This window comes from Bacillus sp. LBA3-1-1.1 (genome assembly GCF_040676495.1).
In the GTDB taxonomy this organism is placed as follows: Bacteria; Bacillota; Bacilli; order Bacillales; family Bacillaceae_G; genus Bacillus_A; species Bacillus_A nitratireducens.
The window spans coordinates 1-57,671 of record NZ_JBEGIB010000024.1 but is presented as its reverse complement, the minus strand read 5'-3'; the positions used below and the strand labels follow the sequence as shown (position 1 = coordinate 57,671).

Genomic DNA, 57,671 nt, shown 5'->3' with positions numbered 1-57,671 from the left:
CATAAAGAATTAATTCAAAATGGTGTAAATGGTTGGACAGTAGGTCGTGAAGACATACAGACAATGGCAGAAAAGATAAAATATCTTGCTGAAAATAGTAGCTTACAAGGCATATTCGGAGAGTCTGGTCGTGAGATTATTAAAAATAATTATGCCGTCAATAAAGTATTAGAAGAAAAGAGCTATATTTACACCATGTTTATGAGTAGAACGGAGGCGTTAGATTGAATTGTCCATTAAGAATCTTACATGTTGTAGTCAATATGAACCGTGGTGGTGCAGAAACCCTTATTATGAACTTGTACCGGAATATAGATCGAAATAAAGTGCAGTTTGATTTTCTTACTTGTAAGGAAGGTGTTTTCGATACAGAAATATCAGAATTAGGTGGGAAAGTGCACAGGATTCCATATATTACTGATGGTGGTCATAACGAATACATAAAGTCTTTAGATAATTTTTTTGAATCTCATCAAGAATATAAGATTGTACACTCACACATGGATAAGATGAGTGGATTTGTGTTACGTGCAGCTAAGAAAGCCGGTATACCAGTTCGTATCGCACATAGTCACAATACTAGCAGTGAAGGTGGAGTTGCTGCGAAAGTATATAAGTGGTATGCAGGGAAGTATATATTACGAAGTGCGACACATCTTCTAGCATGCTCGGATGCGGCATCTCGCTGGTTATTTGCAGGTAAAACAGATACTGCCACGATTTTAAAAAATGGAATTGAGCCTGAAAAGTTTTCATTTTCCCCCGAAATTAGAAAACAGATAAGAGAGGGACTAAATCTTACAGTTGATAACTTTGTAGTAGGGCATGTAGGAAGGTTTGCGCATCAAAAAAATCATGGATTCCTTATAGAAGTGTTTGCTCAGTTAGTTAAACTTAGAAGAGATTCTGTTCTTGTTTTGGTGGGGGATGGTCCGTTACGGTTAAAGATCGAACAAAAAGTGGAAGAATTAAATTTAGGGGCTAATGTAAAGTTTCTTGGCATAAGGAGCGATATCGACCATTTACTTCAAGCTTTTGATGTATTTGCATTCCCATCCATCCATGAAGGATTGCCTGTTACTCTTATAGAAGCGCAAGGAGCTGGGTTATCTTGTGTAATCTCGGATGCGATAACTAAAGAAGTAGACATGGGAGCAGGTCTAGTGAGTTTTGAAAGCATAAATACCTCCCCTGAAATATGGGCGCAGGATATATTGGATGTCAATAAACGTATGCAAGATGTAGAAGGATATATCAAGAAAGAAGGATATGATATAAGTGAATCGGCTACTTGGCTTGAGAATTTTTATCTTCAAGCGCTTTAATTAATAGTAACTTCTATATTTTAAATAATGTCTAAAGGATTAAAAAGGAGCACAATGATGTCAAGAGTTTCATGTTGTCTTAGGCTAGGAGAAGTTCCGCTGCACCTCTATAATATAACTGCAGGTTTTGTTCTACTTGCTCAACAAGGAGTAATAGACTTGAGGATAGAGAAACTTAGTAAGAATCATCAAGATCAATTACCTTATAATATGATGGAAGTTATAATCAACGGGAAAACTCGAGTGTTATATGATGTTAATGATGGTTATGATAATTTGCTTAAGAAAAATCAGGATTATGTTGAGTTTATGAATGTGTTGTTAGAAAAATACGACTTTTACTTTAAGCGAAGTTTTAATAGTTTTTATAATTCAAAGTTAAGGCATAAGGAAAAAATTTATCCTCTTGGATTAAATTATATGGTTACAATACCTGGAAATATTGCGCATTCACCGATGCCTCAAGATCCACTTAGGGAGAAAATTAAGAAAATAATACGGAAGGTTCCGTTGTCTCAATATTACAATGGTTTATATCGTATTAATTCTTTTGAAGATATACCTCATAAAGAAATAGATTCAAAAATTCTTTTTATGGCTAGGTTATGGGATGTAAATGGAGATTATGAAGGGCAAATTTCTTCGAATAAAAAGGAAGAACGTGCATATATTAATGATTTTCGAGCAACATGCATTAGACTTTGTCGAAAAGAGTTTGGAGATAAATTTTATGGAGGAGTAGCACCATCAGAATTTGCATATAAAAATTATGCAGATATTGTTATAGAAGACGGAAAAGCTACTGAACGGAATAATTACCTAAGAAAGGTAAAAGAATCTGCAATTTGTATTGCAACTATGGGATTACATCAATCTATTGGTTGGAAATTTGCAGAGTATGTTGCAGCAAGCAAGGCTATAGTAACAGAAGAATTACATTATGAAGTCCCAGGTGATTTTCGTGATGGTCAAAATTATCTTGTTTTTAAAACACCAGAAGAATGTATAAATCAAATATATACTTTATCAAATGATGAAAATTATAGATATCAAATGATGATTAACAATTATAGATATTACCATGAATATGTAAGACCTGATAGATTAGTATTAAATAGTATATTAACAATATTAGGGAATGAATTTTAATAGATTAGATGATTGATGGAGAGATGTAAATTGAAACCTACTCTTACAATTTTTACACCTACATTTAACCGTGCTTACACGCTGCATTTATGTTATGAAAGTTTAAAGCGACAGACAAGTAAGGATTTTGTTTGGTTAATTATTGATGATGGATCTACAGATGACACAAGAGAGTTAATAGAAAATTGGATTTCCCAAGGCAGTATCTCAATTCAGTATCATTATCAAGAGAATCAGGGAATGCACGGGGCACATAATACTGCTTACGAATTAATTGATACGGAACTTAATGTTTGTATTGATTCTGATGATTATATGGCGGATGATGCCGTTGAAAATATCACTCGTTTTTGGAAGGAGTATGGAAGTAATGATTACGCTGGCATAATAGGATTAGACGCTAATCTAAATGGAAAAGTTATTGGAACGATGATGCCGGAACATGTGAAGGAATCTAAACTGACAGATTTGCATGCGAAATATAAAGTCACAGGTGATAAAAAGTTAGTTTATCGATCAGAGTTAACACGAAAAACCCCACCATATCCAATATTTCCGGGCGAAAAGTACTGTCCTTTAAGTTATAAATATATTCTTATTGATCAAGAGCAGCCTTTACTCATCATGAATAAAGTTCTTTGTCATGTTGAGTATTTAGCAGATGGATCTAGCATGAACATTATTAAGCAATATAGAAAAAACCCCCAAGGGTTCTCATTCTTTAGAAAAGTTGCTATGAAATATGCTCCTACATTAAAAGAAAAATTTCGAGAATCTATACATTATGTATCTAGCAACTTGATGATCAAAAACTATAAATTTCTTATTGAGTCCCCATGTAAGCTTATTACTTTGGTGGCTACACCTTTTGGGATTATGCTTCATTTTTATATTCAAAAGACGAGTAAAGCTACTGTTTTGAAAAATAAATAGTAGGTCTTTAATTAACTATGTATTTTATTGTCACATGTATTTAGATTGTAAGAGAAATATAGGACTGATAGGCTATATTATTGAATTATTTGGTTAAAGAATAGCAAAGAGTTTTATATTTACAATCTATAATATGAAAGGAATTTAAAAATGTTTATATTTTGGGTTACGCTGGTCTTAGTTTATATTCTTTCTTTTTTAGCAAGATATTTTTCTACTCCTGTAATAATGGGACCACACATTGTTCAATCAAAGCCAAATAAGCTGTTAGTATTTTTAACAATAGTTATTCTTGTAATGGTGTCTGGTCTCCGTAATAATATCGGGGATACTTTTTTTTATATGTATTCTTATAAAAAAGATACGTTTGATTGGGAACATATAAAAGAAGGAAAAGATATGGGTTTTAATGTGCTTCAGATGATTTTAAAACAGTTCTCTAATGACCCTCAAATATTGATTTTTGTAACGGCACTAATAACAAATGTACTTATTGTGTTGGTTTTATATAAATATACAAGAATGTTCGAATTAAGTTTATATGTATATATAACAGGTGGAATGTATTTAATATCAATGAATGGGATAAGGCAATTTCTTGCAGCAGCAATTATTTTTGCTGCAACAAAATATATATTTGAAGGTAACTGGAAAAAGTATATTCTAATTATTCTATTTGCATCAACAATACATCAAACTGCACTTATCCTTATTCCAATATATTTTATGATTAGGAGAAAAGCATGGTCATGGGAAACGTATGTAACCCTTTTTTGCTCTGTATTCATAGTTATAGGGTTTAATCAATTTTTAGATACGTTATTCTCAGTCATAGGAGATAGTCAGTATGGAGATTACAAGAACTTTTCTGAGGGCGGAGCAAATATACTTAGAGTTGGAGTTAATATTCCTCCAATTATTATTGCTTACATTGGAAGAGAGAAACTTAGGGAAATATTTCCTAAAAGTGACTATGTAGTAAATATGTCTATATTAGGACTTGTATTCATGATAATTTCAACACAAAATTGGATTTTTGCAAGATTTTCTATATATTTTGGATTATACCAATTAATTTTAATTTCATGGATTATAAAATTATTTACTGATAAAGACCAAAAACTAGTTTATTATGCAATATTAGTATTTTATTTTATTTTCTATGCATACGAGAATGTAATAACATTAAACATTATTTATAAAAGTAATTTTTTAAATTTCTAAGTTTTTTAAGGTGAAATATGTTAATGACTAGTTGATCAATGAAATATGGAAATTTAGGTGTATAGGTATATTATTCTATATAGTTTAGAAAGGGGATACTGAGTTGGCATTTACAGAAAAGATTCCACGCACCATTCACTATTGTTGGTTTGGTAAAGGAGAAAAACCTATAATAGTAAAAAAATGTATAGATAGCTGGAAAGAGAATTTAGCTGGTTATGAAATAATTGAGTGGAATGAAGATAATTTTGATATAAATTGTAATTTATATGTCAAGGAAGCCTATGAATACAAAAAATTTGCATTTGTAAGTGATTATGTAAGAGTATACGCTCTTTATAAATTTGGAGGAATTTACTTAGATACGGATGTGGAGGTATTCAAATCTTTTGATGATATGCTACATCATGATTCATTTTGGGGATTTGAACAAGAGAACTATATAGCTACAAGTACAATAGGAGCGACTAAAGGAAATGTGTTAATAAGAATGTTTCTAGATTCATACGAAGAAAAAAGTTTTATTAAAGAGGACGGAAAGTATGACAGTTTAACCAATGTGGCCATTATAAGCGAGATACTAAAAAATAAAGGATTACAGTTGAATGGAAAATATCAAGAAATAAGTGGGATAGGAGCCTTCTATCCTCAAACATATTTTTCTCCATATGATTATATTAACTGTAGAAAATTTATTACTCCAAATACATATGCAATGCATCATTTTTATAAAAGTTGGTTACCACCTAAAGCAAGATTGAAGAGTGGTTTAAAACTGTTAGCATCTAAGGTTATAGGTGGAGAAAATATAGCGCGGATAAGAAAATTTGTTACAAAAAATTAGGAGGCATATATGAAGGATATACTGGTGGCCTCATTTGATATGGAAGTTGGAGGAGTAGAAAGAAGCCTTATAAGTATGCTTGAGGGTTTTGATTACAAAAAATACGCTGTTGATTTAATGCTGTATAGGCATCAAGGGGATTTTATGGAATTAGTTTGTAACAAGGTAAATTTATTAGAAGAAATTCCACAATACACCACCTTTAGGAAGTCAATTGGAGAAACATTAAAGGATAAAGAGTATGGCATTGGATTTTCTAGAATTTTATCTAAGATAAATACTCGTTTTGCAGGAAAAGCTAAAGGAATAGTAGAGACAGGATATTATCAAATGCAATTAATGTGGAAATATGCTATTCCATTTTTACCTAAACTAGATAAAGAGTATGATGTTGCAATTAGTTATTTGTGGCCACATTATTTTGTAGCAGATAAGGTCAAGGCTAAGAAAAAAATAGCATGGATTCATACAGATTATTCTACAATTGAGACAGATATAGAGATGGATTTAAAAGTATGGAATAAATTTGATTGTATTGTAGCTGTATCAGAGGCATGCAAAAATTCATTTTTAAAAAAATATAGTGCATTAAAAAATAAGGTTATAGTAATGGAAAATATAACCTCCCCACAGTTTATTAGAGATATGGCGAATGAAGAAATAGATACCCCTATGCTTCTTGATAACCGTTTTAAAGTTATAACTGTGGCTAGACTATCTCATGCAAAAGGAATCGATAATGCTGTTAGGGCTTTAAGGATATTGAAAGATAAAGGCTATGAGAATATAGCCTGGTATGTAGTTGGATATGGTGGAGACGAAACAATGATTAAAAATCTAATAAGGGATTTGAAATTAGAAAATAGCTTTGTGTTGCTAGGAAAGCAAATCAATCCATATCCATATATAAAAGAAGCTGATTTATATGTCCAACCATCTAGATATGAGGGAAAAGCTGTTACAGTAGGAGAGGCTCAGATACTTGCAAAACCAGTCCTAATTACAAATTATACAACCGCAAACAGTCAAGTGAAAAATGGGGTTGACGGATATATTACGGAATTATCCGTTGAAGGAATAGCAGATGGAATAGAAAAATTGTATAAGGATGCTACCGTAAGAAAGCAGTTAGCTAACAATTGTAGTAATACTGATTATAGTAATAAATATGAATTAAATAAGTTGTATGAAATTATAGAGGCTTAAAAGTTTATTAAGTGTATTGGTACAACTACAAAAATTTTTAAAAATGAAAGTATAAGGGATTCAAAGCAAAGGGGTGAATTGCCCATGAATAGAAATGTCAGTGTAATTATACCGGTTTATAATGCTGGCAAATATATTACTCGGTGTATAGAATCACTGTTAAATCAGGTGCTTCATAACTGCGAATTTATCTTTATTAATGATGGTTCAACGGACAATAGCGTAGAGATTATTGAAAAGTATAGGGCACTAGATGACAGGATTATACTTATAAATCAAAAAAATCAAGGTGTGAGTATTGCAAGGAATCAAGGACTTCTTATAGCTAATGGTGAATATATTGGATTTGTTGATGCTGATGATTATGTAGAAGCGGATATGTATGAAACTCTGTATAATTCAGCAAAACAAAGCAATTGTGATGTAATTATATCAAATTTAAGAAGTGAGATTGAAGGGCATAAGGTAACAATTGAATATCCATTTCCAACTAATATCGTTCTAAAAAAAGAATATATAAATAAAGAGATATTAACCTATTTTCTTAAAAGCGATAATTTAAATACTGCTGTAAACAAAATTTATAAAAATAGCATAATAACGAAAAATAATGTGAAGTTTCCAGAGAAGGTCGCATTAGGAGAAGATGGAATGTTTAATATTCAATTTTTTAGTAATGCAACTAATATGAAATATATAGATTATACGGGATATTATTATAGGGATGTAGCGGGTAGCGCAACTCGGGATATCTCAAAAAAAGATTATTTCAAGCGAGCTGTGGAAGTATATAATATGGAACTACCGAAAATTTACATCGAAAAGGTCGATAAGGCAAAGATACGTGAATTGAAATCAAGAAAGTTTATAAATAGTGTAATTTCCTACGTATATATTTATTTTGAACCGTCTAAGGAAATACGGTTTAGTGAGAGATATGAATACATAAAAAATATGATATGCAATAAATATGTTAGAGAGGCATTGCCGCTATATTGTGAAGTAACTTATAGCAAGCTTGGTAGATATGAGAAATTTTTAATAAATATGATTAAAAGAAAATCTACTGTGGGGTTATACTTTGCAGTCTCTTACAGCAGGCTTAGAAATAAATAAAACTGGAGGAATTTAGTGTGAAGTTTATGATGTTTGCCCATGGGGGCAGTTTAAATAGAGGGTGCGAAGCGATAGTTCGAGCTTCTACAAATATTATAAAAGAAAAAATAGATGGAGCAAAAGTATGTTTGGCATCAGATAGACCTGAAACAGATAAGGTAATCAATAAGTTAGATTATATATATGATGGTTCTAGCCGCAGTCTGAAAAAATATTCATATGATTGGTTATTGTCCTCAGTTAAAGTAAAACTCTTTAACGATGAGTCTTATGCATTAGGGAAAATTCATCATAACATAATAAAGCATATAAAAAGTTCCGATGTATGTTTATCTATCGGGGGGGATAATTATTGCTATGGAGAGCAACCTGGGTGGTATGAGATTGATAGAAGAGTAAAAATGCAGGGGAAAAAGCTAGTACTATGGGGATGTTCTATAGGAGAAGAGGATATGTCTGAAAGAAAGTTGGAAGATCTAAAGCTCTTTGATTTAATATTAGCACGCGAAAGTCTTACCTATAATATGTTAAAAAAACAAGGATTAAATAACGTTCAATTGTGTGCTGATGCTGCATTTACAATGGAAAAAGAAGAATTGGAGTTGCCTAATGGATGGCAGGAAGGAAATACAATGGGTCTTAATTTTAGCCCGCTTGTATGGAATAGAAATGAGAATTCTCAAGTTGCGGTAAGAGAGTTAATTAATCATATATTAAATACGACAGATATGACGATTGCTCTTACACCTCACGTTATTGAAGATGGGAACAATGATTACGAAGTTCTCTACAAATATTACAAAGAATTTAAGGACACAGGCAGAGTGATTCTGTTACCAGATAACTTAAATGCAATACAGTATAAGGGGTATATAGCTAGAATGCGTTTCTTTATAGGAGCTCGAACGCATGCAACTATAGCTGCTTACTCTAGTTTTATTCCGACTATGGTATTGGGATATAGTGTAAAGTCCAAAGGGATATCTAAAGATATATTTGGGGAAGAAAAATTAGTTTTAGATATAGAGGAGATATCTGATAGTAATAAATTAAAAGCAAGATTTGATGAGATGGTACGAGAGGAAGAGGAGATAAGGCAAAAGCTACGACAATCTATACCTAATATAAAGAAAATGTCTTACAAAGCAGTAGAATATTTGAAAGAATTGTCTAAGTAATTTGGGGTACATTATGAAAAAAAAACTACTATTTGTTATGCCTAGTTTATCTGCTGGTGGTGGAGAAAAAAGCTTGATAAATTTACTATCTCAGATAGATTACAGATTATATGATGTAGATTTATTTTTGTTTAATAAAACAGGAATATTCATAAATTCGATACCAAGAGAGGTAAATATATTAGATCTGCCAAGTGATTATAAAATATTTGCATCTAGCCTTAAAAATTCAATAATGGGCTTTTTAAAGAATGGACAAATTGATTTAGCATATTCAAGATTGATGTTCACTATTAAAAATAGATTGATAAAGGAAGCTGCAATTTCAGAACAGTATACATGGGAATATCAAAGTAAGTCATTTGAAGTGTTAGAAAAAGAGTATGATGCAGCGATAGGCTATCTTGAAAAGTCTTCAATATACTTCGTAGTTGATAAGGTCAATGCCAAAAAAAAGGCTGGATGGATACATACAAACTACTCGAATTCAGGTATGGATTGCCAGTTCGATAACTCATATTTTGAACAACTAGATAATCTAATAACGGTTTCAGAAGAGTGTGCAAAATCGTTACAAGAAAATTTTCCACAACTAAAAAATAAAGTTACGATTATATATAATATAGTAGCTCCTGGCGTTATATATGATTTATCTAAAGAAGATATAGAAGATGACAGTTTGTTTGATAGACATTATACCAATATTATTACTGTCGCCAGATTAAGTCATGAAAAGGGTTTAGATTTAGCAGTGAAATCTTGCAAGTTACTTCTTGAAAAAGGATACAAGATAAATTGGTACGTATTAGGGGATGGAAATGAAAAAGATGCATTAGAACGTTTAATAGAAGATCATCATCTATCAAACCATTTTACAATTTTGGGGGTTCGAGAAAATCCCTATCCTTATATACGAAAAGCAGATATATATGTGCAACCATCTAGGTATGAAGGTAAGTCTATAGCAATTGATGAAGCAAAAATATTGCATAAACCGATAGTGGTGACTAACTTTGAAACTGCAAAAGATCAAATAAATCATGGAATAAACGGAATTATTGCTGAGATGTCTGAAGAAGGAATAGCAACTGAAATTGAAAGGCTTATCAAAGATATAGAATTAAGGGAAAGAATCGTAAATAATTTATCTACAGAAAAGTTAGGAACCGAAAAAGAAATAAATAAGCTCTACGGAATTCTTTAAAAGGTGATTATTATGAAAAAAGACGTATTATTTGTTATCAATAATTTGAACTGCGGTGGGGCTGAGAAGTCATTAATCTCTCTGTTGAATACGATGGATTACTCTCGCTATAATGTGGATTTATTTTTATTTAAGCATGAAGGTTTATTCCTTAATAAAATTCCTAAACAAGTGAATGTATTAGAAGAACCTCCTGAGTATCAGTTGTTTGATATGCCGATAAAAGCAGCTATCATGAAATGCTTGCGACAAGGAAGACTAGATATAGCCTTATCAAGGGTTTGTGCAGGTTACATATTTAAAAGTGAAAAAAACAAAGCTCGTTGTGAACAGAGAGTATGGCGATATCTATCAAAATCTTTACAGAATATAAGTAAAAAGTATGATGTAGCGATTGGGTACTTAGAAAAGAACCCAGTTTACTTTTGTATAGACAAAGTAAATGCGAATAAGAAAATTGGTTTTATACACACTGATTATGACAAATTAGGAATGGATCCTAACATTGATAGGGGTTATTTTCGTTCATTGGATCATATAGTGACGGTGTCTGAGGAATGTGCCAATGTTTTAAAACAAAGATTTTCTATATATAACGACAAAATAGGTGTTATTCATAACATCGTATCTCCAAGTACGATAAATAAAATGTCACAGGAAAAGGTAGATCTAGAGCGTAAAGGGGTAAAGCTTGTTTCTGTAGGAAGGTTAAGTCATGAAAAGGGATTTGATTTGGCTATAGAAGCCTGTAAGAATCTGGTTGGAGATGGATATGAAATAAAGTGGTATATCATTGGAGAAGGGGAAGGGCGAGGTAAGTTAGAAAAAATGATAGAAGAAAATCACCTTCAAGATCATTTTTTACTGTTAGGACTGAAAGAAAATCCCTATCCGTATATAAGAGAAGCAGATATATATGTACAACCATCCAGGTTCGAAGGAAAGTCTATCGCAATAGACGAAGCAAAAATACTGCATAAACCAATAGTGGTAACAAATTTCAGTACAGCTAAAGACCAAATTAAAAATGAAGAAAATGGGCTGATTATAGACATGGATGCTCACCCACTTTCGGAGGGAATTAAGAAATTAATACATAATGAAGAATTAAGAAATAAGTTAATAAAGAACTTATCAGATGAAGAGCTAGGAACCGAGTCGGAGATAAAAAAATTATATACATTATTTGAGTAGTATAGAAAGGACATAATTATATGGTTATACAGGCAGCGTGCTTTGTGTTACTTGCTGTAATCGCAATTATTGTAGTGATTGATTTCATTCCTATAGGAAAGAATTGGTTGGGAAGAATAAAAATAGGAAGATATACGGATAAAAGCTTATGGAATCAGTCAATCACTCATATAGGTGTTAAGTGGCTAAATAAAACACCAAAGATTAAGGTAACTGATAACACAAGATTAATAGCAATTGATATGTTGAAAGGAAATTATACGAAAAGTGCTATACAGCATTGGCAAGAAGCATCTTTACTATTAGGGTTGTCTGAATACCTGAAATATAACGATGACAAAGCAGTGAAACATGAAATTACGAAGTTTTTGAACTCTAAATTTGATCATAATGGTCAGTGGGCGCACAAACCTCAGTATGTAGATGGGGCAATACTTGCTTATGCGATCATGAAGCTGGATTTTGAGGATATAGATAAATATAAAAAAGCCTTGGATGCTACTTGGGAAATGATACAAGAGCATTTAGGTGAAGATGGTACAATAGAATATAGGAAGTTTATGAAAGGGTATCGCTATGTAGATACCATAGGTTTCATATGTCCATTTTTAGTGACTTACGGCATTAGGTATAACAAAAGTGAGTGTATAGATTTGGCTGTAAAGCAGATTAAAGAATATGAAACATATGGAATGTTAAACTTAAGTCATATACCATGTCATGCTTATAGATTAGAAGATAAAGTTCCTCTAGGTTTATATGGCTGGGGAAGAGGTCTTGGATGGTTTGCTATAGGTCTTATAGATACATGGAATGAATTACCAGAAAACAACAGCTATAAACCTGTATTAGAAGAAAGTGTACGTAAATTTGCAAAAGCTACGATGAAATTTCAACAACAAGGCAATTGGAATTGGACTGTAACCAGGAACGAATGCGGACCAGATTCTTCCGCTACATCCACACTGGGGTGGTTTATGTTAAATGCAGCAAAGATAGAAGATATTTCAAAGGAATGTTTGGAAAGTGCAGATAAAGCTATCGGTTATTTGATGGGAGTGACAAGAAGAAACGGAGCGGTCGACTTCTCTCAAGGTGATACGAAGGATATAGGTGTATATTCTACGTTATTCGATATCTTGCCATTCACACAAGGGTTTTGTATTAGATTAATTAATTTACGTAATAATTATAAAATTTAGTCATCCTTATAAAGATGACTAAATTTCAATAGTCAGATTAATAAATTTTATTTTAGAACAGAGGGAAGAATTATGACGGGACGTTATAAAGAATTGGATTCCCTTCGGGGTATTGCTGCAATCATTGTTCTATTAGGGCACTTCTTAGCATTATTTCCGATATTAGGTAAAAAGGTAATGTATTCAACATTTGGGACCTATTTTTCTATATTATGGCAAGGTCATTCGGCTGTTATTATATTTTTTGTGTTAAGTGGATTTGTTCTATCCTTGCCTTTTTATAAAGGGACGGAATTTAATTATTTAAAGTATCTTATTAAAAGAGTTTGTAGGATTTACATTCCTTATATTATGATTCTTTTTATTGCAATAGGAATTAAATTGGGGATTCATTCTAAAATTGGTACCATTCCTGGTTTGGTACAATGGGGTTCATGGAACATAGAAGTTTCTTTTAATAGAGTAATAGATCATATTTTATTCTTGAGAGAATTTAATTCTGATGCGTTTATTATGGTGATTTGGTCATTAGTTCACGAGATGCGAATTTCCATAGTGTTTCCTTTAATTATTTTTCTTTTACTTAGAGTAAACTGGAAAGTAAGTATTGGGATAGCGATGTTTTTATCAGTTATTGGTTATTTATTAATGAAGAACATTCCAAGCGAATTTAATATGCCAGTATCCACCAATTACTTTATCACATTACATTATAGCTCAATGTTTATTATTGGTGCACTACTAGCCAAAAACAGAGAATATTTAGTGAGTAAAATTATTAATTCAAAAGTAAAATATATATTATTGCCTTTAGGTCTTTTATTTTTTAGCTATCCCCGTATCCCATTTATGTTACTTTCCAAACTAATTGGTGAAATCGATTATGATTTGTATCTTATTATCATCGATTGGTATATATGCTTTGGTGCAGTTTTAATTATTCTATCCGCTCTAAGTTCAAAACTATTTTCTAAATTATTACTGATTAAACCAGTACAATTTATAGGGGAAATATCATATAGTCTTTATTTAGTACATCCAATTGTTCTATTAACAACAGTTCATATTTTCTATGGAAAGATATCAGTGCCTTTAATTTTATTAATTTCTTTCTTATTTACTATGGTTGTGTCGGTCTTATGTTATAAATTTATTGAAATTCCATCAATAAAAATAGGCCGGAAACTTGCCACTAAAAATTCTAGAGGCGATGTTTCGTTGAGAAAAAAGGCTAGTTGAAAAATTGGAAAATAATAAGAATAAATAGTATGTAAGATGTGAATAGAGGGATAAGAGTAATTTTCTTAAGAAAAAGAGGAAAGATAATCTAATGCTCTATCGAGAAAAGTATTAGAAAGGAGCTTGGTATGGTGCAAATAAAAATAAAAAGTATGTTAGTTTTTATTTGGAATAAATTGATCGATATCAAAATTCAGAGTTTGAATCGATTAACTATCATAAAAGATCGATTCACGAAGTGCTTTTTCAAGCCCCCTAGAATTCAATCTATAGATGAAACTTTAAAAAAAATTATTCATGATAAAGCTTCCGTAGCCAGGTATGGTGATGGTGAATTTAAATTAATTCATAATCTAGATATAACATTTCAACGGGCTGATCATTTGTTATCAAAAAGATTAAAAGAAATATTGCTAAGTGAAGATGAGAAGTTCTTAGTTTGTTTGCCGGATGTTTTTCAAGATTTATCAAAATATGCAGATGAACCAAAGGATTATTGGAGTCTTCATACTGCAAAATATAGATTAAAGTGGTATAAAGACTTGAAGAAGGGAAAAATATATTATAATTCCTTTATATCGAGATTCTATTATCCCTTTCGAGATAAGTCAAAATGTAAAGAATGGTTTATATTATTAAAATTAATATGGAAAGATAGGGATATAGTTTTAATAGAGGGTAGTAAGAGTAGATTAGGTATTGGAAATGATCTGTTTGACAATGCTAAATCAATTGAAAGGATTTTAGTACCAGAGGAGCACGCATTCTTACATTACAATAAAATCTTAACAGCAGCAAAAAAAAATAATAAATCTAAATTGATTCTATTAGCGATAGGGCCTACTGCTACTATATTAGCATATGATTTGTATAAAGAGGGATATCAAGCAATTGATATAGGGCATGTGGATATTGAATACGAATGGTTTTTAAGACAAGCAAAAACTAAAATCAAAATTGAAAATAAGTACGTATGTGAAGCAGGTGCTGGACAAAATGTGGGCGATATTCAAGATGAGAAATATTTAAGCGAAATTAAAGCTGTAATAAGATAGGCATGAGGGTTTAACTTATGTAAGTAATGTAGAGGTGAAAGGATTGCATGAATTAATAAGTGTTATTGTTCCCATATATAATGTGGAAAAATGGTTAGCTAGATGTATTGAAAGTGTTTTAAAACAGCCTTTCGTCAATATTGAATTAGTTCTAGTCAATGATGGTTCAACAGATAAATGTGGTGAAATATGTGAAGAATATGTAGAAAAGGATAATAGAATTAAAGTAATCTATAAAGAAAATGGAGGAGTGAGTAGCGCAAGGAATGCAGGGATCGAGGCTGCTACAGGGAAGTATATAGTGTTTATAGATCCCGATGATGTGGTAAGCGAAAACTATTTTACTAGGTTATATGGTATTGCGGAAGATGAAAAGTGTGATGCTGTAATATGCGGATACAAAACTGTTCCAAATAATAATAGTATTATTCCTAACTTCAAATTAGATACTGTTATGAACGGGAGAGATTTTATACTGAGCTCTCCAAATGTTCATTCCAAGAATGATCTATGCTTCGCATGGAGGTATATATACAATTTAAGCATTATAAAAGAAAAAAACATCAGATTTAATGAACAAGTGTTTATTGGAGAAGATGTTATTTTTAATTTAGAGTTTTTATTGCACTCACAAAGGGTATGTGCAGTCTCAGAAGTTCTTTATTTTTATACTATTAATAATCCAAATAGCTTAATGAGGGTTCCGTATAAACCAAATTTAGAGAACAGTTTAGTTTTACAATATCAAATGAGAAGACAACTTTCACAAGAATTTGGTTTACTACACGATAAGCAATTTAAAAAAGATATGGCTAATTATTATATAAATCACATATATAGACTCTTGATTAATAATTTAAAAAGCGACCCTAATGTGGATGTTAATAATGCTTTTCGTAGAATAGTGAATTATGAAATGTTCTCAGATAGTGTAAAAGGAATTGGTTTTTCATATCGATGCAATAACTTTAAGGAGTATATATATTATTTAGCAATAAAGTTTAAAGTGTATCCTTTAATAGTTGCAGCATATAAAAGAGAAATCAGGTAATGCTCTTGGGTTGAAAGTGTTTTCATACTTTCTGAAGTGGGAGGAAAAATGAGAGTTAAAAATTCAATAATTAATATATCAGCCGGTATAGGCAGTCAAGTTATTATTACGTTACTAAGTTTTGCTTCCAGAACCATATTTATTACTTATTTAGGTGTTGAGTATCTGGGGGTAAATGGATTATTTACTAATATATTAGGAATGTTATCTTTAGCTGAAGCAGGAATAGGATCTGCTATCATATATAATCTATATAAACCAGTGGCAGAAAATAATCAGGATAGAATCAATATGCTTATGAATTTTTATAGAAAGGCATATATGGCAATAGCTTTAATAGTATTGTTACTAGGATTACTTTTGTTACCTTTTCTTGGATATATCGCTAAAGATGCAAAGGTAGACAATATTCATTTTATTTATATTATATTTTTAATTAATACAGCTTCATCTTATCTATTTTCTTATAAAACCTCATTTTTAAATGTTTGTCAAAAGGGATATATTGTTACAGGGATTTATTCTATCTCATCTATTATATCTACTTGTATTAAAATAGGAATTTTATACTTTACGCATAGTTATATTTTATATCTAATAATCGATATTATTATAACAATCAGTACCTCTGCGTTCTTGGCTATATTGGTAGATAAGATGTACCCATTTTTAAAAAATAAAGCAGCAAGCAAATTAGATAGTGAAACCAAAAGTAATATTGTTAAAAATGTAAAGGCTTTAGTGCTACATAATATAGGCGGATATATTGTCTTTGGTACTGATAACATGTTAATTGCGTCTTTTGTCAGTGTTACAGCTGTTGGATTGTATTCAAATTATTATATGTTAATTAACATTTGTAGAACTTTTATAAATCAAATCTTTGATAATATAAATCATAGTGTAGGGAATTTGGTTGCAAAAGAAAGCGATGAAAAAATTTATAGCATATTTAAGATTACTATGCTTTGTAATTTTTGGATATACTCATTTTTTTCCATATTTTTATATATTATAATGCAACCCTTTATTACTTTATGGATTGGTTCGAAATTTATTATGGATATAAGTGTATTAATTATATTAATGATAAATTTTTATGTATCAGGAATGAGACGTTCTATATCTATGGTCAAAACAACATCAGGGATTTTTCATGAAGATAGGTATGCGCCCTTTTTAGAGGCTGCCGTGAATCTGGTGGCTTCTATTGTCTTGGTGCAATATATGGGCATAACAGGTGTTTTTATTGGAACACTTATAAGTACACTAGTGGTTCCATTTTGGATTGCTCCTTATTTAGTATATAAGAAAGTATTCCGTAAACCGGTTAGAGATTATTTTTTAAAATATACTTACTATGTGATGATAGGGTTAGGAGCTTGTGTTATCACAAGTTTAATATGTGGTCTTATTCCGTATAATGGATTACTAGAATTAATATTAAGAGGGATGATTTGTTTAATAATTCCAAATGCTATTTATGTATTTGTTTTTTATAAGACAGATGAATTTAAGTATTTATTTGGAGTTGTTAAAAGTATAATTGGAAACCTGAGGGTGAAAATTCAGTCACACAAAAAGGGCACTTTTTAATTTGAAATCTACATTTCTATAATCCCGTTACTGACCCAATCCATCGAGCACCAGCGCCTAATGAATTGACACAAAATTATAATGCTTAAAGTAAGAGCAAGTAAATAAAAAGAAAGTATTAAGAATCTTTTAGAAATGAAACACCACTATGCTCTGTTGAATATGGTGGTGTTCTTATTACTGAGTATTTTAATTAAGTATTTTGCATGACATGTCCTTAAATAAAAAAGTAAATCAATTCGTTATTTTTCAACTATGAATGGGGCTGCTTTTTATGAAGATAGAAGTTTTAGGCAGTTATGGAGTAGAGGTTAATACATAAACCAAATTAGGAGTATGATTATATATGAAAAGACTTTTCGATTTGTTCGTTTCTTTGTCATTATTGGTGTTTCTTTTACCTCTTATTATAATAGTGGTTGTTTTAGTTAGAATTAAGTTGGGTTCCCCTATCATATTTAAGCAGCAACGCCCGGGATTGCATGGTGTCCCTTTTTTTCTTTATAAGTTTAGAACTATGACTGACGAGAAGGATAGTGAGGGGAATGCGTTGCCCGATGATGTAAGGTTTACCCGTTTCGGAGGGTTTCTGAGAAAATATAGTTTAGATGAATTGCCACAGTTGTTTAATGTTATAAAAGGGGACTTAAGTTTGGTAGGTCCAAGACCATTATTGATGGAGTATTTGGAACTATACACAGAAGAGCAGGCCAAGCGGCATAATGTCAGACCAGGGATTACGGGATGGGCCCAAGTAAATGGCAGAAACGCGATTTCTTGGGAGGAAAAATTTGATTTTGATGTATGGTATGCAAAAAAACGGACTTTTTGGCTTGATATGAAAATTTTATTGTTAACGGTAAAGAAAGTATTTAAGTCAGAAGGAATCAATCAGGTTGGGCATGTAACTGTGGAAAAATTTAATGGTACAAAGAATTCTTGAGGAGGTGAGATGGATGCGAATAATTATGATTGGGGTAGGTGGTCATAGTAAAGTAATCCGAGATATTATCCTATCGTATGGAAATTATGAAATCATTGCGCAATTAGATGATGTGTATAAAGAGTTAAAAATTGAGGATGGTGTCTATTTTGGACCTATTTCTGCAGCTGTAAAGTTAATGGATGAGCATGTAGATACAAAGTTCGTGATAGCTATAGGGAATAACAGAACAAGAAAGATAATTATGGAGCAGTTAGAGATTCCCAGTCATCGCTATGCGACGCTTATACATAAACAATCTATTGTTAGTTTAAGTGCAAAGATTGGAACTGGTACGGTTATTATGCCAGGTGCAATTGTTAATGCAGATGTTGAAATTGGGAATCACGTTATTGTCAATTCAGGCGCTATTATTGAACATGATAATAAGATAAATGATTTTGCACATATTTCCCCAAATGCAGTGCTTACAGGATCCGTTACTGTAGGAATAGGAGTACATATAGGAGCAGGAGTTAATGTGATTCCAAATATTACAATTGGCAATTGGTCCGTTATCGGTGCCGGAGCAACAGTGATCCGTGACATTGTAGCGAATTGTAAGGCAGTTGGTATTCCAGCTAGAGTAATAAACAAAGAATTATAGGAGAGTGTTTAAAGTGGTATACTCACAGGAAAAAACAAGAATCTATCTCTCCGCTCCACATATGAGCGGTAATGAACAAAAATATATAGGGGAAGCATTTGATATGAATTGGATTGCTCCACTTGGTCCAAATGTAGATGCGTTTGAAAGTGAACTTTCATCCCATGTTGGAGTTCTTGATGCGGCTGCAGTTAGTTCAGGAACCTCTGCTATCCATTTGGCACTTCGCTTACTGGATGTAAATGATGGAGATACGGTGTTTTGTTCAAGTCTTACTTTTATAGCGAGCGCAAATCCAATTTTATATTTAGGGGCTAAACCAGTATTTATTGATTCTGAGCTTGAAACGTGGAATATGTCGCCACAAGCTTTAGAACGTGCATTACGTGATGCAAATGAGAAAGGAATACTTCCGAAAGCTGTCATTGTTGTAAATTTATATGGACAAAGCGCTAAAATGGATGAAATTCTTTCGTTATGTAATGAATATGATGTCCCAGTGATAGAAGATGCGGCAGAATCGCTCGGTTCTTCCTATAAAGGTAAAGAAAGCGGGACATTCGGAAAATTTGGTATTTATTCGTTTAACGGCAATAAAATCATTACAACTTCAGGTGGAGGCATGCTTGTTTCAAATGATGTCGAGGCATTGAGAAAAGCAAGATTTTTAGCTACTCAAGCAAGAGATCCGGCTCCACACTACCAACATAGTGAGGTTGGATATAATTATCGTATGAGTAATATTTTAGCAGGTGTAGGTAGAGCACAGCTGCAGGTCTTACAAGAGAGAGTACATGCAAGAAGACGAATATTTGATAGATATTATCAAGAATTATCTCATATTTCAGGGATACAGTTTATGCCTGAGTTAGAGGATACTTATTCAAACCGATGGCTTACAGTTCTTACTGTAGATGAAGAAAAAACAGGAGTACCGATTCAGGCATTACTGAAACAACTGGAAAATGAAAACATTGAGGCGCGTCATGTTTGGAAGCCTCTTCATATGCAACCTTTATTTGAAGATGTAATGTATTATCCGCATAGTGAGAGTGAGGATGTTTCTAGAAAATTATTTGCAACAGGCGTATGTCTTCCGTCTGGATCAGGTATGACAGAAAAAGATCAGACAAGAGTTATTACATGTATTAAGAATATATTGATGGTAAGTGCTGGCATGTAAAGATAAAAAATAGAAACAGCTTTAATTAAGAAGGGTGTTAATGAACTAGGAGGATTTAATATCTCATTCAGTGCTGTTTTTGTGAAATCTCATTTTACTGAAAAAAATTTTCTTTGAATGAAAGTCACGGCAATCCCTATAAAGAGTGAAATAGTAAGCGTACATAATCTTGTGGTAAATGCGAATGGTATTTTTTATTAGTGGTAAACGCATATTATATCATCCCCTTTGTGAAAATGGTATAAATATAAAAAGGTTATTCTCCGGTTTCGATTAAAGAAGCAGGAGAATAAAGTAATAGAGAACATAACAAGTGAAAAATCAACTTTAATTAGTGGGTTAATAATAAATTATATAAAATATCATAGCACAGAAATTTTAAAAATATAAAAAGATGAAAATTCTCCTGTGTATTTGTAAGATATAACGTTTATCCTGCTATTTATGAGCATTAAGAGCACTACCTTAAGATTTTAGGGAAACTTAGAAGATAGATGGAATGGTCGTAAAAGCTCGATTGATGAGATTAATAGTCGGTAGGGATGTAAAGCCTCCTACCGATTAAAGTTGTACTGTATTATTTGTTCTTACAGTTACTAAAAAAGATACATAAATATTCACTTTATTGAGTATATAGATACTTGACAATGCAATAGTGAAATGGTAATCTGAGTTTATATTCTTTATAAAGAATATAAACGTTTTATTGATATATTAAATTCAGTGATTTTTATTTATATAAAATTCAGATGGTAATATTTTGATTCGAATTAAGAAAATCACACCTTTGTTCTTTTTTGAGAAAATTAAAATGCAAGGGTTTACAATAGGATAGGTAGCCTGAAAGCTTGAATAATTCAACTGAAAAAGATTTAAGGCTATAAAATTGGGTTTTAAAATCTGTTATGCGTAAACGAGGTAGTTTGAGGAAAGGGTTTTCTGGTATATTAATAACATTTTCTTGATATATCTAGTAATTTGCTTATCCATCGGGTTTTCCCTTAATTATCTCGTAGTGGGAGGAAAAAATGAGTGCAATAACCGGAATTTATCATTTAAATGGAGAACCGATACCGCCTGAACATAGGATTGGAATCATGAAAGATTTATCTCGTTATCCAGGTGACAATACCGATATATGGCACAAGGAAAATGTTTTTTTTGGCTCCCATGCAAAATGGATAACATCTGAATCTATTAATGAACAATTACCATACTATGATTATGAAACACAGTTGGTTATAACTGCTGATGCTATTATTGATAATCGCAATGAATTATTCGATAGATTGCAAGTAGACAAGGTACATAGAAGAGAGATGCCTGATAGTAAGTTGATTTTACTCGCTTATCAAAAGTGGGGAGAGCATGTACCAAAGTATCTAATTGGTGATTTTGCTTTTATGATTTGGGATGAGAGAAAGCAATTGCTCTTTGGTGCACGTGATTTTTCAGGAAGTCGGACTTTTTACTTTTACCGCAATCAAAATCAATTTGCTTTTTGTACTAGCATAAAACCACTGTTTTCTTTACCGTACGTTGGGAAGGAATTGAATGAGCAATGGTTAGCTGAATATTTAGCGATACCTAATATGCTTGATACAATAGATGCATTTTCAACAGTGCATAAAAATATAGAGCAAGTCCCGCCTTCTCATACTATCTCCGTAGTTAAGGGAAGAATTAGTATTGCGAAATACGACACGTTATTTGTAGAGGAGCAGTTGCAACTCAAATCAAATGAAGATTATGAAGAGGCGTTCAGGGACGTATTTGAAAGCGCAGTAACATCAAGGTTACGTACTCATCGTAATGTTGGTTCTCATTTAAGTGGGGGATTAGATTCAGGAGCTGTTGCTAGCTTTGCTGCGAGAGCCCTGCAAAAAGAGAACAAAAAATTATATACATTCAGCTCGGTACCTGCGGAAGGGTTTACTGATTGGACTCGTGGTCATACGATTGCTGATGAAAAGCCATTTATTCAAACTACAGTACAACATGTAGGGAATATTAAAGGGAATTATTTGAATTTTCCGGGAGAAAATTCTTTCTCAGAAATTGATGATTGGCTTGAGATTATGGAGATGCCATATAAATTTTTCGAAAATTCCGTCTGGGTGAAAGGAATTTATGAAAAAGCTCAACAACAAGGGATTGGGGTGCTCTTAAATGGAGCGAGAGGAAATTTCACAATCTCTTGGGGGCCAGCTTTAGATTATTATGCGATTTTACTTAAAAAGTTCAGCTGGTTGCAGCTTTATCGTGAAATTGATTTGTATGGTAAGAACGTTGGGGTCAAAAAATCGAGAATACTAAAAGTTGTAGGGGAGAAAGCATTTCCATCGATAAAAAACATGTTTTCCTCAGAACAGCAATACGAACTGCCAACGTTAGTTAGTCCAGAACTTGCAAAACGTACTGATGTATTTAGAAAGCTTGAAGAACATGGTGTGAAAGTAACAGGGGCCTCTATCCCAAATATATATGAAATAAGGCAGAAACATTTTGAACAGCTAAACTTGTGGAATACAACGGGTACAAGTGGAACAAAGCTCTCCTTACGTTATGGTTTACAAGGGCATGATCCAACGAATGACTTACGGGTAATTCGATTCTGTTTATCGTTACCACTCGAACAATTTGTTCAAAATGGCTTAAATCGTGCACTTGTCCGGAGGTCCACAAAAGGATTTCTTCCTGACAAAGTAAGGTTAAATCAGCGTGTGCGGGGAATACAGGCAGCTGATGTGGTTCATCGCATGATTCCTTCATGGAAAATGTTTATCGAGGAACTTCAGCAGCTTAGTAAAGACCCAGTGGCCTCTAACTTTTTTAATATGGAGATTATTAAGAGCGCGATTTTGAAAATTCAAGGAGAACCACGAGTAGAATACGTGTTTGATCCAGATTTTAGAATTTTAATGCGTAGTCTTATTGTCTATCGATTTATCAAAAAATATATTTGAAAGGGGGTGAAATTATGAAACAAGAATGGCAATCACCAGTATTAGAAGTACTTGATATCAACATGACAATGGCTGGACCTGGAAAGAGACTTGTTGACCAAGTTTTTGAAGATGAGGATGAGCAAGGCGCTCTTCACCACAGCTAATGCACTAATATTTAAATGAGATTTATATGCTTTACAGCCCTTATATAGTTTAATTACGGTATAAGGGTTTTTTTTAATCAATTTTTCAACTATTTGGAGTGAGAAAGATGATACATACTGTAAAGAAAGAGATTTACAAAGCCTTCGGATTAGCCCTATTAAGTGAGATTCCCCTGCCGGAATTGCCTCAAGTAAGTAATTACGAAAATGAAGTAGACGTAAAAATAGAAACTGCAGATTTGTCCCAATTATGGGGAGAGTTATCTTCTCCGAAGTCAGTGTTTGTAGTTGAAGAAGAATTAATTATGTTTCAAATCCCCGAAACTGCTACGTTTTGTATTAAAAATGGAGAAAAAATCATTGTTTCACCTATGAAAGGGTCTGATCAAGATAAGATTCGGCTTTATATTCTTGGGACTTGTATGGGGGCATTGTTGATGCAGAGAAAAATACTCCCTCTGCATGGAAGTGTAATAGCCATCAATGGAAAGGCGTATGCTTTTGTAGGAAGATCAGGAGCTGGAAAATCAACTCTTGCATCAGCCCTTTTAAGCAAAGGCTATAAGCTTTTAAGTGATGATGTAATTGCTGTGTCTCTTTCTGAGGATAATACTCCTTTTGTTACACCATCTTACCCGCAACAAAAGTTATGGAAAGAGAGTCTTGATCAGTTTGGAATGGAGACAGCGCATTATCAGCCATTATTTGAAAGGGAAACTAAATATGCTGTCCCCGTTACAGCTAACTTTTTCGAGGAACCATTACCATTGGCAGGTGTATTCGAATTAGTGAAAGTAGAAAATGGTGATGTTGAACTTCAGCAGATTGAAGGACTGGAGAGACTACGCACATTGCTACGTCATACATATAGGAATTCATTAATCCCACGATTGGGGATGATGGAATGGCATTTTATGCATTCAACAAATATCGTCAACAAAATAGATATGTGTCAATTGAGACGTCCTATTTCAAAGTTTACGGCACATGATTTAGTATCCAAAATTCTAGAGTCTTTAAAAGAGGAGGAAAAATAATGAGTAGTAAACAAACAATTTCATTACACAGTTTTGTTGTACAAGGTCAGGAAAATGTAGTGAGCGATATGGATGGGGAGAAAGTGATGATGAGCATCCATAATGGGAAATACTATAACTTAGGAGGTATAGGTGGTGAAATTTGGAGTTTAATTAATAAATTAATATCTGTCAATCAAGTGATCGATATATTATTGTCTCGATATATGATTGAAGAGGCAGAATGTAAGGAACAAGTACTCTCTTTCTTAAATCATTTGTATGCAGAAGGGTTAATTTCGGTAGATGAAAAACTTTGATTTTTAATTGAACGTTCCAGATTTAATAGATTAGGAGTAGGATCGATGAATATCATAAATAAAGCCAAAGCTTTCTTGTCGTTCGATATGGGAACAAAATTATTACTTATAGAAGCTTTCTTTTATTTAGGCTGGGCTCGTATTCTGAAAAGTATACCGTTTTCTAAAGCTGCTCCTATAATAGGAATTCATATGGCAGAAACGTCTTTAAGCTATGATGAATCGGAAAAGATTACGTTAAGGAAAATTTCTCAAGCAGTGCATATGATGAGCCGTTATACATTTTGGGAAAGCCAGTGTCTCGTTAAAGCTATCGCTGCAATGAAAATGTTGGAGAAGCGTCAAATTGAAAGTACCCTTTACTTAGGGACCGCGAAAGATGAGACGGGAAATATGATTGCCCATGCGTGGTTACGTAGCGGGCCCTTTTATATTACTGGCGTAGAAGAAATGAAGAGATTTACCGTTGTTGGTAAATTTGCAAAAAGGATAGGGTAAAAAAATCTTGAAGGAGAATGAGATGTATACCGGTTGTAATCTTGATTTGAGTCATTTACCTAAAGAACTAAAATTGTTACTTGAAATTATAAAGAAGGAAGATAAAGAGATACAAGAAATCCCGGGAGACTGGTTCATAAATATTGATTGGAACAAATTTTTGAAACTGGCGCTGCATCATCGCATGTACGCGTTCATTTACCCAAAAATGAAATCTATTGATAAACAGTTAGTTCCATCAAATGTTGTGCAAGTATTAAGTACATATTTTAAAAGGAATACATTCCATATGCTTCATTTAAGTGGAGAAATGGGAAAAGTAAGTAAATTATTTGCTGAAAACCAACTTCAACTTCTATTTTTGAAGGGCCCTATTCTTGGCGCAGACCTATATGGAGATGTTTCCCTTCGAACATCAGGGGATCTGGATGCCCTTGTTCCTATAGATGATCTTGGAAAAGTGAACGAATTACTTGTAAAGAATGGTTATGTCAAAGAGGATGATTTTCCGACGGTTATGAATGAATGGAAGTGGAGGCGCCACCATACAACTTACACGCATCCGATAAGTAAGGTGAAATTGGAGATTCATTGGCGACTACACCCAGGACCGGGAAAGGAACCACACTTCGATGAGTTATGGGGGCGAAAGAGGACGAGTCCTGTCACAAATTATCCTGTCTATTTTTTAGGTAGAGAGGATTTGTTTATGTTTCTTGTGACTCATGGAACTAGGCATGGTTGGTCCAGGCTTCGATGGTTAACGGACATTGACCGTATGGTAAGGCAAGAAATAGATTGGGAAGAACTCACTGTTATGTTGGGGAGATATGGATGTAAACAACTGGTAGGTCAGGCGCTTATTTTATCTTCTGAGCTTTTAGATACTCTTATAATAGCGGAAGAGGCAAAAGTATTAATGTCAGGGAGAAAGGTAACGCAATTAGCGCAGCTTGCTATATATTACTTGGAAAATATGATTAACTTGCATACAGATCCTGTCCCGGAAGAAGTTTCAAAATATCATGAGCGATATTTATATTTGTTAAAGACAAGCTCTCAAAAGCTACTGTTTCATCTTAGTTGGTTGTATCCTTATCCTCAGGATGTGGAAACTTTACCACTGCCAAAACAACTGCATGTTTTATATTTCCCTTTGCGGCCGTTTTTATGGATTTGGAGGGAAATGAGGTACCGTAAGGAGAAGTGAAAATGAGAAATATTTTATATTTTACAAAGCGGTTATACTCTTTTACTGGAAACATTCTCATTGTTAATCTCATGGGAATGGTATTGGTCAGTCTCGTAGAAGGAATCGGCATTTTATTATTAATTCCTATGATAAGTATTAGCGGTATTGCGAAGATGAATGAACAGACAAGTCCTCTTTCAGGGGTTCTTGGATTCCTAGGTGAGATTCCAACTACTTTAGGATTACCACTTGTATTAGGAATATATATTATATTGGTCGTGGGACAAGCGCTTTTGCAAAGGAATATAACAGTTCGTAATGCGAAAATCCAGATACGTTTTATTAATCATTTGAGATTGGAAACTTATCGTGGATTGTTGCAGGCCAACTGGAGTTTCTTTGTGAAAAAGAGAAAATCAGATCTTATCAATTCTTTGACAACGGAATTAGGGCGTGTTAGCGCAGGCACTAATTTATTTTTACAGTTGCTCACTTCTTTAATGTTTACATTTATACAGATTGGTTTCGCTTTTTGGTTAGCGGCAGATATAACAATTTTTGTACTATGTTGCGCTGTGGTACTTGCCTTTCTTTCACGAAGATTTATTAAAAAATCAAAAAGATTAGGTGGTCGAACCTCAGAGAATTCAAAAGCGTATCTTGCAGGTATAACTGATCATTTTAATGGAATTAAGGATATTAAGAGCAATACACTAGAACGATCTCGTTATATGTGGTTACGTAATTGGGTAGAAGATGTGGAACGTGAACAGTTTGCATATATTAAGGTGAGAAATAATTCTCAACTCTTTTATAAAATTGCATCAGCTGTTTTCATTGCTATTCTTATCTTTCTATCTGTTAAGCTGTTTCAGACGAAAACGGAGCAATTATTATTAATTATTCTTATATTTTCTCGTTTGTGGCCACGATTTGCAGGTATACAATCAAACATGGAACAAATTGCAGCGAATCTTCCCGCTTTTAAAGATTTGCTGCAATTACAGGAAGAGTGTAAGAAAAGTATAGAATTGCAAGATATAGAGCAGGATTATGATTGTATAAATCCTATGCAGATAGAACAATCTATTGAGTGTCAAAATATCTCTTTCCGCTACAATAAAGAAAATGCTGTGTACTCACTTAAAGATATTAATTTGCATATTCCTGTAAATCGTATGACAGCTATCTCAGGGCGTTCCGGTGCTGGAAAGAGTACATTAATTGATATCATAATGGGACTTATGCAGCCGGAGAGCGGGCAGTTATTAATAGATAACAAACCGTTGACAAGTAAGGACCTATTATCATTGAGGAAATCTATTAGCTATGTTCCTCAAGATCCATTTCTATTCAATGCCAGTATAAGGGATAATTTGAGAATGGTTGAACCAAATGCAAGTGAGGAGCAGCTTTGGGAAGCTTTGGAATTTTCTGCTTCCGCTGAGTTTGTTAGCAGGCTCTCGCAAGGATTGGATACACTGATTGGCGATAGGGGAGTCAAACTTTCAGGGGGAGAACGACAACGTCTTGTTCTGGCTAGAGCAATACTTCGAAAGCCTTCTATTTTAGTATTAGATGAGGCAACAAGTGCATTAGATGCTGAAAATGAAGCGAAAATACAAGAAGCATTGGAAAGATTGAAAGGAAGCATGACAATTATTGTCATTGCACATAGACTATCTACTATACGTAAAGCTGACCAAGTAATTGTAATGGATCAAGGACAAATTATTCAACACGGTAGTTTCGCACAACTGGCAAAAGATGAAAGTGGTTTATTTAGTAGTCTACTTGGACAACAGGCTAAGGTAAACATTTAAATATGACTAGTCACAATTATTTTTTATAAATTTAAGGAATACACTGCCTTTATTTCTTTCGGGCCGGTAACACAATTTGATTATTTATGGTTCGGGGGATAATTGGTATTTTTGTACTGGTCTTTTTATGGAAATATGAGCTTAATTCAATTGTGTGACCAGTAAAAAAATTAGAAATACTTTTTGTGGTTTATTAATATATCGTCTATATGCATGTATAAATATTCGTGTTATAATTCAACATAGAACCTGATTTTATTTATACCATATAACAAAAAGCAGCGAGACCCCTTGTCTTTAGGACTAGAGGTCTCGCTGCTTTTTGTATATAAAGGTTTATTAGTGTAGTTGTGATAATATATTTTGAACCACCTTGTAGACATTTTTATGGTCAGTGATTAATGAGAGGTAGTACCTAATGAATTGTTGGTATTTTGAATTGCTACTAATTTTAAATAAGTAATTAAGAAGGGAAACGATTTGAGGAGATGAAAGAGAGATAGTGAAGAATATTATATAAGTATTTCTATTTATTTCATTTGAGTTTTTCTCTCAAATACTCCGGAATGCCTTATTTAATAGATAAACAAGGAACAGCAACAATTTCTTATTAGTTATACTTTATTCTTATGTATTGTTAAAAAGATTTAAAAGAATTCATATGTAATATTGGATATTTCTGTAAAATATAAATGTATCTTTTGTGATGATATTTTATAGGGTTTTTATTAAAGGCTAATCCACGAAGATTTATTTTTTTATAAAGCATAGTGTTCTGGATTACGAATCTTAATTTCTAGATATGCTATTTAAGATAATATAAGAAAAATGAAGAAATTTGTAGAAATTTGTAGAAAATTAAGGGGATAATGGTAAAAAGGAGTAAATATTAAATTTTTCTTTCTTATTTTTGTCCTTTATAATGAGCTATGAATACGACATACGAGGAAAATAATGTATATTTCCTCTCCCTAACTTTGATATACACCTTTTTCCAACCTCCGTGTTAATTGCTATTATTTTGTTATGCCGATTAGCGAAGGGAAAAGGGTGTATCTTTTTTGTATGAATAGTCCTAATAGATATTTTGGGTAGAAAGCATTTCTTGTTTTTCGTGACAAAAACAATGGAGAATGGGATAATAAGGACAGTGCGTTGGTGGTATGACCAATTTGGTATATAAGGAGAGAATGATATGCTAGATATTCAACAGATTAAAGAAATTATTCCACATCGTTATCCATTTCTACTAGTCGATCAAATTTTAGAAGTAGAAGAAGGAAAGCGTGCGGTTGGGATTAAAAATGTAACGGCAAATGAGGAATACTTTAATGGACACTTTCCAGATTATCCTGTGATGCCAGGTGTTCTAATTGTAGAAGCATTAGCGCAGGTGGGTGCTGTTGCGGTACTAAAGAAGGAAGAAAATCGCGGTCGCCTTGCATTCTTTGCTGGCATTGATAACTGCCGCTTCAAACGTCAAGTTCGCCCAGGTGATCAACTTCGCCTAGAAGTCGAAATGACACGTGTCCGTGGACCGATTGGAAAAGGAAAAGCAGTAGCAACTGTAAATGGTGAAATCGCTTGTGAAGCTGAAATCACATTTGCAATTGGTGATAAGAAAGAATAAAGATTTGTTAACATAACTTTATGTTAGAAGATGAATGAAGAGAGCATAGTCATTCATCTTTTTTATTGTTATTGAAGCGAATTATGAAGAAATGGACGAAAGGTAAGAGGATTTGTCGATAGGTAAGTTCTCTTACTTTTAAACAAACGTTTGATTAAAAAATATAGGGGACTTTCGAAAAAATAGTTTATCAACTAAAGTCTGAAAAAAAGATATCGAAAGATTAAGAAAAAACAAAATAAAAATTAACAATGGTAAGATTTTTATAAACAGGATAGTATAAATACACAGATCAATCAATGGTACATTCACTAGTAATACTAATAATCCCCATATATCGACAGTATATAGCAAATGAAAACTTATACATAAAAAACTGTGTCGAAATCCGTCAAATTCGGTAGTATAATATTTGTCAACTTCTCCAACAATTTTCTCAACTATTCTTGCTATACTAATGTAAGTTATGTAATATGTTAAATAGTTATTTATCGCTAAACAACTTTAGGGCTAGATACCAGATTTTTGTTGTCAGCCTATAACCTGACAAATTATTTATTTTCAGAAGTTTTTATAACAAATTATTGGAAGCTGGAGGAAGGCATGGAAGAAACAATAAGTTTGAAAGAGTTATTTGCTATTTTAAGAAAACGATTAGTTATGATCCTTGTAATTACGATTGGTGCAGCACTTGTAAGCGCGATCGTAAGTTTTTACTTTATAACGCCGATTTATCAGACTTCGACGCAAATTCTTGTTAACCAAAAGAAACAAGATGAGAAAATCATTCAGTATAACGAAGTGCAAACCAATGTGCAATTAACTAATACATATAAGATCATTGTAAAAAGCCCTGTAATTTTAGATAAGGTGAAGAGTGAATTAAAGTTAGGCATGTCTACTCAAGAGTTAAATGGAAAAATTAATGTAGAAAATGAGAAAGATTCACAAGTAATAGCTGTTACAGTTCAAGATAAAGATGTAAAACTAGCTCGTGATATCGCAAATACAACAGCGGAAATATTCAAAAGTGAAATTGCAAAAATTATGAGTATTGATAACGTAACGATCTTATCAAAAGCAGAAGTAGCAGAAGGTCAGTCACCAATCAAACCAAATAAAAAGTTAAATATAGCAATTGCATTTGTTGTTGGATTAATGGCTTCCGTTGGAATTGCATTCTTACTAGAGTACTTAGATAACACGATGAAAAAAGAAGAAGATATTGAAAAACTACTGGGTGTACCAGTTCTTGGCGTCGTTTCTCATATGGAGGAAGATGGCACAAAGAGCGATAGTTTATCAGCAACGAAGAGAGTAGGGGGTCATACAATTGGTTCTTAAGAAAAAAATATTACGTGCTCGCCGTCAGCTGATTGCATATGAACAACCAAAATCATCTGTGTCAGAGCAATACCGAAATATACGAACAAATATTGAATTTGCATCTGTTGATAAGAAGATTCGTTCTCTTATCGTAACATCTGCGAATCAAAGTGAAGGAAAGACAACAACGGCTGCTAATATTGCAATTGTTTTCGCACAACAAGGTAAGAAAGTATTACTTATCGATGCAGACTTACGTAGACCAGCATTACATCAAATGATGCAAGTGGATAATATATTTGGCTTAACAAACGTATTAACACGTAGTAAAACACTAGAAACATGTGTGACACAAACGAAAATCGGTAATTTAACATTTTTACCATGTGGTCCAATCCCACCAAATCCAGCGGAATTACTGGGTGCAAGCTCGATGAAAGATTTACTTTCAGAAGCTTATGGCACGTATGACCTTGTCATTTTTGACACATCACCAATCTTACCAGTTACAGATGCACAAATTATGGCAAATCAATGTGATGCTTCTGTACTTGTTATTCGAAGTGGTGCAACAGAAAAAGAGGCGGCACTTAAAGCAAAACAATCATTAGATAGCGCAAAAGGTACATTACTTGGCGTTGTCTTAAACGATAAAGAACAAAATGGATCCGAATATTACTATTACGGTTCTAACTAAATGCAAAAGAAGGAAAGGTGAACATTCATCTTTTCTTCTTATATTCAGTATGTGAAGAATATGTGGAGAGGGGATGAAATAGAATGATTGATTTACATTGTCATATCTTGCCTAATGTCGATGATGGAGCACAATCAATCGAAGACAGCATTGCAATGGCAAAGGCAGCATGCGAAGAAGGAATTCATACAATCGTTGCTACTCCTCATCACCAAAATGGGGTTTATATAAATCTAGCAGAAAGCATTCTTCATCAGGTAAAGCAGTTAAATGGAAGATTAAAAGAAGAGGCTATCAATTTAACCATTTTACCTGGTCAAGAAATCAGGTTGTACGGAGAGTTACTAGAAGACTATGATTCGGGTCGTATTGTTACATTGAATCGTATGGATAAATATATATTAATTGAATTTCCAACAAACCATGTCCCGCGCTATGCAGAAAAAATGTTATATGAATTACGTGTGAAAGGGATCACGCCGGTTATTGTTCATCCAGAACGGAATATGGAAATTATTGAACGCCCCGATGTGTTGTATAAGCTCGTCAATCAAGGGGCACTAACACAAATTACCGCAGGAAGCGTCACAGGGAAGTTCGGAAAGAAAATCAAGAAGTTTTCATTGCAACTTATTGAGCATCATTTAACACATGTCATATCATCAGATGCTCATAACACAACAACGCGCTCCTTTCACTTGCAAGCTGCGTATGAAACAGTAGAGAAAACATTTGGGAGTTCTACATTGTACTACTTCAAGGAAAATACATATGAACTAATAAGTGGGAAAATGATTTATCGAGAAGAGCCCGAGAAAATAAGACGGAAAAAAATATTCGGTCTCTTTTAAAGAGAAAACCACTTGGTGATGCCTCCTAACCAATATCAATGGAGACACTCGGCTATGCTGTGGGTAGAGTAAATTTCTACCTTAGACGCGTTTGTTGTCAAAAGCATGATGTGAGGTAGGGTTAGATGCCCATAATTTATTTATGATAGAAACTCTACCTATGGAGTTATAAATATGACTCTATAGGTAGGGTTTTTGTTATAGCTACATATGGAAAAAATAATACTCTTGGGGGTAATAAGTTTGAAGAAAGTAAGAAAAGCTATTATTCCAGCTGCTGGACTGGGGACAAGATTTTTACCAGCGACGAAGGCAATGCCAAAAGAAATGTTACCCATCGTTGATAAACCGACTATTCAGTACATAGTAGAAGAAGCGATAGAATCAGGAATCGAAGACATTATTATTGTAACTGGAAAAGGAAAACGTGCAATCGAAGATCATTTTGACCATTCTTTTGAATTAGAACAAAGCCTTTTAGAAAAAGGAAAGTATGAAATGCTTGAAAAAGTACAAGCATCTTCAAAAATTAATATTCATTACATAAGACAAAAAGAACCAAAAGGATTAGGTCACGCAGTATGGTGTGCACGTAAATTCATCGGTAATGAGCCATTTGCAGTATTACTTGGTGATGATATCGTACAAGCTGATATGCCATGTTTACGTCAGTTGATGAATGAGTACGAGGCAACACATTCGTCTGTAATTGGTGTACAAACAGTACCAGAAAATGAGACGCATCGTTATGGAATTATTGATCCAATCACGCAAAGTGGTCGTCAATATCAAGTACGTCAATTTGTAGAAAAACCAGCGCCAGGAACAGCGCCATCTAACTTAGCAATTATGGGTCGTTACGTATTAACACCAGAAATCTTTATGTTCCTTGAAGATCAACAAACAGGCGCTGGTGGGGAAGTTCAATTAACAGATGCGATTCAGCGTTTAAATGAAATTCAGCGCGTGTTTGCATATGACTTTGAAGGTACACGTTATGATGTTGGTGAGAAATTTGGATTTATTAAGACGACAATTGAAATGGCACTTCAGCATGAAGAATTGAAAGATGAATTAATGCAGTATATGAACGAACTTGTAAAAAAAGAAAATGTACACGTATAAAGTGAGGTGGAAGGGCATTGGCCTTAACTAAAGTATCAAGTGGAACTGTAAAAAAACAACGATTGCTTGCTGCTGAAGAGGTAAATCAAAACGGGTTATATTTATTTACGAAACGTTTTATGGATATATTTGGTTCACTGTGCGGTCTTATTTTGTTATCTCCTGTTTTTTTTATTGTGGCAGTACTTATTAAGTTAGAAGATCCGAAAGGTCCTATTTTTTTTAAGCAAATTCGTATTGGAAAGAATGAAAAAGAGTTTGGAATGTATAAATTTCGCTCAATGGTAACAGATGCAGAAGATCGATTAAGAGATTTATTAGAACACAATGAGGTATCTGGTGCAATGTTTAAAATGAAAGATGATCCTCGTGTGACGAAGATTGGTAAGTTTATTCGTAAAACGAGTATTGATGAATTACCACAATTATTAAATGTGATAAAAGGTGATATGAGTTTAGTTGGTCCTAGACCACCATTGCTAAGAGAGGTAGAAAAATATACTTCTTATGACAAACAGAGATTATTGGTAATTCCTGGGTGTACCGGACTTTGGCAAGTTACAGAAAGAAATAGCGTTGGTTTTAAAGAGATGGTGGAGTTAGATTTAGAATATATAAATAAAAGAGGATTAATTTATGATGTAAAAATTATTCTTAAAACAATTCTAGTTATGGTTAAATCTAATGGTGCATCTTAATAAGTTTACAAGGGAGATTAAAAATATGAAAATATTAGTCGTTGGTACAGGATATGTAGGGTTAGTAACGGGAGTATCGCTTGCTGAAATTGGGCACAGCGTTACGTGTCTAGATATAGATAAAAGTAAGGTGGAAAAGTTACGCCAGGGATTTTCACCGATTTATGAACCAGGTATTGAAGAGTTATTGAAAAAAAATATGGAAAGTGGAACGCTGTCTTTTGAAGCCGCAGGAGAATCGGCGTATAGTGGAGCTGATGTGATATATATTGCTGTTGGTACACCCGAGTTGGAGGATGGGTCTGCTAATTTGAATTATATTTATCAAGTATGTGAAGATATCGCTACTTCTATTAATAAAGATGTCACAGTGGTTGTTAAAAGTACTGTTCCAGTTGGAACAAATCATAAAGTTAAGACCTATATTGAAAAATGTTTGAATGGGAAAGATTTTAAGGTGGAAGTAGTATCGAACCCAGAATTTTTACGCGAGGGCTCAGCAATTTATGATGTTTTTCACGGTGATCGAATCGTAATTGGTGCAGATAATAAAGCAGCTGGGGATATCATAGAAGTTGTTAATAAACCATTTGGATTACCAATTTATCGTACAAATATATGTAGTGCTGAAATGATTAAATATGCTTCAAATGCATTTCTTGCTACAAAAATTTCATTTATAAATGAAATTTCCAATATATGCGAGAAAGTTAATGCTAATATAGAAGAAGTGGCATTAGGTATGGGCATGGATAGTCGTGTGGGTAATCAATTTTTAAGAGCAGGAATTGGATATGGTGGCTCATGTTTTCCAAAAGATACTAAGGCATTAAAGAAAATTGCGGATAATGTAGATTATGAATTTAATTTGCTTAGCGCAGTCATTGAATTCAATAATCGTCAACAACGAAAATTATTAGAGCAGGCGGTTAATGACCTTGGATCGCTTGGCAATAAAAATATTGGAATTTTAGGCTTATCTTTCAAGCCAAATACAGATGATATTCGTGAATCGCCGGCTCTAGTTATTATTCCAGAATTAATTAGAATGGGAGCTAATATAAAAGCATTTGATCCAGTAGCTATGGATAATGCGAAAAAAGTGTTACCAAATGATGTGGTATACTGTGAAGGGACAGATACGACAATTGAGGATACTGATTTAGTATTTATTTTAACCGAGTGGGATGAATTCAAACAATATCCGTTAAATAAATTTGCTGAAAAAATGAAAACTCCTAATTTATATGATGGAAGAAATTGTTTTAGTCTAGAGAGTGTCAAGAACGCTAAGCTGAACTATATTTCAATGGGAAGAGAATCTATTTTAATAGATTCGCTTGTTAAAAATTAAAAGAAATAAGGTGTAGATTTACTGCACCTTATTTCTTTTAATTATAAGATAATAAATGGTAGATTCAAATAACTTGAAAGTAGAGGTTAAGGATGGAATTTCTTATTTTAACGCATCAATATCCTAAAGAAAATAATTTATATCGAAATGGTTTTGTCCATCAGCGAGTTAAAGCTTATATGGAATGTGGGCATAATCCAGTAGTATGGGTTATGCATGAAAAAGAAACAAAGGAAGTTTATTTTTTTGATGATGTTAGGGTTATTGAGGGGAATCAAGAAGAATTTAATAAATATATTAAAGAAACAAAGGTAGACAGGATTCTGGTTCACTTTCTGTTAGAAAATATGGTTGGTTCTTTGTTGGAAATAGATACCCGTATCCCTGTTATAGTTTGGGTCCATGGATTTGAAGCCTTAAGGTGGTATCATAGACTTTTTAATCCTTTGAGTGTAGATGCTTGGAGGGGGCTGAAAATCAAAAAAAATTATAAGCAATTACAGGCGTTCAAGTATTTTAATGAAAAAAATAAGCTAGAGAACCTTTGCTATATTTTCGTATCTAATTGGATGAAAGAGATTGCTGAAAAAGATGTGAAAACAAAATTCGGAAAAAATTGCATTATTCCTAACTATATTAATACAGATTTATTTGAATATGAAGAAAAAGAAGTAGAAAAACGAAAAAAAATATTATTAATTCGTCCTTTTCATAATAAAAAATATGCAAACGATATTGCGGTTAAAGCGATTTTGGAATTAAGTAAAAGAAGTTTCTTTGAAGATTTTGAAATTGAAATCTATGGGAGTGGGGCATATTTTGATAAAGAGACAAGGGATTTAACTAGTTTTTCAAATGTGAAAATTCACAATGAATTTTTAACACAAGAGGAAATATCAAGTATCCATAAGAGATTTGGTATATTTTTATGTCCTACTAGACAAGATGCACAGGGGGTTTCTATGTGCGAGGCTATGTCCAGTGGATTAATACCTATTACTACAAATAATACGGCAATTCCAGAGTTCGTGACAAATTTGGATACAGGATTTTTAACTGAGAATCCAAGCCAAATAGCTGAAGCGATTTTATATTTATATGATCGGCCCGAGGTTTTTAAAGAAATGTCTAAAAAAACATCTATTAGTATAAATGAAAAATGTAATTATGAGGCAACAATTAAAAAAGAATTAGATAAGATTGTTTACTTATAAAAAATTGTATTAATAAGTAAACAATAAAGATTGAGGCGAAAGTATTGAGTAAAAAGAATAATCTCTTTAAGAAGTTTATGGAATACGCTTTAGGGAGTGGGATAGTATTAGTATTGGGTTTTATCTCATCACCTTTAAATACACGTTTGTTTACACCGGAAGAGTTCGGTAAATTTTCCATGTTTTTATTGATAGCCAATATTATCAATGCGATTATTTTGTTTGGATTAGATCAATCATTTGTTAGGTATTTTCATGAAGAAGAAGCTCAAAATAGGGGAAGACTACTATATAGCAATCTAAAGGTGCCATTGTTAGCGTGTTTTTTTGTGTGTATTGCAACAGTCCTATTTTACAAACAAATGTTTTATAAAATATTTGGAACATACAGTTTGCAACTTTTAATATTGCTAATTCTAAATAATTTTTTTATGTTACTCAATAGATTTTCACTATTGGTCATCCGTATGCAACAAAAAGGAAAATTATATTCAACGTTACAAGTAGTTCAAAAATTATCTAATATTCTATTGATCATTTTATTCTGTTTACCACTTAATAGTAATTTTATTGTATTGGTATACGCATTCGTAATTTCTAATATGTTGGTAACACTAATAGCAATTTATGTAGAAAGAGAAGTGTGGATATTTCCAAAGAATGAAAGTGAATTAAAAACTAAGAGTTCTGAGCTTATTAAGTTTGGGGTGCCTTTAGTATTTACTTTCTTAATTACTTGGTTATTCCAATCAATTGACCGGATTTTTATACAATACTTTAATGATTATAATGAGTTAGGTCTATATGCAGCAGCTTTTTCTATTATAGCTTTATTAAACGCTGTACAAAGTGCGTTCACGATGTTTTGGGTACCAGTAGCTTATGAAAAATATATTAAAGACAGTGAAAATATAGAGTTTTTCGAAAAGATGAACCAATTAGTTACTTATGTAATGTTTTTGGTAAGTATTATGATGATAATGTTTAAAGATTTGATAGTCCTTTTATTAGGTGAGAATTTTAGAGAAGCAAGCGTAATAATGCCATTTTTAGTGTTTATGCCGTTGATGTTTACAGTGTCAGAAACGACAGTCTTAGGAATAAGTTTTAAAAAGAAATCAAAATACCATGTAATAATAGCACTTTCAGCAGCTGTAGTTAATATAATTGGTAACTTATTACTCGTTCCAAGCTTAGGGGCAAAAGGAGCTGCTATTTCAACGGGGATAGCATATATTGTGTTCTTTTCTATAAGAACTATAATTTCAAAATCTTTATATCATGTTAATTATTCTTTAACTAAATTTTATATTATGACATTAATGTTAGTTTTATTTGCGAGTTATGCAACATTTAATGATTTTGATCATTTTTATGTTATTTTATGTGGTATTAATTTAGTGTTACTAAATTTTTTATATAAAGGGATAATCAAAGAGTACTTACCAAATAAGCTGAAATTCACAAAATAAGTATGTTAATTATTATTTTAGTAGGAGAAGAACATGGGAATTATTTTATTGTTAGTCTTAATATCCTTTTTAGTAAAAAAAAATTACAATTTAGCTTTAGGGATATATATAGTAAGTGTATTTGGGATTCCTAGGAATACTCACATAGAGAAAATGATAGGAATGGGTATAGACATTAAAGGGAATATATTTCTTGATTTTCGTTTTGTAATGATAAGCATTATGTTTATTTACATGCTATTTAGGCTTAATAAATATGTGTTGAAAATAAAAATTCCTAATTTAATTATTGTACTTTTATTTTTATGTATTTTTAGCATTGCTTTAATACAGGGAGTTCTTAATCATAACCCATTAATAAAATCTGAGCTGGTATTGTATATTCAACTTTTTATGACCATAGTTACTATTGGTCTATGGATAAATATGTTTAAAATACATATTTTAAACATATTAAGAATGTGTATATTTGGGGGGGCTCTATATAGCATTATCGCTATTTTCTTGGCTATATTTGGAAAGGGTTTTTTACCAAGTATTTATGGGGAATTTTATGGAACAATATGGGGAGATACAGGAAGGGTTACTTTTCAAAATGTTACGGCCTTATTTGTAATTAGTTTCTTCTCGATATATATTATATTTAAAACGGAAAATAAAAAAAATATGTTGTGTGCACTTGCCTTGAATAACATAGCAATTCTATTATCACAAACTAGAAGTATAATTATGCTTTATTACGGATGCCTGTTTATTATAGTATGTATTATTGTAATTAAGGTTATGTTTACTAAGCGTTTAAATTTAAAAGTGTTAGCTTCCCTATTCTTAGGAAGTGCAGTGATTTTATCTGTTAGTATCATTTGCTTTCAGAAAATAAATATAATGGAGACTTCATTCTTAGCGGATGTATCAAAAAGATTTAATGAGAGTGGTACTGAATCAATAGATTCCAGAGTATATACTAATCAATATATCATCGATTCTATGGAATCTCCTATTTTAGGTAATGGCATTGGATACCCTTTGAAATTTTTTAGTGCTAGTGGAAGTGTGGTAAGTGAAGTAAGTTGGATAGATAATTTACTTTTGTCTATATACTCTAAATTTGGAATAATAGGAGCGATAGCATTAGTAGTTTTAATGATCTATGGTTTAATAATTAATATTAAAAAGACAATGGATACTAAAGAGGTTTATTTTTTAATTGTGAGTCTAGTATATATCCCTTTTATAGTTATATGTGCTTTTTTGACTTCACAATTAATTCATTCAATTCAAGTGTCTCTCTTATATTTTATAATATTGTTAATTCCAAATATTCATTCAGAAAACGAATGGTAAATGTTAATGAATAAAGAACATGACAAACTAATGAGTTTAATTGATTGTATAATATGAGGAAAATGGTGATTATTAAAAAGAGTAGGTGGATTTAGTGTTCTGCTTAAGAATAAATAAAGGGAAAATTTCATACTCAAGTTTTAATTGTATCATAAACAAGTGACTTAAGTATTTAGAAAGAGTTAAGAGGGGCCATTTTGAAGAGTGGGTGGAAATTATGGGAAGTTTATTCACAGAGGGTTGAATAAACTTTCTTTTTTATTTTAAAGTTTAGGAGGATATATTTGTGGAAAAAAATGAGGTATTAGTTAGTATAGTTATACCAACATACAATAGAAGTGAGCTTATTAAACGTACAATTAATAGTGTATTAGCACAAACGTATACTAATTTTGAATTAATAATTGTGGATGATGCTTCTACAGATAATACAGAGGAAATAGTTAATGAGTATCATGATGATAGAATTAAGTTTATAAAATTAAATGGAAATTCTAAAGGCACAAAGCCTAGAAATGTCGGTATTAAAGAAAGTAAAGGAGAATACATTGCATTATTAGACTCAGATGATGAATGGTTACCAAATAAATTAGAGAATCAATTGAATTTTATGAGAACATTCAATGATGATAGTCTAGTGTGTTTTACAGATTTGATTCTAAAAGGTACAAAGAAAACGGTTTATTCGAATAATCGTGCTCTTTTTGAAGAAGAAGATATTTTGGAATATATATTTTTAGGAAAGAATTGGGTTCAAACTAGTACATATATGTTCTCAAGCAAGTTAGGTAAACAGACGCTATTTAATCCTACTTTAAAAAAACATCAGGATTGGGACTTTTGCCTGAGGTTAAAGAAGAATGGTGCTAAATTTGTAAATTTCCCTGAACATCTAGCTATATATTATTCTGATGATCGAGAAGGTAGAATTGGTAATAATTTAAAATATAAACAATCATTAGAATGGATTAATAGTGTTAGTAATGATATTTCTAATGAAGTAAAACATGCTTTTTTAGTTAGGGTTATGACAAAGCCATTAATATTTAATAAACAAAGAAACAAGGCATTATCAATTTATTTGGATGGGAAAAAAAATGGTGTAATCGGACTAAGTGCTCTTGGTAAAGGGATAATTAAATGTTTTATGCCTTTAAGTATATATAGAATTATAGTCAAGTTAAAAGGGTAGGTGATTAAATAAATATGAAATTAACAGAAAACGAAATCATATTATCTATAGTCGTTCCAATTTATAATGTGGAGAAGTACCTGGAAGAGTGTATAGTATCTTTATTGCAACAAAATATAGAAAATATAGAAATTCTCCTTATTGATGACGGATCTACTGATGGTAGTAAAGGTATTATGGAGAAGTATTCAAAACTTGATAAGCGAATTACTTGCATATATAAGGAAAATGAAGGACTAGGTCCTACAAGAAACCTAGGAACCCAAAAAGCACAAGGGCAATATATTATGTATCTAGATTCAGATGATTATGTTCAACCTAATTCACTAGAAAATTTAATAGAAGAAATGAAAAAATCTAATCAAAATATTATCATTTTTAATGGTGAAGGTTTTTACGATGAAAGTTATAAGATATGTAAGAAGAAGTATTTCAATGTTAATTCTAGTGTGAATAAATATACTGGTAGTTTAAAAAAATATTGTTTATTAGATCTTCAACCAGCATGTTTAAAAGTTCAGTCTAAAAGCTTTTTAGAAGATAATAATATATATTTTTCAAATGAAAATATATATGGTGAAGATGTATCATTTTGGCTTACATGTATAGGGAAAACAGATTCTATTAAATATTTGAATTTGAATATATATAGAAGGAGATATAGAGAAGGGTCAATTATGACTAATCCTGGAAGGAATGCTCGAGATAGATTAGTGACATATAAGGATTTATTATATGTTTCAGATGATAAGGTTGTTTTAAATTTTATACGTAATTATCTCTTCAAATGGTGGGGAAGAGGAATTAAAAATAAACAATATTTAGATGAATTAGAAATTATTGTTCAAGAGGAAGCGTTTAAGAAGTTTATGTATCATGAAGGTACATTGTATCATAAAATAAAATTTCATATTTGGAAAACCAAAAGCAGAGTGTTAATAGATTTATTTACGTATATTAATATTGGTTTAAGAAGAAGTATTTTATTCTTTTTATAGAGGAATTAAATTTTAAAAAATGGAGGGGCATTCTTTGCAGACAGTATGTTTTATTAGTTCCACAGGTGGGCACCTAACTCAATTAAAAAATATAATAAAGTCATTTGATTCATCAAAAATTAAGGTGATTACAGAGAAAAATGAAACTACAGTATCATTACAAAAAAATTATGATGTTTCATATTTAGCTCAACAGGAAAGGAAAAATATTTTCTTTCCTCTTATATTTTTTATTAATATTATTTTATCATTTTGGTACGTAATAAAAATAAGACCCCAGTATATTATATCTACTGGGGCAGGAGCTGTTATTCCTTTTTGTATTTTTGGGAAAATTTTTGGAGGAAAGCTAATTTTTATTGAAAGTTTTGCTAAAGTACAGACACCTACCATAACAGGAAGAATTTTATATCGTTTTGCAGATAAGTTCTATGTTCAGTGGGAAGAGCTTCTTGAGGTATATGAGGATGCAGAATTTAAGGGGAGATTATATTGATTTTTATAACAGTTGGAACACAAAAATTTCAGTTTAACAGGCTTTTAAAAGAGATAGATGAACTGTGTTCAACAGGTGTAATTAAAGAAAAGGTCATTGCTCAGGTTGGATATTCAACATATGTACCCACTCAGTTTGAAGTGCATAAATTGCTTAAACCAGAAGAGATGGATAACTACGTAGAAAATGCATCTTTGCTGATTTCTCATGGGGGAACAAGTAGTATTTTTAATGGCCTGAAAAAAAAGAAAAAAGTTATTGTAATACCTCGTTTGAAGCAATTTGATGAACATGTAGATGACCATCAAATTGAAATTTGTAATGTTTTAGATAAGAAAGGTTATGTAAGTGTAGTTTGGGATATCAAGAAATTAGGTGAGGAAATTAGCGATATCCATTCGGAAACATTTAATACGTACAGCTTTTCTGAAGGAGAATTGGTAAATGATATTATAAAATTTATTAGTAAATAAATTTTATATTATATGAAACTATGGGGATCTAATTTTAGGAAATGTTGTGTATGTAAGTTAAAGTAGTTTCTTGTTTGTTAGTTAATGGGGGTTCGCTTGGTTTTTTTACATAACAGACAACTATAGTTCCGTTTATCCTAGATTTATAAATTCATTTAAAATTTTTTTAGATGAAAGAAGGATAGTTATGAAAAGGAAAATTCTATTCTGGATTCTCGGTATTGTGGGTTTTCTTATTATCGCTGGTGGTGTTTATACATATACCATTTATTCTCCTGTTTCTAATACTTTAGATGCAGTACAAAGGCCATTAAATCGTGATAAGTCTGAAAAACGTGATCAAGAGATTGCGAAAGACAATCCAGATGTAATTTTATTTGAACCACCATTTATTACTGACAATGGAAAAACAGGGGATAGAAATTCTGTAGCGAATACATAGAAATTTGTTCAAGCACTTTCTACTAGTGCAAAAGACGCTAAGATCATGATTCAACCGCCAAACCCAGTGTATAGTGGGAAGAATTATTCGAAAGCGATTGAGGCATTAAAACAATTTGCAACGCAAAATGGTTATATATATATTGATCATTGGAGAGCATGGCCTGATGCATCAACAAAGGCAATTGTACCATACTTACAAGAGGAATTCGGTTTCCCTAGTGCAAAAGGGCACGAAGTTTGGGCGCAATATGTAACAGATTATTTTGTGGCTAAGTAATGAATGGGATACAAAAGGTATACGAGCAATCGTATACCTTTTGTAATAAGAAAGTACTTAAGAAATTATAGTATATATGCAGGAGGATAAACAATGAACTCAATTTTAATCTGCGGTGGAGCAGGCTATATCGGTTCTCAAGCTGTTAAAAAACTAGTGGATGAAGGTTTATCTGTAGTAGTAGTAGATAACTTACAAACTGGTCATGAAGATGCAATTACGGGAGGTGCGAAGTTTTATAATGCTGACCTTCGTGATAAAGCATTTTTAAGAGATGTTTTTAAACAAGAAAATATTGAGGCGGTTATGCATTTTGCAGCTGATTCTTTAGTTGGCGTTAGTATGGAGAGGCCTCTTCAATATTATAACAATAATGTGTACGGTGCTCTTTGTTTACTAGAAGTAATGGACGAGTTTAAAGTAGATAAGTTTATCTTCTCTTCTACTGCAGCTACTTATGGCGAGGTAGATGTTGATCTTATTACTGAAGAAACTATGACAAATCCAACGAACACATACGGAGAGACGAAGCTAGCAATTGAAAAAATGCTTCATTGGTATAGTCAAGCTTCTAATTTAAAATATAAGATTTTCAGATACTTTAACGTAGCTGGTGCAACTCCAAGTGGCATTATTGGTGAGGATCATCGTCCTGAGACGCATCTTATTCCTTTAGTTTTACAAGTAGCTTTAGGACAACGTGAGAAGATTATGATGTTTGGTGAAGACTATAATACACCAGATGGTACTTGTGTCCGTGATTATATTCATGTCGAAGACTTAGTAGCAGCTCATTTCCTTGGTCTTAAAGATTTACAAAACGGTGGGGAAAGTGATTTCTATAACTTAGGAAATGGCAATGGGTTTAGCGTTAAAGAAATCGTTGAAGCTGTTCGTGAAGTTACAAATCATGAAATCCCAGCAGAAGTAGCACCAAGAAGAGCGGGAGATCCAGCGCGTCTAGTTGCTTCTTCACAAAAGGCGAAAGAGAAATTAGGATGGAATCCACAGTATGTAGAGATTAAAACAATTATTGAACATGCGTGGAATTGGCATCAAAAGAAACCTTATGGCTATGAGAAGTAGTTTTTCCAAGCTTTAAAAAAGGATAGAATGAGGTACTTCAAGTAGAAGCTCTTTTTTGTTTATAGTGAAAAATAAAATATAGATTATCTTCATTGGAGTACTTATGATATATTTAAATGATTAAATTTCTATAAAAAGGAGAAATAACCATGAATTTCAAAGGTGTTATGAAAAAAGGTTCATTAGTGGCTGCGCTTAGTCTTAGCTTAACAGCGTTCGCTGCAACAGCTGCACATGCAGATACGAATGGAAAAGAAGCTTCACAAAAGCTAGTAAATTCATTAAAAACTTTAAATCTTGATCACGTGGACTACTTATATACTTATTTACAAAAAACGAGCTTAACTGATCAAGAGCAAGCTCAAATTAATGCAAATGCAGCTCGAGTGAGCGAAATTCTTTCAGGTGCGAAGGATGTTATGAGTTTAAAGAATGAGCAAAAAGTAGAAATGCTTCGCTTATTTCTTGATAGCGCGAAACTTGCACATTTACAAGTTTCACTTGTAGATGAAAGTGGGAAGTCGTTAGATCTTTTAAATTATACAATTAGCAAGGATAATAACTTATTAATTCAATTAAAAGATTTAGATGGAAAGTTACTTGCGACAATTAATCCAACGAGAGAAATGGTACAAGCAGCTAATTTTAAAAATCTGGTAAATTCTTTAAAAGTTGCGATGGAAGCGAAACGTGAACTGAACGCAACAGGTCACTTTGTTCCGATGACAAATGCTGAACTGCCAAATACAGCATCTAATGAACAAACGTATATGTTAATTGGTGGCTTAATTGTACTTCTAGGTGCAGCTGCATTAGTTCCAGCAGTACGATTAGCTCGTAAGACAGAACAAGCGTAATACGTCTAATGGAAAAGAGAAAGAAAGTACGTAAGCGTAAGTCAAAATGGAGATGGGTAATCATTGGGATTCCCGTTTTCATTATTTTGTTAGGCCTTGGAATTGTTGCTTTTTTCGGATGGGAATTAACAAAGCAAACAACATTGTTAGCTCATACAGTGATTACACCGTATAAGCCAGCGGAGGCTGAAAAAGAGTTTAAACAAATTTGGTCTAAAATTCCTGATCCAGGAGAGAAGCTTGGTGAATTGAAGTTTCCTTCTCAGTCGTATGAAGTTCCTGTTGTAGAAGGAACGCATCCGAAAGAATTAAAATCAGGAGTGGGACATTTTGCTGGAAGTATGTTACCCGGACAAGGTGGAAATGTTGTACTAAGCGGACACCGAAATACGAGTTTTCGTAAGCTGGAAGATTTGAAGAAGGGTGATCAAATCAAATTCGGAACACCGTATGGTGAGTTTGTGTATGAAATAACAGACTTTAAAATTACGGGAGCAAACGATGATACAATTATCGTTCCAACTGATTATGAGACACTGACGTTAACAACATGTTATCCGTTTGAGTATATTGGTGATGCACCAGATCGCTTTATCGTGTATACAAAGCTTGTGTCTAAGCCAGATTTAGAGAAACAATCTTAGTTTGAAGTGGAAAGCCCAATTGCCATTTGTGCAACTGGGCTTTCTTTGTATTGGTAGAAGAAACTCTCCGACTTATTCAGTGCATGGATAAGTCGGAGAGTTTTTTGTATAGATAAGTGGTTATATGAGGGAATATATAAGTTAGATGTTAGATATGAAACATATCAGTATTTGATGGAGGGCGCCAATCCCATGTATAATAGGATTGGAACTTTATTCCTTTGTACGCTTATAAGGCTGATCTAAGAAAGAAGGTTACATGATGAAAAAAATTCTATTATGGATACTTGGTATTATTGTTTTTCTTGTAATTGCCGGAGGCGGTTATGCGTATTATATGTACTCATCTGTTACGGGTACATTGGATAAAATGCATACGCCACTTGAGCGGGATCATTCAACAAAACGATCTACAGATGTGAAACTTGGTAATAGTCAACCAGTTTCTATCCTATTATTAGGGGCAGATGAGCGTGGCGCAGATAAGGGGCGTTCGGATTCCATTATGTTGTTAACGTTAAATCCGAAAGATAGTTCAATGAAGATGGTTAGTATTCCTCGTGATACATATACAGAAATTGTTGGTAAAGGAAAGAAGGATAAAATCAATCATGCGTATGCATTTGGTGGAATCGAAATGTCTGTAAATACAGTTGAGAATTTCTTAGATGTACCAGTTGATTATTATATTGAAGTAAATATGGAAGGCTTCCAAGATATTGTAGACGCAGTTGGCGGAGTGGATGTGAATAATGATTTAGCGTTCACACTTGAAGGACAGACATTTGAAAAAGGAACTATCCATTTAAATGGTGAACAAGCACTCAAATATACGCGTATGCGTAAGGAAGATCCGCGTGGTGACTTTGGTCGTCAGATGCGTCAACGTCAAGTGCTAGAAGCGGTTATTAGTAAAGGTGCAAATATATCATCTATTACAAAACTTGGTACGATGTTAGAGGCTGTTGAGAAAAACGTAAAAACAAATTTAAACCAGGATCAAATGTGGGATCTTCAAAGCAACTATAAAGCTGCGATGAATAAGAAAGAAGAAATCCAAATTCCTGGAGATGGTCGCAAGCAAGATGGCATTTGGTACTATTTTGTTTCAGAGAAAGATCGTAAGGACCTTTCAAATAAGTTAAGAGAGCATTTAGAGTTACCTAAGCAGTAGTGTAAATATAGAAAGTTTTGAGAGAGTATCGTCGACAAAATATGTTCGACAATACCCTCTCTTTTTTTGTCTTATTTTTGCTATACTAAACTGTACTATAATACAGGATGGAAGGAGGAGAATGATGAAAATACTTGTAGTTGATGATGAATCGAGTATTCGTAATTTGATTCGGATGCAGTTGGAGATGGAAGGATATGAGGTATTGACGGCGGCTGATGGGAGAGAAGCTTTAGAGAGATGGAATGAGCAGCCGGATGTGCTCATTTTAGATGTGATGCTTCCTGATACGGATGGGTATGAGTTATTACGTTTATTCCGGGAGAAGGAGCGTGATATTCCGGTGCTTATGCTGACAGCGAAGAGTCAGATGAATGATAAGTTACTTGGTCTTCAGCTTGGAGCTGATGATTATGTGACGAAGCCTTTTAATTATGCGGAGCTTATTCTTCGGGTGAAGAATATGGCACGGCGCGTGACGAAGAAGGACGTTCCTTTAAATCATGAGGTGATTCGGGCTGGTGATTTACTTATTTGTCCAAAGGAACGAAAGGTTCATGTGGGTGGACAAGAGATTCAGTTAACGTACCGAGAGTTTAATTTATGTCAGTTGTTTGTTTCGAATCCGCAGCGTGTGTTTATGAGAGATGAGTTGCTTGAGAAGGTATGGGGGTTTGAGTATATCGGAAATACGAGAGCGGTTGATATTATGGTGCAAAGACTTCGAAAGAAACTCGGGAATAGTGGGGAGCATATTAAGACGATTTATGGTGTTGGATATAAGCTTGATTGCTAAAAGGTGATGATATGTCTTTAAAACGAAATATGGTGTTTGGAATAGTTGGATTGTTGATTCCAATTCTTGTTCTTTTGTATGCAGTTGTGTATATTGCACTGGAGAAGAATGTGTATCATAATGCGGCAGATTCCTTAGAAAAGTTAAGTGTGGAAGCGCAAATTTATACGATGAATTATTTAGAGAAGGAAGCGGAAGTAGAGACGTTAGGTCCCAATTCGCTTTTAATTGCTTCGTATTTAGCGAAGCGAATGGATGTCCGGGTGCAGATGATTGGGAAGAATGGAGATGTTGTTGCAGATACACAAAAAGGAGCATTACTTCATCGGAATATTGATATTGAGAGTTCTTTGAAGGGAAAGAAATCTTATGTTTTCGAGGAGGGGGACCCAGCTCCAATTCTTTTGTTTTCAAGTCCGGTTTATTATGGAAACGATGTCATTGGGAGTATTCGTTTTATAAATGAGTTAGCGGATGAGAAGGAAGTTTTAACAAATGTGAGTTGGACGTTTTTGATGACGTCGCTTTGTTTAGTAGCTGCTGGTAATTTCTTTGCGATTCGTTTGGCGAAGTCTCTTCATAAACCAATTGATCAGTTAAGGCAAATGGCGCATCGGCTTGCGAATGGGGATTATGAAAGTAAGATTGAGCTAAATGAGTATGTGGAGATTGCACAGCTTTCAGCATCCTTTAATGCGATGGCTGATGGGATTGAACTGCATATTAAGCAGCTGAAGGAAGAGAAAGAGAAACAGAAAGATTTCTTAGACCGCATTACACATGAGCTGAAAACACCGCTAACAGCGATTATCGGTTATGTCGATTTAATTCCGAAGTTACAATCGAAGGAAGATGTTCAGGAGAGTCTCCGTTATGTGACTGTAGAAAGTGAGCGTCTATTATCACTTGTAGAAGAATTACTTAAATCTTCGAAGTATGGGACGAGCACGTTTGAAGTGTCACCTACGGTTGTGAATATTAAGGATTTGGCTGAAGAGGCAATTTCGATTGTGAGACCTCGCTTGCAGCAGTTTGAAATTGAAGTTATGAATGAGTTAATGGAAGTACACGTCGTTGCGGATTTTGATAAGACGAAGCAAATTTTCTTGAATGTGCTTGATAATGCGATTAAATATAGTGATGCTACGCGAGTTCGTATGAATGTAATTATATATGAGCAGGAAGCAAAGGTTTTTGTTCATGATGATGGTATTGGTATGGATGAAGGTGTGCTTGCAGAGTGGAATGAGTCTCCGGAAGGTAAGGTGCTTCCTTCTAGTTACGGGAATGGCTATGGTTTATACATTTGTCAGGAGATTATGAAGAAGCAAGGCGGGAGTATGCGAATTGAGAGTAGTGAAGAAATGGGAACTACAATATGTATGACATTTTTACTCCCAAGACGGATGGAAGACATAAAAAACTTGAAAGCGGTTAAATGATACATTTATGAAACAATTATGCGGTATTTTCGAAACAACGTTTTTTTATCTTGGAGGTAGGCAGAAATGAAAAGGCTATCATTTCAAATTCTTGTGTTTGTCTTTTGTATGATCGTTTCTCTTATTTTGTTTTATGTTATTGAGAAGCAAATATATAATCGAATCACGATTGTAGATGACAAACAAGCCGTTTTACAAAGAGTGAATGAATCCCTTCCTACTGAAGTGAAAGTAAGGCATGAGAAGTGGGGAGAAATTGTTGTAACGGATGAAGTTCGTTTGCATACGATTGTTTCATTCTTTGACCGAATTCGAGTAGAACCGAGAGAAGCGAGGAATCAAGAACAAGTATTTACTGGAGAAGTAACGTACTTGAATGGACATAAACGTACTTTTGCAGTAGGTGACTTGTTCCAGTATGAGGCTAATGTATACGGAAAGAATGGTACGGATCCGATGATCTCAGCATTGCAAACGTATTTGTTAAGTCTGTATTATACACCAGAGCGCATTAGTAATTTCTTTGCGGAGGCAAAGGAAGTTGTAGTGAGGCAAGGGGATGTAATACGTACTATAGATCTTACGCAAATATTTGATTCTATTCGATACGCAAAGCAAATTACAGATTACGGAGAAATTCAGAAATTATTACAATCACAGAATGAACCGATTGCTTATATTACTGCTTATAAAACAGGCAAGCGTGTAAAGAATGAGCGAGAGGATATTCTTACGATTTCTGTGTATCCATCGTACTTTGTTGTGCAATACCTCGGTGATAATAACGGGAATGTCATGTATATGAAAGGCTCTCTAGCAGAGTTATTCGTAAAGGAGAATGCGTCATGAGAAAGATAGCCTTTTTCTTCTTTTTGCTAGTAATTGGAGGAGCGATGTCTAGTTGCTCTCGAGATACAACCTCTATTAAATATAATAAAAGTGGTCTCCCTATTTTGGACGATCGTCATCTTGTTGCATATGTAGCGGCCCGCGAGGAAGTTGGTGAGGCATTGCTTTCATCATTTTGTAAACCGCGAGGATGTACGTATGAATTTATTCGTCTTTCGACAGAAGAACTTCTTCGAAGAGTGGAAGAGGAATCTGGAAATCCGAAAGCGGATATTATTATTGGCGGTACAGTAGATGCACATCAAATGATGAAGCAAAAAGATCTGTCTATTCCTGTGACGAGCCAGCATGCGAATCGTATTTCAAAAACTGTTAAAGATAAAGATGGTTATTGGTACGGTTACGAAGTAGAGAAATTGGCAATCGCAATTAATAAAGAGCGGTGGAACGAAGAAATAGCACCGCTCGGTCTACCGTATCCATCCAGGTGGCAAGATTTATTAAACTCTGCGTACACTGGAAAGATTGTTATGCCAGATCCAAATGTTTCGGGTACTGCATATACGTTTTTTCAATCACTTATTGATACTTTAGGTGAAGAGGAAGCGAAGGCGTATGTGAAGCATCTTGCAGGACAGGTTGGTGAAGTAACAGTGAATGGTTACATACCAGCAGAACTTGTGGCAAGTGGTGAATATATGATAGGCATCAATTTTATGGGAGATCAGAGAATGCTTCAAAAACGAGGCTTTCCTATTTTAAGTAACGAACCTGAGCAAACAGGTTTGTCTGTCAATGCGATTTCAAAACTAAAACGTGCACCGAGTGGTATTATTGCGGATTTATTTATTGATTATTGTTTATCAGAAGAAGCGGGTCACATTTTAGAAAAAGTTTCGTTTGGCGTACCAACGATGTTTGCGAAGAATGAGAAAGAAATAGAAGGACAGCCGGTTAGAAGGACGAACCAAAATATATCAAATAGTGGAATAATCGAGATATGGAATAGACAGCGTCTCTCTCAAAAGTGAGAAAAGGAGACGAGAGTATATGTTTAAATGGCTTAAGCCAGCACCTGCAATTGAGAGATTACCAGCGGATATGATCGCTAAAGTATATACATTACTACGTATTCGTGTGCTAATCGGAATCTCAGTTGGATATGCTGCTTATTATTTAGTTCGCAGTAATTTTACGTTATCAAGTACGTATTTAGTACAAGAATATGGTTTTAGTACAGCTGAAATTGGACTACTAGGTTCAGTAATGGCGATTGTTTATGGATTTAGTAAGTTCTTTATGGGGAATTTATCAGATAAAGCTTTTGCCCAGCGCTTTATCGCAGTCGGATTATTCTTATCAGGGCTTGTAAATATTTGTTTCGGGTTTGCATCTTCTTTTGGAATGATTGTTACATTACTTGTCCTGAACGGTATTGTACAAGGTATGGGAGCACCACCTTGTAGTATCGTTATGACGAAATGGTTCTCAAAGAAAGAACGTGGTACGAAAACAGGCATTTGGAATATTTCACATAACGTTGGCGGAATGCTTGTGCCACCACTTGTCGGAATTGGTGTAGGTATCTTCGGTGAAAGTCATTGGCAAGGCGGCGTGTTTATTTTCCCAGCGATTATCGCAATGGTAATTTCAGTTCTTGTTTGGATCAATGCGAAGGATACACCAGAGTCTGAAGGTCTTCCTCCAATTGATGAGTATCGTAATGACTATGAAAATCTTGAAAAAGCAGATAATGCTAACAAGATGTCACCAAAAGAAATTTTAATGAAATACGTAGTGAAAAATAAATTTGTATGGTTCTTATGTATTGCGAATGCATTTGTTTATTTAATTCGTTTCGGTGTTATTAACTGGGTCCCACTTTATTTAACGACAGTTAAAGGTTTTTCAAAAAATGAAGCACATGCAGCATACGCAATCTTTGAAGGTATGGCAATTCCAAGTTCATTAATTGTTGGTCTTTTAAGTGATAAATTATTTAAAGGGAAACGTATGCCATTGTGTATTATTAGTATGGTTGGAGTTGTTATTGGTACGTTTGTATATTGGCAAGCAACTAGCGTACTTGTTGTAAGTATTGCAGTTTCTATTATCGGATGTTTAATTTACGTACCACAGTTCTTAATCGGTTTAAGTGCGATGGAATTAGTACCGAAATTTGCAGTAGGTACGACAGTTGGTATGTGTGGTCTGTTCGGTTATGTGGGCGGAAGTCTTGTAGCAAACGCAGCAATTGGTGTTATTGTTGATCGTTCTGGCTGGGATGGTTGCTTTATCTTACTATTAACAGGTGCAATTTTATCAACAGTCTTCTTGTTCATCGTTCAACGTGGACATGAGAGAAAAGCTCCTAAAGCGGCGTAATATTTTGTTTGAAAAGCTATCCAATTTTCATTTTGGATGGCTTTTTCTATATAATATAATCTTTCCTTAAAACTATCTTAAAAGATAAGATGTCATATTTCTAATCATTGGAATTTTTGTTACAATATAAATGAATGTGTAAAACTTTGTAAAAAGATTGTAATAATATACAATTATTTTTCAGAAAGTTTTATACAATTGTGGTGTTTATTAAACTATTAATTTATAAAGGGAGAGAGACTATGTTACCAAATACGGTTCGTACTCCAAACAAGAAGAAGAAATGGATTATTATCGGGGTTATTGCACTAATTGTTATTGTTGCAGCAGTTAATATTTTTGTTATGCAAGGTAAGAAGAAAGGCACAGCGAAGACAGATGCTGTAAGTTTTGAGATAGTGACAGAGCGTAAGCTTAATAATACGAAATTAATTTCTGGTCAGGTGAAGCCAGGGAATATTGAAAGTTTCTATGCAGATCCGACTAAAGGAAAAGTGAAAGATATTGAAGTGAAAGAAGGACAAGAGGTAGAAAAGGGAACGAAATTATTCTCTTATGATAATGAAGAAATTAATCTGCAAATGAAGCAAGCTGAGCTTGATCAGAAGATGGCTGATATGCGTTATGATCAAGGGAAAAAGAAGATTGATTCGTTGAAGAAAGAAATTAAGAAGGTGAAAGATAGCGGGGCTGGGAAAGAAGTAACAGACCCAATGGAAGAGCAAGTAAGTGAATTAGAAATGACACAAAAAACAACTGACCTTGAGAAGGAAAAAGGAAAGTTACAAAAAGAAGAGTTAAATAAAAAACAGAAAGAACTTACGATTTATAGTAATTTTGCTGGTGTTGTACAGAAGTTAGATAAAGATGCAGCGCAAAGTTCATCCCAAGCTTTAGGTGGTCAAGGAAAAGCATTCTTACAAGTAGCTTCTAAAGATCCGTTCCAAGTTCAAGGGACTTTAACAGAACTTCAAAAGTCACAAATTCAAAAGGATCAAACGTTTACTGTAACTGCGAAAGCAAATAATAAGAAGAAGTGGACAGGTAAAATTACAGAAGTAAGTGAATTCCCAACGAGTGCGGAGATGGCTCAAGCTGCTGGTGAGGGAACTCAAAATATGTCTCAATATACATATAAGGCAAGTCTTGATAGCCAAGATGGTTTATCTCCAGGTTATCACGTTTCTTTACAAGTAAATTTAGAGAATAAGACGATGATTGCTGTTCCAAGTAAGAGCATTGTAGAAAAAGGCGAAGATGCATTTGTTTATATCGAAGAAAAAGGAAAGCTTAGTAAGAAAAATGTGAAAAAAGGTGCGAATGATGGAGATTGGACAGAGGTTATTGAAGGCGTAACAGTGGGGCAAAAGGTGGTTAAAAATCCTTCCGACAACGTGTATGACGGAATGGAAGTGAAAGAGAAATGATTACGCTAAATAATATTTCTAAAACATATTATCAAGGGAAATTGGCAGTGCCGATTTTACATGGTATTAGTTTAACAATTCAGAGCGGTGAGTTCGTTTCTATTATGGGACCGTCTGGTTCTGGTAAATCAACACTTATGAATATTATTGGTTGTTTAGATCGTCCAACAGAAGGCGAATATATGCTGAATGATGTGAATATCTTAACAGCAGACGAGTCAAAGCTTGCTTTAATTCGTAATGAATATATCGGTTTTGTGTTCCAGCATTTTAATTTGCTGCCGCGTCTTTCAGCAGTAGAAAATGTTGAACTTCCGCTCGTATACGGTGGCGTGAAGAAAGCAGAGCGTCGTCAAAGGGCTTTGGAAGCACTTGGTAAAGTTGGTTTATCCGACAGAGTTCATCATTTGCCGAATGAGTTATCAGGTGGACAGAAGCAGCGCGTCGCTATTGCGAGGTCGATTGCGAATAATCCAACGTTCATTATGGCCGATGAGCCGACAGGTGCGCTTGATACGAAGTCTGGTAAGCAAGTTATGGACATTTTCACGAAGCTCAATGCAGAAGGTACGACGATTGTTATGGTTACGCATGAAGAAGAGGTTGCGGCTTATTCTTCCCGCCGTATTGTACTGCGAGATGGGAAAATTACAGAAGATAGAAGGTGTGCGGTATGAGTTTACTAGATAGTATGAAAATCGCCTTATCTTCTATTTTAGCTCATAAACTGCGTTCTGCTCTTACGATGCTCGGTATTATTATCGGTGTAGGTTCGATTATTACTGTCGTTGCAATTGGGCAAGGCGGGGAAGCGATGCTGAAGTCGAAATTCGCAGGTTCTGGTGGTAATAACCTTATGCCAATTCAATTTAAACCAGATATTAATGATGAGTTTGCTATGGGTGGATTTCAAATACCGAAGTTAACTGAAGAGGATATTTTGGAAGTAAAACAAGTGAAAGATGTTTCACACGTTATTACGACAAATCAGACGACAGAGGTGCTTGATGTAAATGATAAAAAAGCAAATCTGAATGTTATTGGTCTTGATAATGAATATTTTGCAGTTAATAAAGTAAAGGTCGTAAAGGGACGTACTTTAAATGAATCAGATATTTCTCATGCAAATAATGTTGTGATGATTAGTACAAAAACAGAAGAGACGTTATTTAAGGACGTAAACCCAGTTGGACAAATTATTGAGATGAAGGGGCAGCCAATGCAAATTATTGGTGTGTATAGATCTGATAATGAGTTTATGGGCTTTGAAATGGAAGAAGCGTTAATCCCCCTTACGTTATGGCCTGTTTTATACGGAACCGATGATATTCAAAATATCGCAATTCAAGCTAAAAATGTAGACGATTTAGAGGTAGCTGGGAAAAAAGCTATCGATGTATTAAATAGTCGTAAGCCAAGTGAAATTCCAGGTAAATATGAACTGGTGAATTTAAAAGAATTCCAAGAAAATGTTTCTAAAGTAACTGGTATCATGACGATGATCATCGGCGGTATCGCTGGTATTTCATTAGTCGTTGGTGGTATCGGTGTTATGAACATCATGCTCGTATCTGTAACGGAGCGTACGCGCGAAATTGGAATACGTAAAGCACTTGGGGCAACGCGTAGTAAAATTTTATTACAGTTTTTAATTGAAGCCGTTATGTTAACGCTTCTAGGTGGTTTAATCGGAATTGGTCTTGGATATGGTGGGGCATATATCGTTTCTACATTCGCAAAATGGCCACCGCTCGTTTCATGGGAAGTTGTCGTTGGAGGCGTACTGTTCTCTATGACACTAGGTATTATTTTCGGATTAATTCCAGCAAACAAAGCTGCGAAGTTAGATCCGATTGAAGCACTGCGTTATGAATAAGTTGTAGTAGAGAGGGACTCTCTACTACACATTACCGTTCTAGTGGGCGGTTCGTAGCCTCTAAATGAGGATGTGAACCGCCCGTTAGAACGGGATATATAAATAGAAGGAGGCGTTATAATGGAAATGAATATTAATACGCAAGATGAAGGTGCGAAGAAGCCGTCATTATTTGGAATGGTTACTTCTCCAGGCTTACAGTTTGAGAGAATGAAGACGAAAAGCCCAGTCTGGGGAGGATTTTTCTTATTTCTTTTAATGGGGACAATCTTATCAGCAGCGGTAGCTTATTTAGGGTTACTTAATACTCCAGAGCTAGCGAAGCTGGTTAAGGATGATACGACGGGGATAATGAAATGGACTACACTTGGATTTGGAGCTATTGGAGGTCTAGTTGGAACAGCTGTTGGTCTTTTTGTGGTAGCGGGATTTTATAAAGTTATTATGATGTTTATGAGCAATGATACTCCATATATGAAGATATTATCTATTTATATATATGCCAATGTTGTCTTTTATGTTGGTAGTCTTCTCAATGTAGCTTTAGGATATATTCTTGGTGGGAATGGCGCTGATAAATATACAAGTTTAGGGCCTTTATTTGAACAAGGAACACTTGCATATGGCATTGGTTCTGCATTTGAAGTCTTTAACATTTGGAGCTTAATTTTAACTGGCTTAGGCTTGCATATCGTTGCTGGTTTAAGTAAAAAACAAGCAATAATTTTAATTTCTATATTCTTTATTCTTACAATTGGGTTTAGTATGTTGGGCGGTATGTTCTCTGATTTTGGTGCATAATATGTTATTTTGAAAAGGTGGCTCTCCCTAGAGTCACCTTTTTTGTTTTTACCCCTATTTCAAGTTAACCCCATTCAAATTTAAATATAAAATGATTTAGATTATTAATGATACATTTAACCTAACGACTTTTTCTACGACTGTAAACCCTTATACTTACAAGCTTGTCGACATTCTATCCATATTTTTTTATGTTAGATGGATACACATTTTAGTTTGATTGATCAAAAGGAATCTAAGAGTATTTTTGGAATTATTGGTATCAGCCTTATCTAACAAAGCGTAAGTTCTGACTAAGTTGATATCAGCCTTATCTAACAAAGCGTAAGTTCTGACTAAGTTGATATCAGCTTTATCTAACAAAGCGTAAGTTCTGACTAAGTTGATATCAGCCCTATCTAACAAAGTGTAAGTTCTGACTAAGTTGATATCAGCTTTGTCTAACAAAGCGTAAGTTCTGACTAAGTTGATATCAGCCTTATCTAACAAAGCGT

The 57,671-nt window shown here is 33.5% G+C and carries 54 protein-coding genes and 1 pseudogene (1 of these 55 running past the window's edge); 54 read left to right on the top strand and 1 reads right to left on the bottom strand.

What is annotated here, in order from left to right:
* The 54 genes and pseudogenes from MRBLBA3_RS19005 to MRBLBA3_RS18735 all read left to right on the top strand — a co-directional run.
* Nucleotides 1-228, top strand: the final stretch of a protein-coding gene (locus MRBLBA3_RS19005) for a glycosyltransferase family 4 protein (RefSeq protein WP_212088623.1). Its footprint begins 915 nt before the window's first position; 228 of the gene's 1,143 nt are visible here — the last part of the coding sequence; its start codon lies off the left edge, out of view; it ends in the stop codon at nt 226-228.
* Nucleotides 225-1,325: a glycosyltransferase family 1 protein gene (locus tag MRBLBA3_RS19000; RefSeq protein ID WP_328024135.1), complete on the top strand. Its 1,101-nt coding sequence runs from the start codon at nt 225-227 to the stop codon at nt 1,323-1,325. The genes MRBLBA3_RS19005 and MRBLBA3_RS19000 overlap by 4 nt, the downstream gene beginning before the upstream one ends.
* 57 nt (nt 1,326-1,382) lie before the next feature.
* Nucleotides 1,383-2,474 (top strand): glycosyltransferase family 1 protein, encoded by a 1,092-nt coding sequence (locus MRBLBA3_RS18995; RefSeq protein ID WP_363382969.1) that lies wholly within the window; start codon nt 1,383-1,385, stop codon nt 2,472-2,474.
* Nucleotides 2,475-2,504: 30 nt separating this feature from the next.
* A complete protein-coding gene (locus tag MRBLBA3_RS18990) occupies nt 2,505-3,407 on the top strand; it encodes a glycosyltransferase family A protein (protein WP_097808703.1) in 903 nt (300 codons plus the stop codon).
* 150 nt (nt 3,408-3,557) lie between these two features.
* Entirely contained in the window at nt 3,558-4,631 is a 1,074-nt protein-coding gene (locus tag MRBLBA3_RS18985; protein WP_000469601.1) for an EpsG family protein, read from the top strand.
* Nucleotides 4,632-4,734: 103 nt separating this feature from the next.
* Complete coding sequence (locus tag MRBLBA3_RS18980) at nt 4,735-5,475, top strand: glycosyltransferase family 32 protein (RefSeq protein ID WP_000885932.1); 741 nt, start codon at nt 4,735-4,737, stop codon at nt 5,473-5,475.
* 9 nt (nt 5,476-5,484) lie between these two features.
* Complete coding sequence (locus MRBLBA3_RS18975; RefSeq protein ID WP_000651828.1) at nt 5,485-6,681, top strand: glycosyltransferase; 1,197 nt, start codon at nt 5,485-5,487, stop codon at nt 6,679-6,681.
* Between the two features lie 84 nt (nt 6,682-6,765).
* Nucleotides 6,766-7,797 (top strand): glycosyltransferase, encoded by a 1,032-nt coding sequence (locus tag MRBLBA3_RS18970; RefSeq protein ID WP_001081477.1) that lies wholly within the window; start codon nt 6,766-6,768, stop codon nt 7,795-7,797.
* Between the two features lie 17 nt (nt 7,798-7,814).
* Nucleotides 7,815-8,975 (top strand): polysaccharide pyruvyl transferase family protein, encoded by a 1,161-nt coding sequence (locus MRBLBA3_RS18965; RefSeq protein WP_000671003.1) that lies wholly within the window; start codon nt 7,815-7,817, stop codon nt 8,973-8,975.
* 13 nt (nt 8,976-8,988) lie between these two features.
* Nucleotides 8,989-10,179, top strand: coding sequence for a glycosyltransferase (locus MRBLBA3_RS18960; RefSeq protein ID WP_088008381.1), 1,191 nt, complete (start codon nt 8,989-8,991; stop codon nt 10,177-10,179).
* A gap of 12 nt (nt 10,180-10,191) precedes the next feature.
* Nucleotides 10,192-11,373: a glycosyltransferase gene (locus tag MRBLBA3_RS18955; protein WP_088008383.1), complete on the top strand. Its 1,182-nt coding sequence runs from the start codon at nt 10,192-10,194 to the stop codon at nt 11,371-11,373.
* A 20-nt stretch (nt 11,374-11,393) separates the two neighbouring features.
* Nucleotides 11,394-12,575, top strand: coding sequence for a glycoside hydrolase family 88 protein (locus MRBLBA3_RS18950; protein WP_071734717.1), 1,182 nt, complete (start codon nt 11,394-11,396; stop codon nt 12,573-12,575).
* A gap of 72 nt (nt 12,576-12,647) precedes the next feature.
* Nucleotides 12,648-13,814 (top strand): acyltransferase family protein, encoded by a 1,167-nt coding sequence (locus MRBLBA3_RS18945; protein WP_016130940.1) that lies wholly within the window; start codon nt 12,648-12,650, stop codon nt 13,812-13,814.
* Nucleotides 13,815-13,942: 128 nt separating this feature from the next.
* Nucleotides 13,943-14,869, top strand: a complete 927-nt coding sequence (locus MRBLBA3_RS18940) for an SP_1767 family glycosyltransferase (RefSeq protein WP_071734716.1) — start codon at nt 13,943-13,945, stop codon at nt 14,867-14,869.
* Between the two features lie 43 nt (nt 14,870-14,912).
* On the top strand, nt 14,913-15,920 hold the full coding sequence (locus MRBLBA3_RS18935) for a glycosyltransferase (RefSeq protein WP_016130938.1): 1,008 nt from the start codon (nt 14,913-14,915) through the stop codon (nt 15,918-15,920).
* A 48-nt stretch (nt 15,921-15,968) separates the two neighbouring features.
* Nucleotides 15,969-17,516 carry a lipopolysaccharide biosynthesis protein gene (locus MRBLBA3_RS18930; RefSeq protein WP_001264123.1) on the top strand — a complete coding sequence of 516 codons (1,548 nt, stop codon included), beginning with the start codon at nt 15,969-15,971 and terminating at the stop codon, nt 17,514-17,516.
* 346 nt (nt 17,517-17,862) lie between these two features.
* A complete protein-coding gene (locus tag MRBLBA3_RS18925) occupies nt 17,863-18,459 on the top strand; it encodes a sugar transferase (protein ID WP_000825092.1) in 597 nt (198 codons plus the stop codon).
* Between the two features lie 13 nt (nt 18,460-18,472).
* Nucleotides 18,473-19,105: an acetyltransferase gene (locus tag MRBLBA3_RS18920; RefSeq protein WP_001220292.1), complete on the top strand. Its 633-nt coding sequence runs from the start codon at nt 18,473-18,475 to the stop codon at nt 19,103-19,105.
* A 13-nt stretch (nt 19,106-19,118) separates the two neighbouring features.
* Entirely contained in the window at nt 19,119-20,288 is a 1,170-nt protein-coding gene (locus MRBLBA3_RS18915; protein WP_000263083.1) for a DegT/DnrJ/EryC1/StrS family aminotransferase, read from the top strand.
* A 1,028-nt stretch (nt 20,289-21,316) separates the two neighbouring features.
* On the top strand, nt 21,317-23,254 hold the full coding sequence (locus MRBLBA3_RS18910; RefSeq protein WP_088008387.1) for a lasso peptide isopeptide bond-forming cyclase: 1,938 nt from the start codon (nt 21,317-21,319) through the stop codon (nt 23,252-23,254).
* 14 nt (nt 23,255-23,268) lie between these two features.
* Nucleotides 23,269-23,400, top strand: a complete 132-nt coding sequence (locus MRBLBA3_RS18905) for a paeninodin family lasso peptide (protein ID WP_000808480.1) — start codon at nt 23,269-23,271, stop codon at nt 23,398-23,400.
* Nucleotides 23,401-23,507: 107 nt separating this feature from the next.
* Complete coding sequence (locus MRBLBA3_RS18900; RefSeq protein ID WP_000582033.1) at nt 23,508-24,437, top strand: hypothetical protein; 930 nt, start codon at nt 23,508-23,510, stop codon at nt 24,435-24,437.
* Nucleotides 24,437-24,736, top strand: a complete 300-nt coding sequence (locus MRBLBA3_RS18895) for a lasso peptide biosynthesis PqqD family chaperone (protein WP_088008388.1) — start codon at nt 24,437-24,439, stop codon at nt 24,734-24,736. The genes MRBLBA3_RS18900 and MRBLBA3_RS18895 overlap by 1 nt, the downstream gene beginning before the upstream one ends.
* Nucleotides 24,737-24,781: 45 nt before the next feature.
* Nucleotides 24,782-25,234, top strand: coding sequence for a lasso peptide biosynthesis B2 protein (locus MRBLBA3_RS18890; RefSeq protein ID WP_088008390.1), 453 nt, complete (start codon nt 24,782-24,784; stop codon nt 25,232-25,234).
* Nucleotides 25,235-25,256: 22 nt separating this feature from the next.
* Complete coding sequence (locus tag MRBLBA3_RS18885; protein ID WP_088008392.1) at nt 25,257-26,444, top strand: nucleotidyltransferase domain-containing protein; 1,188 nt, start codon at nt 25,257-25,259, stop codon at nt 26,442-26,444.
* Nucleotides 26,445-26,446: 2 nt separating this feature from the next.
* On the top strand, nt 26,447-28,249 hold the full coding sequence (locus MRBLBA3_RS18880; RefSeq protein ID WP_088008394.1) for an ABC transporter ATP-binding protein: 1,803 nt from the start codon (nt 26,447-26,449) through the stop codon (nt 28,247-28,249).
* A gap of 1,195 nt (nt 28,250-29,444) precedes the next feature.
* Complete coding sequence (gene fabZ / locus MRBLBA3_RS18875) at nt 29,445-29,879, top strand: 3-hydroxyacyl-ACP dehydratase FabZ (RefSeq protein WP_002184592.1); 435 nt, start codon at nt 29,445-29,447, stop codon at nt 29,877-29,879.
* Between the two features lie 603 nt (nt 29,880-30,482).
* Nucleotides 30,483-31,223, top strand: a complete 741-nt coding sequence (locus tag MRBLBA3_RS18870) for a YveK family protein (protein WP_088008397.1) — start codon at nt 30,483-30,485, stop codon at nt 31,221-31,223.
* Entirely contained in the window at nt 31,213-31,902 is a 690-nt protein-coding gene (locus MRBLBA3_RS18865) for a CpsD/CapB family tyrosine-protein kinase (protein ID WP_016130925.1), read from the top strand. The genes MRBLBA3_RS18870 and MRBLBA3_RS18865 overlap by 11 nt, the downstream gene beginning before the upstream one ends.
* 83 nt (nt 31,903-31,985) lie before the next feature.
* Nucleotides 31,986-32,753, top strand: coding sequence for a tyrosine-protein phosphatase (locus tag MRBLBA3_RS18860; RefSeq protein ID WP_088008400.1), 768 nt, complete (start codon nt 31,986-31,988; stop codon nt 32,751-32,753).
* Between the two features lie 243 nt (nt 32,754-32,996).
* Nucleotides 32,997-33,878 (top strand): UTP--glucose-1-phosphate uridylyltransferase GalU, encoded by an 882-nt coding sequence (gene galU, locus MRBLBA3_RS18855; RefSeq protein ID WP_088008402.1) that lies wholly within the window; start codon nt 32,997-32,999, stop codon nt 33,876-33,878.
* A gap of 17 nt (nt 33,879-33,895) precedes the next feature.
* Nucleotides 33,896-34,576 (top strand): sugar transferase, encoded by a 681-nt coding sequence (locus MRBLBA3_RS18850; protein WP_088008404.1) that lies wholly within the window; start codon nt 33,896-33,898, stop codon nt 34,574-34,576.
* A 25-nt stretch (nt 34,577-34,601) separates the two neighbouring features.
* The gene (locus MRBLBA3_RS18845; protein ID WP_088008406.1) at nt 34,602-35,930 is read left to right on the top strand and encodes a UDP-glucose dehydrogenase family protein; all 1,329 of its coding nucleotides are present in this window, start codon (nt 34,602-34,604) and stop codon (nt 35,928-35,930) included.
* Nucleotides 35,931-36,022: 92 nt separating this feature from the next.
* Nucleotides 36,023-37,144: a glycosyltransferase family 4 protein gene (locus tag MRBLBA3_RS18840; RefSeq protein ID WP_088008408.1), complete on the top strand. Its 1,122-nt coding sequence runs from the start codon at nt 36,023-36,025 to the stop codon at nt 37,142-37,144.
* A 44-nt stretch (nt 37,145-37,188) separates the two neighbouring features.
* Nucleotides 37,189-38,616 carry a lipopolysaccharide biosynthesis protein gene (locus MRBLBA3_RS18835; RefSeq protein WP_142277912.1) on the top strand — a complete coding sequence of 476 codons (1,428 nt, stop codon included), beginning with the start codon at nt 37,189-37,191 and terminating at the stop codon, nt 38,614-38,616.
* A 33-nt stretch (nt 38,617-38,649) separates the two neighbouring features.
* A complete protein-coding gene (locus MRBLBA3_RS18830) occupies nt 38,650-39,960 on the top strand; it encodes an O-antigen polymerase (protein ID WP_144466368.1) in 1,311 nt (436 codons plus the stop codon).
* Nucleotides 39,961-40,246: 286 nt separating this feature from the next.
* Nucleotides 40,247-41,152 (top strand): glycosyltransferase family 2 protein, encoded by a 906-nt coding sequence (locus MRBLBA3_RS18825; RefSeq protein ID WP_180228673.1) that lies wholly within the window; start codon nt 40,247-40,249, stop codon nt 41,150-41,152.
* A gap of 14 nt (nt 41,153-41,166) precedes the next feature.
* Nucleotides 41,167-42,150: a glycosyltransferase family 2 protein gene (locus MRBLBA3_RS18820; RefSeq protein WP_098589391.1), complete on the top strand. Its 984-nt coding sequence runs from the start codon at nt 41,167-41,169 to the stop codon at nt 42,148-42,150.
* A 34-nt stretch (nt 42,151-42,184) separates the two neighbouring features.
* Nucleotides 42,185-42,646 carry a PssD/Cps14F family polysaccharide biosynthesis glycosyltransferase gene (pssD, locus tag MRBLBA3_RS18815; RefSeq protein ID WP_180228672.1) on the top strand — a complete coding sequence of 154 codons (462 nt, stop codon included), beginning with the start codon at nt 42,185-42,187 and terminating at the stop codon, nt 42,644-42,646.
* A complete protein-coding gene (gene pssE, locus MRBLBA3_RS18810; protein WP_363382958.1) occupies nt 42,643-43,119 on the top strand; it encodes a PssE/Cps14G family polysaccharide biosynthesis glycosyltransferase in 477 nt (158 codons plus the stop codon). Before pssD ends, pssE begins: the two co-directional genes overlap by 4 nt.
* 325 nt (nt 43,120-43,444) lie before the next feature.
* Nucleotides 43,445-43,840 (top strand): annotated as a pseudogene (locus tag MRBLBA3_RS18800) (SGNH/GDSL hydrolase family protein); the annotation flags it as partial.
* Nucleotides 43,841-43,933: 93 nt separating this feature from the next.
* On the top strand, nt 43,934-44,926 hold the full coding sequence (galE, locus tag MRBLBA3_RS18795) for a UDP-glucose 4-epimerase GalE (RefSeq protein WP_088008420.1): 993 nt from the start codon (nt 43,934-43,936) through the stop codon (nt 44,924-44,926).
* A 149-nt stretch (nt 44,927-45,075) separates the two neighbouring features.
* Nucleotides 45,076-45,783 carry an LPXTG cell wall anchor domain-containing protein gene (locus MRBLBA3_RS18790; RefSeq protein ID WP_363382955.1) on the top strand — a complete coding sequence of 236 codons (708 nt, stop codon included), beginning with the start codon at nt 45,076-45,078 and terminating at the stop codon, nt 45,781-45,783.
* Nucleotides 45,784-45,791: 8 nt separating this feature from the next.
* Entirely contained in the window at nt 45,792-46,427 is a 636-nt protein-coding gene (locus tag MRBLBA3_RS18785; RefSeq protein ID WP_088008424.1) for a class D sortase, read from the top strand.
* Nucleotides 46,428-46,686: 259 nt separating this feature from the next.
* Nucleotides 46,687-47,601, top strand: a complete 915-nt coding sequence (locus MRBLBA3_RS18780) for a LytR family transcriptional regulator (protein WP_033658499.1) — start codon at nt 46,687-46,689, stop codon at nt 47,599-47,601.
* Between the two features lie 124 nt (nt 47,602-47,725).
* A complete protein-coding gene (locus MRBLBA3_RS18775) occupies nt 47,726-48,397 on the top strand; it encodes a response regulator transcription factor (RefSeq protein WP_363383191.1) in 672 nt (223 codons plus the stop codon).
* Between the two features lie 11 nt (nt 48,398-48,408).
* Complete coding sequence (locus tag MRBLBA3_RS18770) at nt 48,409-49,839, top strand: HAMP domain-containing sensor histidine kinase (protein WP_363382952.1); 1,431 nt, start codon at nt 48,409-48,411, stop codon at nt 49,837-49,839.
* 66 nt (nt 49,840-49,905) lie between these two features.
* Nucleotides 49,906-50,688 carry a DUF3919 family protein gene (locus MRBLBA3_RS18765; protein WP_000826651.1) on the top strand — a complete coding sequence of 261 codons (783 nt, stop codon included), beginning with the start codon at nt 49,906-49,908 and terminating at the stop codon, nt 50,686-50,688.
* On the top strand, nt 50,685-51,719 hold the full coding sequence (locus MRBLBA3_RS18760) for an ABC transporter substrate-binding protein (RefSeq protein WP_001225622.1): 1,035 nt from the start codon (nt 50,685-50,687) through the stop codon (nt 51,717-51,719). Before MRBLBA3_RS18765 ends, MRBLBA3_RS18760 begins: the two co-directional genes overlap by 4 nt.
* A 19-nt stretch (nt 51,720-51,738) precedes the next feature.
* The gene (locus MRBLBA3_RS18755) at nt 51,739-53,073 is read left to right on the top strand and encodes an MFS transporter (RefSeq protein ID WP_363382948.1); all 1,335 of its coding nucleotides are present in this window, start codon (nt 51,739-51,741) and stop codon (nt 53,071-53,073) included.
* 242 nt (nt 53,074-53,315) lie between these two features.
* On the top strand, nt 53,316-54,500 hold the full coding sequence (locus tag MRBLBA3_RS18750; RefSeq protein ID WP_363382946.1) for an efflux RND transporter periplasmic adaptor subunit: 1,185 nt from the start codon (nt 53,316-53,318) through the stop codon (nt 54,498-54,500).
* Complete coding sequence (locus MRBLBA3_RS18745; RefSeq protein ID WP_336149563.1) at nt 54,497-55,177, top strand: ABC transporter ATP-binding protein; 681 nt, start codon at nt 54,497-54,499, stop codon at nt 55,175-55,177. Before MRBLBA3_RS18750 ends, MRBLBA3_RS18745 begins: the two co-directional genes overlap by 4 nt.
* Nucleotides 55,174-56,376 (top strand): ABC transporter permease, encoded by a 1,203-nt coding sequence (locus MRBLBA3_RS18740; protein WP_098565036.1) that lies wholly within the window; start codon nt 55,174-55,176, stop codon nt 56,374-56,376. The genes MRBLBA3_RS18745 and MRBLBA3_RS18740 overlap by 4 nt, the downstream gene beginning before the upstream one ends.
* A gap of 120 nt (nt 56,377-56,496) precedes the next feature.
* Nucleotides 56,497-57,177, top strand: a complete 681-nt coding sequence (locus MRBLBA3_RS18735) for a Yip1 family protein (RefSeq protein ID WP_098488871.1) — start codon at nt 56,497-56,499, stop codon at nt 57,175-57,177.
* A 189-nt stretch (nt 57,178-57,366) separates the two neighbouring features.
* Here MRBLBA3_RS18735 and MRBLBA3_RS18730 read toward each other — a convergent pair.
* Nucleotides 57,367-57,671, bottom strand: a 305-nt coding sequence (locus MRBLBA3_RS18730) for a hypothetical protein (protein ID WP_363382941.1), incomplete at its 5' end; no start/stop codon positions are given.

Excerpts from the sequence above, each read along its gene's own strand:
- MRBLBA3_RS18860 (WP_088008400.1), top strand. The coding sequence starts at position 31,986 with ATGATTGATTTACATTGTCATATCTTGCCTAATGTCGATGATGGAGCA.
- MRBLBA3_RS18750 (WP_363382946.1), top strand. The coding sequence starts at position 53,316 with ATGTTACCAAATACGGTTCGTACTCCAAACAAGAAGAAGAAATGGATT.
- MRBLBA3_RS18820 (WP_098589391.1), top strand. The coding sequence starts at position 41,167 with ATGAAATTAACAGAAAACGAAATCATATTATCTATAGTCGTTCCAATT.
- MRBLBA3_RS18770 (WP_363382952.1), top strand. The coding sequence starts at position 48,409 with ATGTCTTTAAAACGAAATATGGTGTTTGGAATAGTTGGATTGTTGATT.
- MRBLBA3_RS18900 (WP_000582033.1), top strand. The coding sequence starts at position 23,508 with ATGATACATACTGTAAAGAAAGAGATTTACAAAGCCTTCGGATTAGCC.
- MRBLBA3_RS18740 (WP_098565036.1), top strand. The coding sequence starts at position 55,174 with ATGAGTTTACTAGATAGTATGAAAATCGCCTTATCTTCTATTTTAGCT.
- MRBLBA3_RS18830 (WP_144466368.1), top strand. The coding sequence starts at position 38,650 with ATGGGAATTATTTTATTGTTAGTCTTAATATCCTTTTTAGTAAAAAAA.
- MRBLBA3_RS18880 (WP_088008394.1), top strand. The coding sequence starts at position 26,447 with ATGAGAAATATTTTATATTTTACAAAGCGGTTATACTCTTTTACTGGA.
- fabZ (WP_002184592.1), top strand. The coding sequence starts at position 29,445 with ATGCTAGATATTCAACAGATTAAAGAAATTATTCCACATCGTTATCCA.
- MRBLBA3_RS18930 (WP_001264123.1), top strand. The coding sequence starts at position 15,969 with ATGAGAGTTAAAAATTCAATAATTAATATATCAGCCGGTATAGGCAGT.
- galE (WP_088008420.1), top strand. The coding sequence starts at position 43,934 with ATGAACTCAATTTTAATCTGCGGTGGAGCAGGCTATATCGGTTCTCAA.
- MRBLBA3_RS18755 (WP_363382948.1), top strand. The coding sequence starts at position 51,739 with ATGTTTAAATGGCTTAAGCCAGCACCTGCAATTGAGAGATTACCAGCG.
- MRBLBA3_RS18995 (WP_363382969.1), top strand. The coding sequence starts at position 1,383 with ATGTCAAGAGTTTCATGTTGTCTTAGGCTAGGAGAAGTTCCGCTGCAC.
- MRBLBA3_RS18765 (WP_000826651.1), top strand. The coding sequence starts at position 49,906 with ATGAAAAGGCTATCATTTCAAATTCTTGTGTTTGTCTTTTGTATGATC.
- MRBLBA3_RS18780 (WP_033658499.1), top strand. The coding sequence starts at position 46,687 with ATGATGAAAAAAATTCTATTATGGATACTTGGTATTATTGTTTTTCTT.
- MRBLBA3_RS18895 (WP_088008388.1), top strand. The coding sequence starts at position 24,437 with ATGAGTAGTAAACAAACAATTTCATTACACAGTTTTGTTGTACAAGGT.
- MRBLBA3_RS18905 (WP_000808480.1), top strand. The coding sequence starts at position 23,269 with ATGAAACAAGAATGGCAATCACCAGTATTAGAAGTACTTGATATCAAC.
- MRBLBA3_RS18940 (WP_071734716.1), top strand. The coding sequence starts at position 13,943 with ATGGTGCAAATAAAAATAAAAAGTATGTTAGTTTTTATTTGGAATAAA.
- MRBLBA3_RS18735 (WP_098488871.1), top strand. The coding sequence starts at position 56,497 with ATGGAAATGAATATTAATACGCAAGATGAAGGTGCGAAGAAGCCGTCA.
- MRBLBA3_RS18955 (WP_088008383.1), top strand. The coding sequence starts at position 10,192 with ATGAAAAAAGACGTATTATTTGTTATCAATAATTTGAACTGCGGTGGG.
- MRBLBA3_RS18910 (WP_088008387.1), top strand. The coding sequence starts at position 21,317 with ATGAGTGCAATAACCGGAATTTATCATTTAAATGGAGAACCGATACCG.
- MRBLBA3_RS18985 (WP_000469601.1), top strand. The coding sequence starts at position 3,558 with ATGTTTATATTTTGGGTTACGCTGGTCTTAGTTTATATTCTTTCTTTT.
- MRBLBA3_RS18925 (WP_000825092.1), top strand. The coding sequence starts at position 17,863 with ATGAAAAGACTTTTCGATTTGTTCGTTTCTTTGTCATTATTGGTGTTT.
- MRBLBA3_RS18970 (WP_001081477.1), top strand. The coding sequence starts at position 6,766 with ATGAATAGAAATGTCAGTGTAATTATACCGGTTTATAATGCTGGCAAA.
- MRBLBA3_RS18870 (WP_088008397.1), top strand. The coding sequence starts at position 30,483 with ATGGAAGAAACAATAAGTTTGAAAGAGTTATTTGCTATTTTAAGAAAA.
- MRBLBA3_RS18975 (WP_000651828.1), top strand. The coding sequence starts at position 5,485 with ATGAAGGATATACTGGTGGCCTCATTTGATATGGAAGTTGGAGGAGTA.
- MRBLBA3_RS18960 (WP_088008381.1), top strand. The coding sequence starts at position 8,989 with ATGAAAAAAAAACTACTATTTGTTATGCCTAGTTTATCTGCTGGTGGT.
- MRBLBA3_RS18950 (WP_071734717.1), top strand. The coding sequence starts at position 11,394 with ATGGTTATACAGGCAGCGTGCTTTGTGTTACTTGCTGTAATCGCAATT.
- MRBLBA3_RS18890 (WP_088008390.1), top strand. The coding sequence starts at position 24,782 with ATGAATATCATAAATAAAGCCAAAGCTTTCTTGTCGTTCGATATGGGA.
- MRBLBA3_RS18775 (WP_363383191.1), top strand. The coding sequence starts at position 47,726 with ATGAAAATACTTGTAGTTGATGATGAATCGAGTATTCGTAATTTGATT.
- MRBLBA3_RS18745 (WP_336149563.1), top strand. The coding sequence starts at position 54,497 with ATGATTACGCTAAATAATATTTCTAAAACATATTATCAAGGGAAATTG.
- MRBLBA3_RS18885 (WP_088008392.1), top strand. The coding sequence starts at position 25,257 with ATGTATACCGGTTGTAATCTTGATTTGAGTCATTTACCTAAAGAACTA.
- MRBLBA3_RS18785 (WP_088008424.1), top strand. The coding sequence starts at position 45,792 with ATGGAAAAGAGAAAGAAAGTACGTAAGCGTAAGTCAAAATGGAGATGG.
- MRBLBA3_RS18840 (WP_088008408.1), top strand. The coding sequence starts at position 36,023 with ATGGAATTTCTTATTTTAACGCATCAATATCCTAAAGAAAATAATTTA.
- MRBLBA3_RS18845 (WP_088008406.1), top strand. The coding sequence starts at position 34,602 with ATGAAAATATTAGTCGTTGGTACAGGATATGTAGGGTTAGTAACGGGA.
- MRBLBA3_RS18760 (WP_001225622.1), top strand. The coding sequence starts at position 50,685 with ATGAGAAAGATAGCCTTTTTCTTCTTTTTGCTAGTAATTGGAGGAGCG.
- MRBLBA3_RS18790 (WP_363382955.1), top strand. The coding sequence starts at position 45,076 with ATGAATTTCAAAGGTGTTATGAAAAAAGGTTCATTAGTGGCTGCGCTT.
- MRBLBA3_RS18945 (WP_016130940.1), top strand. The coding sequence starts at position 12,648 with ATGACGGGACGTTATAAAGAATTGGATTCCCTTCGGGGTATTGCTGCA.
- MRBLBA3_RS18920 (WP_001220292.1), top strand. The coding sequence starts at position 18,473 with ATGCGAATAATTATGATTGGGGTAGGTGGTCATAGTAAAGTAATCCGA.